We start from the raw sequence: 57,348 nt of genomic DNA, 5'->3' as shown, positions 1-57,348 counted from the left end.
CCGCGGCGAGATCCTGGACGCCTCGGGCCGGATCCTGGCCGCCAACCAGACCCGGCTGGTGGTCTCGGTCAGCCGCACCTCGCTGCTGCAGCAGAAGGACCACGGCAAGGCCGTCCTCGCCCGGCTCGCCGGGGTGCTGGGCGTGCCGGCCAAGGACGTCCAGGACAAGGTCCGCCTCTGCGACCCCAAGACCCCGCAGCCCTGCTGGAACGGCTCCCCGTACCAGCCGATCCCGGTGACCCAGCAGGCCACCACCCAGCAGGCGATGCAGATAATGGAGCGCCGCGAGGACTTCCCCGGCGTCACCGCCCAGCCCACCGCCGTGCGCAACTACCCCGGCACCGAGGGCGCCAACGCCGCCCAGGTCCTCGGCTACCTCTCCCCGGTGACGGACGAGGAGGTGGCCAAGTCCGCCGACAAGACCGGCCGGGACCGCCGGCTGCCTTCCGACCAGGTCGGCCGGGCGGGGCTGGAATACGTGTACGACAACGACCTGCGCGGCACCACCGGGGTCGACCGGCTCGAGGTGGACAACCTCGGCCGCGTCATCGGCAGCGCGGGCAGCACCCCCGCCCAGCCCGGCAACAACCTGGTGACCAGCATCGACGCCAAGGTGCAGACGGTGGTCGAGCAGCAGCTCGCCCAGGCCATGACCGACGCCCGCCAGGTCTTCGACAAGGAGACCAACAAGAACTACGAGGCCGACTCCGGTGCCGCCGTCGTGATGGACGTGCACACCGGCCGGATCATCGCGATGGCCTCAGCCCCGACCTTCGACCCCAACCTCTGGGTCGGCGGCATCTCGGCCAAGGACTACCAGACGCTGAACTCGAAAGAGGCCAACACCCCGCTGATCAACCGGGCCATACAGGGTCAGTCCGCCCCCGGCTCGACCTTCAAGGTGATCTCCACCACCGCCGCCGTGCAGGCCGGCTACTCGCTGGACGGGCACTACCCCTGCCCGAAGAGCATGGTCATCGGCGGCCGTGAGTTCAAGAACTTCGAGAGCGAGAGCTTCGGTGACATCTCGCTGGAGAAGGCCCTCGAGGTCTCCTGCGACACCGTCTTCTACGGCCTCTCCTACGACCAGTGGATGAAGGACGGCGGCATCAAGCCGAAGAACCCGCAGGACTGGTTCTTCAAGACCGCCCACCAGTTCGGCCTCGGCGCCAAGACCGGCATCGACCTGCCCGGTGAGGTGACCGGCCGGGTGCCGGACCGGCAGTGGAAGCAGTCCTTCTTCGACGCGAACAAGAACTCCTGGTGCGAGCAGGCGGCCAAGGGCGGTCACGAGTACACCGACGAGATTGCCCGCGAGAACTGCGTCGACGGCGCCGTGATGCGCGCCGGTGACTCGGTCAACTTCGCGATCGGCCAGGGCGACACCCTGGTCACCCCGCTGCAGATGGCCCGGATCTACTCGGCCCTCTCCAACGGCGGCACCCTCTACCGCCCGACCATCGCCAAGGCCGTGGTCAGCCCGGGTGGCCAGCTGGTCCGCGACATCGCCCCGCACGCGGACGCGAAGATCCCGGCCTCCGGCGAGCTGCTCAGCTACATCAACCAGGCCACCGCGGGCGTCATCACCAGCGGCACCGCGGCCTGGAAGTTCGTCGGCGCGGGCTGGCCGCAGGGCAAGATCGAGCTGCACGCCAAGACCGGCACCGCCGAGGTCATGGGCAAGCAGACCACCTCGTGGCTGACCACCTACAGCTCCGACTACGCGGTCGTGATGACGATAAGCCAAGGTGGCACCGGCTCCGGCGGTTCCGGTGACTCCGTGCGCCGGATCTACCAGGCGCTGTACGGCGTGGACGACAAGGGCAACATCGACAACACCAAGGCCCTGCTGCCCAAGCCGCAGGCCCAGCTGCCCAAGTTCAACCCGGACGGCACCGCGATCCTCACGGCCGCCCTGTCGGGCAGCAAGGCCTTCGCCGACCCGGCCCTCCCGCTCACCCCCGCCGTCGACCTGTCGCTCCCCGCGGCCGTCGAACCCACCCGCGTGTACGGAAGGAGCCGGGCATGAGCGCGTACGGCTCGTACCGCCCCGTCCGGCTCTCCCCTCAGCGAGGGGTGATCGGGCGGGCGCTGGCCAAGGACTCCCCGCTGCGGCGGCTCGACTGGATCATGATCCTGGCCGCCCTGGCACTCTCGCTGGGCAGCTCGCTGCTGGTCTGGTCGGCCACCCGCGGCCGTGACTCGCTGACCCACGGCGACCCGCAGTACTTCCTCTACCGGCACCTGACCAACCTCATGATCGGGCTGGTGCTCTGCGGCACGGTGATCGTGATAGGAGTGCGCCGGGTGCGCACCGCCGTCCCGTTCATCTACCTCGCGGTGATCGGGATACTGCTCGCCGCGCTCAGCCCGCTGGGCTCACGGGTCAACGGCGCGCACTCCTGGATCCAGTTCGGCGGCGGCTTCTCGCTGCAGCCGGCCGAGTTCGCCAAGCTCGCCATCGTGTTCGGGATGGCCGTGGTGCTCTCCGCCCGGGTCGACGCGGGGGAGCGGGCCATACCGTCCGACAAGAGCGTGCTGCAGGCGCTCGCCCTGGCCGCCGTGCCGATGGCCGTCGTCATGCTGATGCCCGACCTCGGCTCGGTCATGGTGATGGCCGTGACGATCATGGGCATCCTGCTGGTCTCCGGCGCGCCCAACCGCTGGGTCTTCGGCCTGCTCACCGCAGGTGGCCTCGGTGCGGTGGCGATCTGGAAGCTGGGCGTGCTCAGCAAGTACCAGATCGACCGCTTCGCCGCCTTCGCCAACCCCGCCCTCGACCCGGCCGGTGTGGGCTACAACACCGCCCAGGCCCGGATCGCCATCGGCTCCGGCGGCCTGACCGGCATGGGCCTGTTCCACGGCACCCAGACCACCGGCCAGTTCGTCCCCGAGCAGCAGACCGACTTCGTCTTCACCGTGGCCGGCGAGGAGCTCGGCTTCGTGGGCGGGCTCACCCTGATCCTGCTGCTCGGCATCGTCCTCTGGCGCGCCTGCCGGATCGCCCGGCAGGCCACCGACCTCTACAGCACGATCCTGGCGGGCGGCGTGATCGCCTGGTTCGCCTTCCAGGGCTTCGAGAACATCGGCATGACGCTCGGCATCATGCCGGTCGCCGGCATCCCGCTGCCGTTCGTCTCCTACGGCGGCTCCTCGATGTTCGCGGTCTGGATGGCGGTCGGGATACTGCAGTCGGTCCGCTCCCAGCGCCCGATAGGGACCTGAGCAGTTCGGCGCCTCGGCTACCCTTGAAAGTCACCTTCTTCAAGCCACATCGAGGTAGCCAGTTCTATGACAGTCGAATCGGTCTTCCCGCGCCTGGAGGCCCTCCTCCCGCACGTCCAGAAGCCGATCCAGTACGTCGGCGGCGAGCTCAACTCGACCGTCAAGGACTGGGACGCCTGTGACGTCCGCTGGGCGCTCATGTACCCCGACGCCTACGAGGTCGGCCTGCCCAACCAGGGCGTCATGATCCTCTACGAGGTGCTCAACGAGCGCGAGGGCGTGCTCGCCGAGCGCACCTACAGCGTCTGGCCGGACCTCGAGGCGCTCATGCGCGAGCACGACGTCCCGCAGTTCACCGTGGACGCGCACCGGCCGGTGAAGGCCTTCGACGTCTTCGGCCTGTCCTTCTCCACCGAGCTCGGCTACACCAACATGCTGGCCGCGCTCGACCTTGCGGGCATCCCGCTGGAGGCCAAGGACCGTACCGTGGACGACCCGATCGTGCTCGCGGGCGGCCACGCCGCCTTCAACCCCGAGCCGATCGCGGACTTCATCGACTGCGCGGTGATCGGCGACGGCGAGCAGGCCGTGCTCGACATCACCGACATCATCCGCACCTGGAAGGCCGAGGGGCAGCCCGGCGGCCGCGACGAGCTGCTGCTGCGCCTGGCCAAGACCGGTGGCGTCTACGTCCCGCGCTTCTACGACGTGGAGTACCTGGCGGACGGCCGGATCGCCCGTGTGGTGCCGAACGCGCCGGGCGTGCCGTGGCGCGTCTCCAAGCACACCGTGATGGACCTCGACGAGTGGCCCTACCCCAAGCAGCCGCTCGTCCCGCTCGCCGAGACCGTCCACGAGCGGATGTCCGTCGAGATCTTCCGCGGCTGCACCCGCGGCTGCCGCTTCTGCCAGGCCGGCATGATCACCCGCCCGGTCCGCGAGCGGAGCATCACCGGCATCGGCGAGATGGTCGAGCGCGGCCTCAAGGCCACCGGCTTCGAGGAGGTCGGCCTGCTCTCGCTCTCCTCCGCCGACCACACCGAGATCGGTGACATCGCCAAGGGCCTGGCCGACCGCTACACCGAGGACAAGATCGGCCTCTCCCTCCCCTCCACCCGGGTCGACGCCTTCAACATCGACCTGGCCAACGAGCTGACCCGCAACGGCCGCCGCTCCGGCCTCACCTTCGCCCCCGAGGGCGGCTCGGAGCGCATCCGCAAGGTCATCAACAAGATGGTCTCGGAGGAGGACCTGATCCGCACCGTCGCCGCCGCGTACGGCAACGGCTGGCGCCAGGTGAAGCTCTACTTCATGTGCGGCCTCCCCACCGAGACCGACGAGGACGTCCTGCAGATCGCCGAGATGGCGAAGAACGTCATCGCCAAGGGCCGCGAGGTCACCGGCCAGAACGACATCCGCTGCACCGTCTCCATCGGCGGGTTCGTCCCCAAGCCGCACACCCCCTTCCAGTGGGCCCCGCAGCTCTCCGCCGAGGGCACCGACGAGCGCCTGGCCAAGCTGCGCGACGCCATCCGCGGCGACCGCAAGTTCGGCAAGAACATCGGCTTCCGCTACCACGACGGCAAGCCCGGCATCGTCGAGGGCCTGCTCTCCCGCGGTGACCGCCGCACCGGCGGCATCATCCGCGCGGTCTACGAGGACGGCGGCCGCTTCGACGGCTGGCGCGAGCACTTCTCCTACGACCGCTGGATGGCCGCCGCCGAGAAGGGCCTGGCCGGTACCGGCGTCGACGTCGCCTGGTACACCACCCGCGAGCGCAGCTACGAGGAGGTCCTCCCCTGGGACCACCTGGACAGCGGTCTCGACAAGGACTGGCTCTGGGAGGACTGGCAGGACGCCCTGGAGGAGGTCGAGGTCGACGACTGCCGCTGGACCCCGTGCTTCGACTGCGGCGTGTGCCCCCAGATGCAGACCGAGATCCAGATCGGCCCGACGGGTGTGAAGCTGCTGCCGCTCGCCGTCGTCAACGGCGGGCCCGGCGCGGGCGCCGGTCACACGCACGGCTGACCTGGCGACAGGACACATGAGCGGCGCCCTTCCCGACTCCGGTCGGGGAGGGCGCCGCTGCGTGGTGTCAGACCACCTCTTCGTCGAGCTTGCGGCGGTTCGGGCGTGGCGCCGGCGGCGGGGTGGTGACGACGGACGGGCGGCCGGCTTCCACGTCCACCGGGTCGTCGTCCGGCCCGTGGCCGGCCAGGCCGTTCAGGTGCTGGTGCCACTGGTCGATCTGCTCCGCCGCGCCAGGGGACACCCACGGGTCCGCGATCAGGATGGCGTGGATGTGGTACGGGAAGGCCGGCGGTGTCCGGCGCCAGGCGGCGAAGCCGGCCTGACGGAGCGAGCGGACCTTCGTGACCTGCACGTCCCACGGGTCGTCGCCGGAGTGGATCCCCACGTCGATCGCGCCGCCGCCGTCGTGTGTCCCGGCCGACGCCGAGACGGCGCCCTGGGTGAAGGAGCCCTGCATGATCGGGAACTGGCCCAGGCCGGCGAGCTGTTCGGCCAGCAGGAGGGCGTCGATCGTCATCTGGTCGAGGAGGACGCCGCGGAAGGTCTGGATGTTCTGTGCCGTCATGGCAGAAGTCTTCGGTCGGCCGGAGCGGCCCCGCGAGTGCCGACGGTCGCCGCATGGACTGTCCGGGCTCCGGATGTCACCCGATCCCGTGAGGCCACCACTGCTGTGCACGAACGATCGGCCGGGGCGCCGTAGCGTCGGGGAGCGGGCAGGGCACGTCGCCCTGTCCGGGCATCGACCAAGAGGTGGTTCGCGTGGCGTACGCAACGGGTCAGCTCCCGACGGGTTTCGGGACGGACGTGTTCGGCAATTTCCTCGACGGCAGCCCCAACGTCGTCCTCGTACCCATCCCGGCGTATCCCGGTCCGCCCGCGATCCCGTGGGCCTTCACCTGGGTCTCGCTCGCCGCGGAGAACGGCACCGCGAAGATCCGGTACGCGCTGTACAACGACGTGATCCGGGACTGGCAGGTCGGGTTCGTGGTGGTGGACCACAAGAAGGGGCTGGTCGGGCTGCCCATCCGGGAGCACGACAGCATCGTCTCGCTGGCCAGGGTGCCCCAGGACTCCGGCAACACGCTGGACACCGCCCCGGTGAGCTGGATCGTGCAGGCGGTGCTCCAGGGATGAGCTGGTCGGCCGACGAGGAAGTCCTGCGGCCGCCAGCGCTCCGGACCCCCGGCAGCATCTCCGTCGCAGAGGTCGACTACTCCGGCGCCGGTACCTTCGGCATCGGTCGGGCGGCGTGCACGGGTTACATCACCGAGGCGTGCCGGCTGCGCGGGGCGCCGCTCACCCACTGGCTGCCCGGCATGCTGACCATCGCGCTGCGGGAGTCCTCCTACAACGCGAACCTGATCAACCTGGACGACAGCAACGCCGTCGGACCGCCCGTCCCGCACGACTCCGCGCACCCCGGCGCGCCGGCCGGCTGCTCCCGGGGCGGCTGGCAGTGCATCCCCGCAACCTTCGCGGACAACCACGTCGCCGGGACTTCGCTCAGCATCTACGACCCGGTGGCGAACTGCGCCGCGGCGATCGGGCACATCATCGGGACGTACGGGATCGCCGCCGACGGCCACGACCTGCTGACCCGGCGGGTGAGCGGTGCCAGCGAGGACGGGTTCGGCATCCAGCAGGCCGATCCGGACCGGTCTCCGTACCCCTACTAGGGCAGACCGACGGCCCTTTCCGCGCGTTCCGCGCCGGAAGGGCCGTCATAGCCGCACCGGACGGGCCAGTACCCTTGGGGTGACAGAGTCCGGGCACCAGCTGCCGGACCGGGATTACTGACTAAGGACTGAGCAGCCCTGGCACGCCGCACGCCCGACGGTCCGCCGCCCGCGCCGACGGTGCAGCGCATCCGTCTCCGCTACACCAAGCGCGGCCGTCTGCGCTTCACCAGCCACCGTGACTTCCAGCGCGCGTTCGAGCGGGCCCTGCGCCGCTCCGCCGTCCCGATGGCCTACTCGGCGGGTTTCACGCCGCACCCCAAGGTCTCGTACGCCAACGCCGCCCCGACCGGGGTGGCCAGCGAGGCCGAGTACCTGGAGATCGGCCTGGCCGACTTCCGTGACCCGGCGGCGCTGCGCGCGCTGCTGGACGAGTCGCTGCCCATCGGGCTGGACATCATCGACGCCGTCGAGGTGCACACCCCGAACTTCGTGGAGCGGCTGGAGGCCTCCGAGTGGCAGATCCGCCTCGACGGCGTGGAGCCGGCCGAGGCGGCCCGCGCGGCCGAGAAGTTCCTGGCGGCCGAAGAGGTCGAGGTCAGCCGCCAGACCAAGAACGGGCTGCGGGTCTTCGACGCGCGCGGCGCAGTCGCGGCGCTGGAGCTCGCCGAGGCGCAGGTCGGCGATGGTAACGACACCGGTACGGAAAGTGCTGCCGATGTCCGCCAGGGCGGTCCCTGTGCGATACTGCGGCTGGTAGTACGACACGCCACACCCGCCGTACGACCCGACGACGTTTTGTCCGGTCTCCGTGTGACGGCCGACCTCGCGCCGCCGGTCCCCGCTGAGGTGACCAGGCTGGCGCAGGGGCCGCTCGACGAGGAGACCGGCACGGTGACCGACCCGCTGGCGCTCGACCGCGCCGCGGCACCGACTGGCCGGTAGCGGCTGTTGGGCCGCGCGCACACTGCGTCCGCCTAGCGGGGGGCGGGCCCGGGCCGGGGGTTGACCTCCGGTCCGAGCGCCCGCCTGGCCCCCGCGGCTCCCCAGGGGAGCGAGCGCCGTCGCGCAGGCCAGCCCCTTGCGGCTCGCCGACCCGGATGGTCGGTGCGCCCGAGGTACCCGTCCGGCAGCCATCCGGCCCGGGGACGGCTCGGCCTTGAAAACCCAGAAGACTGGTCAAGCACCAGAAGACTTTCGGCCCTCGCACCGTGCGGGGAGCCGAGCGAGACTACGAGCTCCTGTGCGGCCTCGCGTCCGCACGACTGCACCGCTCCGGCGGGCCCGCGCTACCCGCGGCCGCCGGCGCCCTTGGTGCCCGGTCGTGCCCGGATGCGGAGCCCGGGGGCCTGACGGGAGATCCACCCGCATGCTCGACAACACCGAACCGCAGCAGTCTGCGGCAGGCACCGATACCGACAGCTCCGCCGCGCCGCCGCGCCGCCGTCGCCGCGCGGTCAGCCGCCCGGCCGGCACCCCGCAGGGCGCCGAGACCGCGGCCGTCGAGGTCGTCGTCCCGGCCGAGCCCGTGGCCGCCGAGCCGGCCGCCGCGGAGGCCGAGGCGCCCGCCGCCGAGAAGCCGGTCCGCGCCCGCCGTACCCGTAAGCGTGCCGAGGCGCCCGCCGGCGCCCCGGCCGAGGCCGAGCCGGCCGCCGCGGAGGAGGCGCCCGTCGAGGCGCCCGCCGCCGAGCCCGTGGCGGAGAAGCCGGTCCGCGCCCGCCGTACCCGTAAGCGTGCCGAGGCGCCCGCCGGTGCCCCGGCCGAGGCCGAGCCGGCCGCCGCGGAGGAGGCGCCCGTCGAGGCGCCCGCCGCCGAGCCCGTGGCCGAGGAGGCCCCGGCCGCTCCCGCGCGCCGCACCCGCCGTTCGCGCCGGGTGGCCGAGCCCGCGCCGGTCGTGGCCGAGGAGCCGGAGGCCGTCGAGGAGGAGGCTCCCGAGGAGGAGCCCGAGGCCGTCGAGGAGACCCCCGCCGCCGAGCCGGTGGCCGAGGAGGCCCCGACCCACCGCGTGCGCCGCCGGGCCGTCCGCCCGTCCACCGCCATCTTCCAGGCCCCGGTCTTCCAGGAGCCGGCCCCGTTCGAGGCGCCCGCCGCCCCGGCCGCCGCCGAGCAGCCCGCTGCTGCGGCCGTCGCCCCGGCCGCCTCGGAGGAGGACGAGTTCGAGTACAGCGGCGTCGGCCGCCGCCGCCGGACTCGTCAGCCCGTCCGGGTGCAGCCGCGCGCCGAGGCGCCCGCCCCGGTGAAGCCGAAGGCCGAGCCGAAGCCGGCCGAGCCGGTCGCCGCCGCCGAGGAGCCCGCCGCCGCCGTGACCACCGGTCCGGAGACCGAGGGCGAGTGGGAGGACGACCGTCCGTCCCGCCGTCGCCGCCGGGGCGGCCGTCGCCGTCGCCGCGGTGAGGCCGAGGACTTCGAGGCCGAGACCACCGAGACGGTGGCCGAGCCGGTCGCCGAGGAGGAGCCCGAGGCCGAGGAGGACGAGGACGACCTGGCCGGCGGCCTGGCCTCCTCGCGTCGCCGTCGCCGTCGTCGTCGCCGTGGTGGCGAGGGTGGCGTCGAGGTCGGTGCCGAGACCACCGAGGACGGCGTCCGTACCGTCGTGAAGGTGCGCGAGCCGCGCCGCCGCTCCACCGAGCCCTCCTTCGACCCTGACGAGGTGCAGTCCATCAAGGGCTCCACCCGCCTGGAGGCGAAGAAGCAGCGCCGCCGCGAGGGCCGCGAGCTGGGCCGCCGCCGGGTGCCGATCATCACCGAGGCCGAGTTCCTGGCCCGCCGTGAGTCGGTCGAGCGCGTGATGGTCGTCCGCCAGAACGGCGAGCGCACCCAGATCGGCGTCCTCGAGGACGGCGTGCTCGTCGAGCACTACGTCAACAAGGAGCAGGCCACCAGCTACGTCGGCAACGTCTACCTGGGCAAGGTCCAGAACGTGCTGCCCTCGATGGAGGCCGCCTTCGTCGACATCGGCAAGGGCCGCAACGCGGTGCTGTACGCCGGTGAGGTCAACTTCGGCGCGCTCGGCGGCCACGGCGGCCCGCGCCGGATCGAGTCGGTGCTCAAGTCCGGCCAGTCCGTCCTGGTGCAGGTCTCCAAGGACCCGATCGGTCACAAGGGCGCCCGCCTGACCAGCCAGATCTCGCTGCCCGGCCGCTACCTGGTCTACGTGCCCGAGGGCTCGATGACCGGCATCTCGCGCAAGCTGCCCGAGAACGAGCGCGCCCGTCTGAAGCAGATCCTCAAGAAGATCGTCCCCGAGGACGCGGGCGTCATCGTGCGCACCGCCGCCGAGGGCGCGAGCGAGGAGGAGCTGACCCGCGACGTGCAGCGCCTGCAGGCGCAGTGGGAGGAGATCCAGAAGAAGGCCGCCACCGGCAACGCCCCGGCGCTGCTCTACGGCGAGCCGGACATGACCGTCCGGGTCGTCCGCGACATCTTCAACGAGGACTTCACCAAGGTCATCGTCTCCGGTGACGTCGCCTGGAAGACCATCCACGAGTACGTCGGCGGGGTCGCCCCCGACCTGGCGGAGCGCCTGCAGCGCTGGACCTCGGACGTGGACGTGTTCGCCACGTACCGGATCGACGAGCAGCTGATGAAGGCGCTGGACCGCAAGGTCTGGCTGCCCAGCGGCGGCTCGCTGGTGATCGACCGGACCGAGGCGATGGTCGTGGTCGACGTCAACACCGGCAAGTTCGTCGGCCAGGGCGGCAACCTCGAGGAGACCGTCACCCGGAACAACATCGAGGCGGCCGAGGAGATCGTGCGCCAGCTGCGGCTGCGCGACCTCGGCGGCATCATCGTGATCGACTTCATCGACATGGTGCTCGAGTCCAACCGGGACTTGGTGCTGCGTCGTCTGCTGGAGTGCCTGGGCCGGGACCGGACCAAGCACCAGGTGGCCGAGGTCACCTCGCTGGGCCTGGTCCAGATGACCCGCAAGCGGGTCGGCCAGGGCCTGCTCGAGTCCTTCTCCGAGGCCTGCGTGCACTGCAACGGCCGGGGCGTCATCGTCCACATGGAGCAGCCGGCCTCGCACGGTGGCGGCGGTGGCTCTGTGGGCACCTCGGGCGAGGCTCTGTCCGGTGGCAGCAAGCGCCGTCGCCGGGGCAAGGGCGGCGCCGCCCAGCCCGCGGCGGAGCTGACCGAGCACGAGATCGAGGAGACCGAGGAGCCGCACGAGCACGAGGAGTTCGAGCTCGTGCCGTCGGGCGGGCAGCTCGCGGTCGAGACGGTCGAGGAGGCTCCGGTGGTCGAGGAGACCCCCGAGGCCGCCGCGGAGCAGCCGAGCCTGGTCGAGATCCCGGCCGTGACCTCCGCCGCCCCGCGGGCCCGCCGCCGTGCGGTCCGCAAGGCGACGGCGCCGGCCGGCGCTCCGGCCGAGGCCGAGATCGTCGTCCTGCAGGCCCGTGCCGAGGCCGCTGTGGCCGCCGCGCTCGAGGCTGCGGCCGAGGCCGCCGCCGAGGAGCCGGTGGTCGAGGAGGTCGCGGTGGAGGAGGTCGCGGAGGAGGCTCCGGCCCCGAAGAAGCGTGCCGCCCGCAAGACGGCCGCCAAGAAGACGACCACGGCCAAGAAGACCACGGCCGCCGCGAAGAAGACCACGGCCAAGAAGACCGCCACCAAGCGGACGACCAAGAAGGCCGCGGCTGCCGAGCCCGACGCTCCGGCTGCCGAGTAAGAGGTAGCTGCACCACGGCAGGGGCGCGGGCGACCGCGCCCCTGCCGTGTTCACCGCCTCGGTTTGGCCGCAGCAGGCGGCATCTGTATTCTTGACCCTCGGCGTGTCTACGCCACGCTCCCGAGCACATCACCTCCTGGGCCGGTACGGCCGGGGGAGGCCGCTGTGTCAGTGCCCAGCGGCTGGCATCGAGAGTTCCGACCGAGCAAGGAAAGCAGGTAACCGCATGTACGCGATCGTTCGCGCCGGCGGCCGCCAGCACAAGGTCGCCGTCGGCGACGTGCTGGAGATCGACAAGGTTGACGTCAAGCCGGGTGACTCGGTCGAGCTCTCGACCGTCCTCGTTGTCGACGGCGACGCTGTCACCTCCGACCCGTGGGTCCTCGCCGGTGTGAAGGTTCACGCCGAGGTCGTCGACCACACCAAGGGTGAGAAGATCGTCATCCTTCGCTACAAGAACAAGACCGGCTACCGTCGGCGCCAGGGTCACCGCCAGCGCCACACCGCCGTCCGCATCACGAGCATCGACTCCGCGAAGTAAGTAAGGGAGCAGCGAGATGGCACACAAGAAGGGCGCAAGCTCTACCCGTAACGGTCGTGACTCGAACGCTCAGCGCCTCGGCGTGAAGCGCTTCGGCGGCCAGGTCGTCAGCGCCGGCGAGATCCTCGTCCGCCAGCGTGGCACCCACTTCCACCCGGGTGCGGGCGTCGGTCGCGGTGGCGACGACACCCTGTTCGCGCTGACCGCCGGTGCGGTGCAGTTCGGCACCCGCCGCGGCCGCAAGGTCGTCAACATCGTGGCCGTCGAGGCCTGAGCTCTGACCTAGCGTCAAGGCTTTTCGGAGGGTGGACCGGAATTTCCGGTCCACCCTTCGTGCTTTGGGAGTCGTTGCCCCGGAAGCGGGGCCAACGCCGCTCGGCCAGGCATGCTTGTAGGGGCGGCCCCTCCCGGGTGCCCCGGAATTCCTCAGTCGTATCAAGTGGAGGCACAACCAATGACCACCTTCGTGGACCGCGTCGAGCTGCACGTCGCCGCGGGTAACGGGGGCCATGGCTGCGCCTCCGTGCACCGGGAGAAGTTCAAGCCGCTCGGCGGTCCGGACGGCGGGAACGGCGGTGAGGGCGGCAGCGTCATCCTCATGGTCGACTCCCAGGTGACGACGCTGCTCGAGTACCACCACTCGCCCAAGCGCAAGGCCACCAACGGCAAGCCCGGCGCGGGCGGCCACCGCACCGGCTCGACCGGCGGGGACCTGATCCTCCCGGTGCCGGACGGCACCGTCGTCATGGACCGCCAGGGCAACGTGCTGGCCGACCTGGTCGGCCACGGCACCAGCTTCATCGCGGCCCAGGGCGGCCGCGGGGGCCTGGGCAACGCCGCGCTGGCCTCCTCCCGCCGCAAGGCGCCCGGCTTCGCGCTGCTCGGCGAGCCGGGTGAGGCCCGCGACATCCAGATGGAGCTCAAGTCCGTCGCCGACGTCGCCCTGGTGGGTTACCCGAGCGCGGGCAAGTCATCGCTCATCTCGGTGCTCTCGGCGGCCAAGCCGAAGATCGCCGATTACCCGTTCACCACCCTGATCCCCAACCTCGGCGTGGTCACCGCCGGCGAGACGATCTACACCGTCGCCGACGTCCCCGGCCTGATCCCGGGCGCCAGCCAGGGCCGCGGCCTGGGCCTGGAGTTCCTGCGCCACGTGGAGCGCTGCAGCGTGCTGGTGCACGTGCTGGACTGCGCGACCATGGAGCCGGGCCGTGACCCGCTCTCGGACCTGGAGACCATCGAGGCCGAGCTCGCCGAGTACGGCGGCCTGGACGACCGCCCGCGCCTGGTCGCGCTGAACAAGGTGGACGTGCCGGACGGGCAGGACCTGGCCGACATCACCCGTGAGTCCCTGGAGCAGGCGGGCTACCGCGTGTTCGAGGTCTCCGCCGCCTCCCGCAAGGGCCTGCGCGAGCTGAGCTTCGCGATGGCGCAGATCGTCGCCGAGGCCCGGGCCGCCAAGCCGGTCGAGGAGGCCACCCGGATCGTGCTGCGCCCGGCCGCTGTGGACGACGCCGGCTTCACCGTGGTCGAGGAGGACGGCGCCTACCGCGTGCGCGGCGTCAAGCCGGAGCGCTGGGTGCGCCAGACCGACTTCACCAACGACGAGGCCGTGGGCTACCTGGCCGACCGCCTGGCCCGCCTCGGTGTCGAGGACCAGCTGTGGAAGGTCGGCGCCAAGGAGGGTGACACCGTCATCATCGGCCCGGACGAGAACGCCGTGGTCTTCGACTGGGAGCCGACCATGGCCGCCGGCGCCGAGATGCTCGGCCGCCGTGGCGAGGACCACCGGATGGAGACCCAGCGCCCGGCCGTCGACCGCCGCCGCGAGAAGCAGAAGGGCCGCGACGCCGCCGAGGCCGAGTACCTGGCCTTCGAGGCGCTCTCCAGCGGCCGCCAGGCCGTCGAGGGCGACGAGGACTACTGAGCCGGTCCAACGGCTGAGCTGTGAGCGGGCCCGCCGCCCGGATCGCGTACATTACGCACCGGGCGGCGGGCCCACGGTTTTGGATCAGAGCCGTGTACAGCGAGTGGAGGCACGTGGTGACCGAGCAGACCCTGCGTCAGGAAGTCCTGACGGCACGTCGGATCGTGGTCAAGGTCGGCTCCTCCTCGCTGACCACCGCGGCCGGCGGCCTGGACGCGGACCGGGTGGACGCCCTGGTGGACGCGCTGGCCAAGGTGCGCGGGCGGGCCGACGCGCCCGAGGTCGTGCTGGTCTCCTCCGGTGCCATCGCGGCCGGCCTCGCCCCGCTCGGCCTGGAGCGCCGCCCGAGTGACCTGGCCCGGCAGCAGGCCGCCGCCAGCGTCGGCCAGGGCCTCCTGGTGGCCCGGTACACGGCCTCCTTCGCCCGGTACGGCATCCGCGTCGGCCAGGTGCTGCTGACGGCCGAGGACGCCAGCCGCCGGGCCCACTACCGCAACGCCTACCGCACCCTGGACCAGCTGCTCGCGATGGGCGCGATGCCGGTCGTCAACGAGAACGACACCGTCGCCACCGCCGAGATCAAGTTCGGCGACAACGACCGGCTGGCCGCGCTGGTGGCCCACCTGGTCCGGGCCGATCTGCTGGTCCTGCTCTCCGACGTGGACGGCCTCTACGACGGCGACCCGAGCCGTCCGGGCACCAGCCGGATCGCCGAGGTGCGCGGTCCGCAGGACCTCGCGGGCATCGAGATCGGCAGCGCGGGCAAGGCGGGGGTCGGCACCGGCGGCATGGTCACCAAGGTCGAGGCCGCCCGGATCGCCACCGGCGCGGGCATCCCGGTGGTGCTCACCGCCGCCAGCCACGCGGCCGACGCCCTGGCCGGCCGCCCGACCGGAACGCTCTTTCTGCGGACCGGCAGCCGTTCGGCCGACCGCCTGCTCTGGCTGGAGCACGCCAGCACCCCGCGGGGGGCCCTGCAGCTCGACGCCGGGGCCGTGGAGGCCGTGGTCTCGGGCGGCAAGTCGCTGCTCCCGGCCGGGGTCACCCGGGTGGACGGGGAGTTCGCCGCGGGTGATCCGGTGGACCTTCTTGGCGAAAACGGCCACATCGTCGCCCGTGGGCTGGTCAACTTTGATGCGAGGGAGTTGCCCCGTCTGCTCGGCCGGTCCACCCGTGACCTGGCCCAGGAGTTCGGTCCCGCGTACGAGCGCGAGGTCATCCACCGCGACGACCTGGTCGTGCTGCGCGGCTGAGGGGCGAGCCCTCCCTGAGGGGCGGGCCGAGCGGGCGTCGGCCCGGGGGACGCGTTGTCGACAAGGAGGCCGCCGGTGGGACGCAGGGGCCAGGAAGCACTGCCCGGGCGCCCGCAGCGGCGGCTGGTCAGTGTCCCGGACGGGGAGGCCGTGTCGGCCGGGCCGGAGGCCGAGGCGGAGCAGGACCACGCCCGGCTGTGGCACGTGGTGCTCAGTGTGGCCGGCCGAGCCACCCCGCTGGACGAGCTGCGGGCCGGTCTCGAGCGCCTCGCGCACGACCACTCGTTCTTCCTGACGGCCCGCTACGCCACCGACCGGGCCGAGATCCGGTACTGGGAGCAGGCCCGCGACCTGCACGACGCCGCCGCGATCGCGCTGCGGCTGTGGGGCGAGCACAAGGCCACCGCCAACCTCCCGCCCTGGGAGATCGTCGGCCTCGAGGTCGTCGACCGCCCCACCTACCACCACCGCATCGCCGAGGGCTTCGGGGATCCGCCCCCGCACCTGGGCGGCGTGCACCCCTACTAGCCCCGTCAGGGGCGCGGGGAACGGCGCGAGGTCGGAAGAAGCGGTCCTGATGGCTGCCGCAGAGATTCACTTGCACTATCGAGGGGCGCGAGGAACTGCGCGCAGCGGTAGGCCGCAGGCCGCGCGTGGCTGGTCGCGCCGTTCCCCGCGCCCCTGGACAGTGCAACCTGGTGTTGTGCGAGAGGGCCTGTCTCAGCGGGTGAAAGCCGTTCGGAGCCCGCCGGGGCAGTCGCTAACCTTGGCGCCATGACGACCAGCCTCTCCGACAGCCCCGTCCTCGCCGCCGCGCGCCGTGCCCGGGAGGCGGCCGCCGAGCTCGCCCCAGTGCCGCGCAAGGTGAAGGACGCCGCGCTGCTGGCGATCGCCGAGGCGCTGGTCGCGCGGAGCGCGGAGATCACCGCGGCCAACGCGGAGGACGTGGCCAAGGCACGGGCCGCCGGGACGGCCGAGTCGGTGATCGACCGGCTGACGCTGACCGAGGAGCGGGTGGCCGCCATCGCCGCTGATGTGCGGAGCGTGGTCGGCCTGCCCGACCCGGTCGGTGAGGTGGTCCGGGGGTACACGCTGCCGAACGGGCTGGACATCCGGCAGGTGCGGGTGCCGCTCGGCGTGGTCGGCATCATCTACGAGGCCCGCCCGAACGTCACGGTGGACGCCGCCGCGCTCTGCCTCAAGTCCGGCAACGCCGTGCTGCTGCGCGGCTCCGCCTCCGCCTACCGATCCAACACCGCCCTGGTCGCCGTGGTGCGCGACGCCGTCGCCGCCGCCGGGCTGCCCGCCGACGCCGTGCAGCTGGTGCCGGGGGAGAGCCGCGAGTCCGTCACCGAGCTGATGCGCGCCCGCGGCCTGGTGGACGTGCTGATCCCGCGCGGCGGCGCCTCGCTGATCCGTACGGTGGTCGAGGGCTCGACCGTCCCGGTGATCGAGACCGGCACCGGCAACTGCCACGTGTACGTGGACGGGCAGGCCGACCTCGCGATGGCCGTCTCGGTGCTGCTCAACTCCAAGGCGCAGCGGGTGAGCGTGTGCAACTCGGCCGAGACGCTGCTGGTGCACCAGGACATCGCCGAGGAGTTCCTGCCGCTGGCGCTCGCCGCGCTGGCCGAGGCGGGGGTGACGGTGCACGGGGACGAGGCCGTGCTGGGGGCCGCCGAGGGTTCGGCCGCCACCGTGGTGCCCGCCACCGAGGAGGACTGGGAGACGGAGTACCTCTCCTACGACCTCGCCGCCGCCGTGGTGCCCTCGCTGGACGCCGCCGTGGCGCACATCCGCCGCTGGTCCTCCGGCCACACCGAGGCGATCGTCACCAGCTCGCAGGCCGCCGCCCGCCGTTTCACCCAGCTGGTCGACGCGGCCACCGTGGCCGTCAACGCCTCGACCCGGTTCACCGACGGGGGTGAGTTCGGCTTCGGCGCCGAGATCGGCATCTCCACCCAGAAGCTGCACGCCCGCGGCCCGATGGGTCTGCCGGAGCTCACCTCGACCAAGTACGTGGTCACCGGCGACGGCCACGTCCGGTAGCCGCCGTAGGCCGTCTGCCGGGAGCCACAGACAAATCGCCCGCCCGGTAATACGCTGAGCCCCATGGCTGAGGATGTGGGGGGCTCGCCGTACTCCGGCGGCGCCGACCACGGTGATGCGGACGACGAGTTCGCCACCGTGGTCTTCGACGAGGCTTTCGTCCGGTCCGCCGCCGTGCACGAGCCGAGTGCCCGGGAGCGGCAGCTGGCCGCCGCCGAGGCGCGGTTCGAGCCCGACAGTGCCGCGCCGGGCCGCGGCTTCGAGGCGGACGGGATCCCGCTGGAGCTGCGCCCGCACCCGGGCGGCCTGGACGACGACCGCCACTACCCCGATCCGTTCACCGCCTCCGCCCGGGCGGCCCGCGCCGAGCGCCGGGCGTACCTGCGGCGGTCCACCTGGGGCCGGGCCGCCCGGTACGAAGCGGCCCGCCGGGCGGGCGGGCGGCACGTGGCCCAGCAGCGCTGGCACCGGCCGATCGCCTGGGTGCTGGCGGTGGTGATGGGCGTCAGCGTGGTGGCCGTGGCCGTGGCCGCGATCTACCGGGGCACCGGCGGCGCCGGCCCCGAATCCCCGCGCCGTCCGGAGAGCGGGGCCAGCAGCAGCACCGGTTCGGGCCAGGCCCCGACCCCCTCGGCGGCCGTCCTGCTGCCGGGCTGAGCACCACCGCGGGGCCGGCGGCAACTCATGGTGTTCAGACTCTCGTAGCGGCCGATTCCCCGCCTTACTCTGGTGGTATGGGTGACCCGCGCGAGCCTCCGGAGGGTACGCCCGACGGTGGGTCCGGCAATGAGGACGAGTACCGATCCGTCGTCTTCGACGAGTCGTTCGTCCGGGCTGCGCGGATCCAGGAACTGTCGGCGATCGAGCGGCTCGGGGGCCACCACCCCCGGGCGGTGCGCGCCCGGATCGGGTTCGGGCCGCTCGGCTCGCTGCCCCGCCAAGCGGTGGCGTTGCTGCTCCTGGTCGCGATGGCCTTCGCGGCCGCCGTGTACTTCGGCGTGAGCTCCCCGAGGCGGCTGGCCGCCGCGCCGACCGGCAACCAACTGACCGTCAGCATGCTCGCGTTGAGCCCCTCTTCCGCCGTCACGCCGGTGGCCGACTTCCGCAACCCGTTCGCCGCCCTGCCCGCCGGCTACGCCGACGGCCCGGCCGGCTTCGGCGTGCCCGCGGCCGCTGCGACCGCGCACTTCACCAAGATCGAGGTCACCCGTGCGCTCGAGGTCGCCGAGCACTACCTGACCGTCGCCGACCTGAGCCCGGCGGTGCTCACCCAGGGTGAGACGGCCGAGGTGCGGGCGCTGCTCACGCCGGGGGAGCAGGCCCAGTACGACGAGAGCATGAACAACCCCCAGGACGACCAGCACCACGCCGCCACCGGCTGGGTGGTGCGGTTCGACCCCGGGCAGGTGGCGCTGGCCACCGACGTGGTCAAGGTGACCGGCGTGATGGCCTTCGCGGAGGCGGACAGCGGCACCCTGCAGGTCACCACCGACCACACCTTCGTCTACGCGCTGCGGGCGGCCGGGACGGAGAACCCGCTCGTGGTGAGCCTGTTCTCCGTCCGGCGCGACCTGCGGATGGAGTTCGACCGCACCGACCTGGGGGCCGGCCGCCTGCGGCTGGTCGACGCCGCCGAGCAGTCCGGCCCCACCTCCTGCAGTGCCCAGCTGGCCGACCACCTCCAGCCCGTGCTGGCCGCCAAGGCCCCGGGCCCGGCCCCGGCCGCGCCGTCCCCGGTCGACCCGGCCGATCACACCCACCCGGCCTGGCAGCTCTGCGGCACGCTCCGCTGAGCGGCCACGGCCACGGCCAGGGCTACGGCTGCGGCTTCGTGAAGGTGTCGCGGAGCTTGCCGCCCACGGTGCCGACGCCGTCCGCGACGTCCCGCAGGAGCCCCATCAGCGGGTCCTTGCTCTCCTTGACCGACTTGGCGTAGGAGTCGGCGGCCGCCTTCCACTGCTCGCCCACCGAGGTGGCCGGGTCGTCCTCGCGGCGCGGGTAGTCGCCGGCCATGATCGCGCGGTACTCCGGGCTCTCGGCCCACTTCTTCAGTTCGGCGACCCGGACCACCGCGAAGGGGTGGGTCTGCGGGAGCACCTGGAGGAGCTTGAGCACGCCGTCCCGCAGGTCACCCGCCCGCTCGTACTCCTCGGCCTGCTCCAGGAAGGCGTCCACGTTGAGCTCGGCCAGGTTGTGCCCGCCGGCCAGCTTCATCAGGCCGCGCATCGAGGCCTGCAGGTCCTGCCCGGCCAGCAGCCCGGCCCGGTCGCAGGAGAGCTCGGCCTTGCGGAACCACTCCTTGAGCGCCGTGATGACCGCGCTGATCGCCAGGTTGCCCAGCGGCAGCCAGGCGATCCGGGTGGCGATGTTGGTGAGCACCAGCAGCATCGTCCGGTAGACGGCGTGGCCGGACATCGCGTGCCCGACCTCGTGGCCGACCACGGCCCGCAGCTCCTCCTCGTCCAGCAGCTCCACCAGCCCGGTGGTCAGCACGATGACCGGGGTGTCCATCCCCACGCACATCGCGTTGACCGTCGGGTCCTGCGTCACGTACAGCTCGGGCACCTTCTCGAGGTCCAGCAGGTACGCGGCGTCGCGCACCATCGCGTGCAGTTCGGGGAACTGCCGCTCGGAGGTGCGGACGGCGGTGGCCAGGTACATCAGCCGCACGCTGCGCTCGGAGATCAGGCCGGCGAGCTTCTTGAGGATCTCGTCGAAGCCGGAGAGCTTGCGCAGGGCGACCAGGGCCGAGCGGTCGGCGGGGTGCTCCCAGGCCCGCGTGGAGATCCCGGGGAAGCGCTGGCGGCGACGGCTCGGGGAGTTGGGCTTGGTCGGGTCGGTCATGGTCGGGTGCCTCCTGGTCCAGGTCGGTTGTCCACTCAACGACTTGCCGTGCGTACTCGTCCCCACCGCCACGCTACGCCCGGGGGGCCGGGCGGGGAGCGGGTGTGAGCCGGTCTACCCTGGCGGTACGACCCGAAGCCGCGGGCCGTGCCGTACCGCCCCGAGGAGCCCGTCCATGAACCCCGCCACCCTCACCTCGCTGGCCGCCCCGATCTCCAGCGAGAACGGGCCGGGCCTGTTCCTGCGTCTGGTCGTGATCGCCTCGATCGTCGGTGTCGGCCTGCTGGCATGGATCCTGGTGCGGGCCGGCCGCAACAACTGACGCCGTCACGAGGGACAGCTCACCGGGAGTCAGACGCGGTGGGCCGCCGCGCGGTTGCGCGGGCCGCCCCCGTACGATGAGCGCGCGAGCCGCACGGCCCGCGCACCTGCCCCGCCCGTCGAGCCGAGAAGAGCCCGCCGACCATGAGCGCTAACACCCTGCCCGTCCTGACCTCGCTGGCCGAGGGCGGCAACCACGAGAGCCTGAACCCGTACCTCACCGGCGGTGCGGCGCTCTTCATCCTGCTGCTGCTGCTCTACGTGACCACCCGCTTCAACCGCGACCGCTGAGCCTGCGGCGCCCCTTCGCGCAGCGTGGCGGTGGCTCGGCTTTCCCCGCCGTCACGCGCGTCGCGTAAGGTGTGGCGGCATGGGACAGCAGGCCGAGCACGCACCGCTGAGGAAGCGCCTGGGCGTGATGGGCGGGACTTTCGATCCGATCCACCACGGGCACCTCGTCGCGGCGAGTGAGGTGGCCAGTGCGTTCCACCTCGATGAAGTGATCTTCGTACCGACGGGACAGCCCTGGCAGAAGAGCGACCGCCAGGTCACCTCCGCCGAGGACCGCTACCTGATGACGGTCATCGCGACGGCGGAGAACCCGCAGTTCTCGGTCAGCCGGATCGACATCGACCGCCAGGGCCCCACCTACACCGTGGACACGCTGCGCGACCTGCGCGCCCTCCACCCGGACGCCGACCTCTTCTTCATCACCGGCGCCGACGCCCTCGCCCAGATCCTCTCCTGGCGTGACTCCGAGGAGCTCTTCTCCCTCGCGCACTTCATCGGCTGCACCCGCCCCGGGCACACCCTCTCCGACGCGGGTCTTCCCGTCGGCGGGGTCTCCCTGATAGAGGTTCCGGCACTGGCCATCTCCTCCACGGACTGCCGGATCCGGGTCGCCAAGGGCGCACCGGTCTGGTACCTCGTCCCGGACGGCGTGGTCCGCTACATCGACAAGCGCGCGCTCTACGCGCCGGGAGGTGCGACGTGACCGGACGGCCGGAGGACTACCCCTACCAGGAGTACCCGCAGCAGGGTCAGGGTTACTACGAGCAGCAGCAGCCGCAGCCCGGGTACGAGCAGCAGCCCGCCTACGAGCAGCAGTACTACCAGCAGGAGTACGTACAGCCCGAGTACCAGCAGCAGCCGTACCAGGAGTACCCGCCGCAGCAGTACTACCAGCAGCCGCAGCAGTACCCGCAGCAGGGCTACTACGAGCAGGGGGGCTACGAGCAGCCGCAGCAGTACTACCAGCAGCCGGTCGCGCCCCAGCCCGTCCAGCCGGTCGCCCAGCCCGTCCGGCCCGTGGCCCCGGCTCCCGCTCCGGCGCCGGTCCAGCCGCCCGTCGCCCCGGCGCGGCCGCCCGTGCAGCCGGCGCCGCCGCGCCCCCGGGTGCCGCAGAGCGACGCGGACAACGACTACGCCACGGGTGAGTTCACCTTCGTCGACGAGGAGGCGGAGGAGACCGAGGACGTCATCGACTGGCTGAAGTTCGCCGAGTCGCGCTCCGAGGTGCGCGCCGAGCGGCGGCGCAAGCTGCGCAACCGCGCCGTCGCCGGTGTGGTGGCGCTGGTCGTGCTGGCCGCCGGCGGTGCCGGGTACCTGTGGTGGACCGGCAAGCTCGGCGGGACGGCCACCGTGGCCAAGGCCGTGGGCAAGCGGCAGGTCAACGTGATGTACCTGAAGGACCTCAACGGCAAGGTCTCCACCGCGCTGCTGGTGGACGACGAAGCGGGCGGCAAGGGCGCGGCCCTGCTGCTCCCGGACGGCCTCAAGGTGCCCGGTGGCGGCGACGGCTCGCCCGTGCCGGTCTCGCAGGGGGCCGGCGCGCTCGGCGACTCCGGGCTGCGGGAGGGCCTGAGCACCGTGCTCGGTGCCCCGGTGGCCGGAACCTGGCGGGTGGACACCCCGTACCTGCCGCTGCTGGTGGACGGGCTCGGCGGGATCCGGATCGACGCCAACGTGGAGATCTCCGACAACGGCAAGGTGCTGGCGCAGGTCGGCAAGGACGTGCTGCTGAACGGCCGGGCCGCGCTGCTGTACGCCACCTACCAGGCCCCGAACGAGAGCCGGGACGCCCAGCTGGCCCGGTTCGGCCAGGTCCTCGGCGGGGTGGTGAAGGCGATGCCGACCGAGCTCTCGGACGCGCAGGACACCGTGCACCGGCTCAACCAGGTGCTCGACCCCTCGCTGCCCGAGCAGGCGCTGGCGGGAGTGCTGGCCCAGCTGGCCCAGCAGGCCAAGGCCGGGCACTTCGCGGTGAGCACGCTCAAGGTCCAGCCGGACGGCACGCTGGACGAGAAGGTGGCCGGCCAGCAGGTCAAGGACGTCCTCGGCGGCACCGTGCACAGCGCCCAGTCGACCTCCGGGACCGCTCGGGTCAGCATCATCAACGCCACCGGTGACGACAAGGCGCGCGACAGCGCGATCGTGCAGATCACCAACGCCGGGCTCAGCGCGGTGCCGAGCAGTGACAAGGCCCCCGCGACCCAGCCCACGAGTGAGGTCCGCTACACCGACGACTCCCGGCAGGGTGTCGCGAAGTCGCTGGCGAGCAGCCTCGGACTGCCGGACTCGGCGGTGAAGAAGAGCACCGACGTGCAGAACGCCGACATCGTGCTGGTGCTCGGCAAGGACTACCAGGTGCCGAAGCAGCCGCAGTAGGCACGGGTGTGAGCGGGGCCCCGGTCGTGATCGACCGGGGCCCCGCGCCGTTCGTGAGATCCTGGAAGGCGAATCAACGCCATCGAGCCGGAAGAACACTGTGACTGCCACGGACCACAGCCAGGAACTCGTCAAGGTCGCCGCGCAGGCGGCCGCCGACAAGCTGGCCCACGACATCATCGCCTTCGACGTCAGCGACGTGCTGTCGATCACCGACGCCTTCCTGATCGTCTCGGCCCCCAACGACCGCCAGGTGAAGGCGATCGCGGAGGAGATCGAGGACCAGCTGCGCGAGCAGCTGGACATCAAGCCGGTGCGTCGCGAGGGCGAGCGCGAGGGTCGCTGGATCCTGCTCGACTTCCTCGACATCGTCGTGCACGTCCAGCACTCCGAGGAGCGCTCCTTCTACTCGCTCGACCGCCTGTGGAAGGACTGCCCCGAGCTGCCGATCCCGGCCGACGCGCTGGCCACCCGCAACCGCCCGGAGAACGCCGTCACCGACGCCGCCGGCAACGCGGTGTCCGCCGCCGAGGACGCGAGCTGAGCCGCGCCGCGCGGGGGCCGCGCATCGTCTTCTGGCGGCACGGCCAGACCTCCTGGAACCTCGAGAACCGGTTCCAGGGGAGCACCGACATCGAGCTGACCGACCAGGGCGTCTTCCAGGCCCGGCGGTCGGCGGCGCTGCTCTCCGGTCTCCACCCGGACCTGCTGATCTCCTCCGACCTCAAGCGGGCGGCCCGCACGGCCGCCGAGCTGGCGAAGATCACCGGGCTCGACGTGCAGCACCACGAGGGGCTGCGGGAGACGTACGCGGGCGAGTGGCAGGGCCTGACCAACTCCGAGATCCAGGAGCGGTTCCCGGAGCAGTACCAGGCCTGGGCCAAGGGCGAGCCCGTCCGGCGCGGCGGCGGCGAGCTGAGCACCGAGGTGGCGGACCGGTCCGTGCCCGTGGTGCTCGAGGCCGTCGACAAGCTGCCCGAGGACGGCACGGTCGTCGTGGTCAGCCACGGCGGCACCATCCGGACCATGATCGGCCGACTGCTCGACCTGGAGCCCGCGCAGTGGGAGCGCTTCGGCGGCCTCTCCAACTGCTGCTGGTCCGTCCTCGGTCTGGGCGCGCGCGGCTGGCGGCTGCTCGAGCACAACGCCGGGACGCTGCCGCAGCCGGTCATCGGCGACGAGACCTGAGCGTCGGTACCGGGTGCCGACGGAGCTTCACGGACGGGATTTCGCAGTTCCGGGCCTGACCAGCTAGAGTCTTCCTCGTTCGCAGGAAAGAACGCCGCCCGAGAGGGAGGCGGGAAATCCTGAGAGTGCGGGGCTGTAGCTCAGTTGGTAGAGCGCTTGCATGGCATGCAAGAGGTCCGGGGTTCAATTCCCCGTAGCTCCACTCCGCACCACCGGCCCGCGAGGGTCGGTCGCGACGCGGGGCTGTAGCTCAGTTGGTAGAGCGCTTGCATGGCATGCAAGAGGTCCGGGGTTCAATTCCCCGTAGCTCCACAGCGACGAAGGGCCGCCTCCCACCCGGGAGGCGGCCCTTTCGCTTGTCCGGCGGCCGGGGCCTCAGGCGCAGACGTGCCCGGCGGGCACCGGCGAGCTCGGGTTCGCGGTCACGTACTCCATCCGCTCGCGGTCCTGGTCACTCTCCGGGGTGTAGACCACCAGGTAGGTCTCCGGGGCCGCCGGGAGGGTCAGGTACGAGGCCTGGAAGTGCAGCACGCCCACCGCCGCGTGCCGGAAGACCTTCCGTGACGTCCGGGGCGGTCCGACCTCCTGACGGGCCCACAGCTCGGTGAAGAGCGGGCTGGCCGCCGAGAGGTCGCGGATGTACTCCTCCCAGGCCGGCTCGCCCACGTGCCGCCCGTAGGCGCCGCGCAGCACCGCGACCATCCGGGGCAGCTCCTCGTCGCGGTTGAGGAACGGGCTGCAGCACTCCGGCGCGGTGAAGGCGCACCACATGCTGTTGCGCCGCCCGCTGGGCAGGCGCGGGCGGGTGGCGGCGGGGAAGAGCGCGTCGTAGCCCGCGTTGTGGCGCAGCAGGTCGTAGCGGTGGTTGAAGACCCCGGCGGGCAGCGGCGCGAGCTGGTCCAGGATGACCTGGATCGCCGGGTCCAGGACGGGGCACGGCTCGGCGGCCGCCGCCGGGGTGAGCCCGGCCAGCCGGAAGAGGTGGTCCCGCTCGGTGTGGTCCAGGCGCAGCGTCCGGGCCACGGCGTCGAGCACCTGCTCGCTCGCGTTGATCGGCCGGCCCTGCTCCAGCCAGGTGTACCAGGTGACCCCGACCCCCGAGAGCTGGGCGACCTCCTCCCGGCGCAGGCCCGGGGTGCGGCGGCGGATCCCGGGCGGCAGGCCGACGGCCTCGGGCGTCACCCGGGAGCGGCAGGCCTTGAGGAACTGCGCGAGCTCGGTGCGCCGCTGGTCCCGGCCGGGCGTGGGGGCGGTCCTGTTGCGTTCGTCCAGCACGGTCATGCGTCCATGGTGGCCGAACTCCGGTACCCGTAACAGGGTGGTGCCAGTACCAGGATCAGCAGGCTCTAACCACCAGTACCGGGCGGCCGCCACGATGGTCGCATGACGGACCTTCAGATCAGACCGCAGGGGGCTCCGGCCGGGCCGACGAACCGTCAGGTCAGGCCGGGCCTGCTGCTCGCCCTCGTACTCTCGGGCCAGTTCATGGCCGTGCTGGACATCTCGGTCGTCAACGTGGCCGTCCCGACCATCCGCACCGACCTGCACGCCACCGGCGCGGGCCTGCAACTGGTCATCGCGGGGTACACCATCGCGTACGCGGTGCTGCTCATCACCGGCGCCCGGCTCGGCGCCCGGTACGGGTACAGCAGGCTGTTCCGGTACGGGCTCGCCGTGTTCACCGGGGCCTCGCTGGCCTGCGGGCTGGCGCCGAGCACCGGCACGCTGATCGCCTTTCGGATCGCCCAGGGGGTCGGCGCCGCGGTGATGGTGCCGCAGGTGATGAGCCTGGTGCAGCGGACCTTCACCGGTGCCGCCCGCACCCGGGCGCTCGGGTTCTACTCCGCCGTGCTCGCGGGGGGCATGGCGGTCGGGCAGGTGGTCGGCGGGCTGCTGGTCAGCGCCGACCTGTTCGGGACGGGCTGGCGGCCGGTCTTCCTGGTGAACGTGCCGCTCGGGCTGGTGCTGCTCGCGGCCAGCGCGAGGCTGCTGCCGTCCCTGCCCGGGGACAGTTCGCGCGGCTTCGACATCCCCGGCCTGGTGGTGCTGGCGGCGGCGCTGGGCACCCTGGTGGTGCCGCTGGTGCTCGGGCACGAGCTGGGCTGGCCGGCCTGGGGCTGGGCGATGCTGGCGGCGAGCGCGCTGCTGTTCGGCGTCTTCGGGCTGGTCGAGCGCCGGATCTCGGCCCGCGGCGGGCAGCCGCTGGTGCCCGGCCGGGTGCTGCGCGCGCCCGGGCTGCTGCCGGCGGCCGGGGCGATCTTCCTGATCATGGCGGGCTTCTCCGGCTTCATGTTCGCCTTCGCCCTCCACCAGCAGGCCGGGCTCGGCCACAGCGCGCTGCGCGCCGGGCTGCTCTCCGGGCCGGTCGCGGTCGGCTTCGGCCTCTCCAGCCTGCACTGGCAGCGGCTGCCGAAGCTGCTGCACCGCCCGCTGCCGGTGCTCGCGCTGGCCCTGATGGCGCCCGCCTACGCCGGGCTCGGGCTGCTGCTCGGCGACGGCGGCGAGATCGGCCTGCTCGCCGAGGTGCTGCTCACGCTGGCCGGCTTCGCCGCCGGGTGCGCGTACAGCCCGCTGTTCGGCCGGGCGCTCGGCAAGGTCGACCCCGCGGACGCGGCGGACGGCAGCGGCGTGATGGTGACGATCGTGCAGCTCGGCCAGGTGGTCGGGGTCTCGCTGCTCGGCACCGTCTTCCTCGGCCAGGTCAGCTACCCGGCCGGCGCGGCGGCCTCGGGCGGCGCCTTCCTGGTGACCTGCGCGGCGATCGCCGGCGGTTTCGCCGCGGCGGCGCTGTTCGCGGGGCGGACACGGCGTGCGGTCTGAGATACAGAGGGAGGGGGAGGCCTGCGGGAACGGATTAGGGGCCGGGCCGATGACCGTGTAAAGTAATCGGTGTCGCCGGGGGAAACGCCGGGGGCACCGAAGGTCACGGGGCTGTAGCTCAGTTGGTAGAGCGCTTGCATGGCATGCAAGAGGTCCGGGGTTCAATTCCCCGTAGCTCCACAGGCGAGAAGGCCGCCTCCTGTTTGCGGGAGGCGGCCTTCTGCTCTTCCCGTCGGCTTCCGCTCGGCCGGGCCGGGCCGTTACGGTCGTCGCATGGCCGATCTGGCGCGCAAACGCAACGAAGAGCTCGCCCGGATACTGCACCAGCTCGGCTGGAGCCCCGAGCGGCTGGCCCGCGAGGTGAACGCGGCCCTGCCCGTCGCGCTGGCGATCAGCTCCACCGCCCCGTACAAGTGGCGTGACCGCGGCATGGTGCCGCGCGCCCCGCACGACCAGGCCGTCTGCGAGGTGCTGGGCCGCACGCTGGGCATCGCCGTCACGTACGACCAGCTCTGGGGCCAGATGGGCAGCAGCCGGGGCGCCAAGATCCTCTCGCCCAAGCTGCTCACCGACCCGTGGACGGCCGACACCGCGCAGACCGCCCTGCGCGAGGCCGGGGCGGACGCCGCGCCGGTGCGCCTCACCGACCTCTTCCGCGGCGACGAGCTCGAACAGGCCGCCCGGCACTGGTCCTCGCCGCCGCCCGAGGTGACCGGCGGCGAGGGCGCGCTGCGGATCGCCGCCGAGCAGCTGACCGACCTGCGGCTCAGCTACGAGAGCAAGCAGCGCCTCGAGCGCACCTACGGCGGCGGGCTGATCCTCGACCTGGCCAAGGCCGAGCTGGCGATGACCGGCAAGCTGCTCGAACTCGGCGCCTACGACGAGAAGCTCGGCCGGGAGCTGTACGGCGCGGCCAGCCGGCTGGCCCGCCTGGTCGGCTGGGCCAACTACGACCTGGGCAACGACGCCGCCGCCCAGCGCGCCTTCGTCGCCGCCCTGCGCGCCGCCCACGTCTCGGGGGATCCGCGCCTGGGCGTCAGCGTGGTCGGCTGCCTGGCCGCGCAGGCCACCCACAACTCCGGCGGGCGCGGCCTGGACGCGGTCGCGATGCTCTCCACCGCGCTCCGGGCGGCCGATGGCGTGCTGACCCCGCGTGAGCGGGCCCTGCAACTGGGCCGGATAGCCCGGGCGCACGGCAAGAAGGGCGAGCAGATCAGCTGCGAGGCGGTGGCCGACCGGGCCTTCCTGGCGCTGGACGGGGAGGCCGGGCACAGCCAGGAGCTGGCCGACCTCGAGGGCATGGTCGGCGAGGGGTACCTCTTCCTGGGCGACCACGAGCGGGCCCAGCGGCTGCTGCGCAGCGCGGTGGCGGCGCTCGCGCCCGAACGGGCCCGGGTCAAGGCGCTGCTGATGGTCCGGCTCGCGGACTCCTGCCGCCGGACGGGTGCGGAGGCCGAGGCGGCCCGGACGGCGGACGAGGCGCGGGCGCTGGCCGCGGGCATGCAGTCCGTCCGGGTGGCCCGGGCCCTGCGGGACTTCGACGCGGCGGTGCGCGAGGTGGCCTGAGGGGTTTTCGCGGGAGGGCTTCGGGGCGTGCGGTACCCTGAGCCCATGCGAACCGTGCGCCTGCTCCTTAGCCGGCCGCGCTGACCAGTACCGGCCCGGGTGCCGGAGTCGGCGTGGCGTCCCCTCCTGCGAGGGGCTTTTTTGTTTCCCGCCCCTTCTCCCGGTGAGCACCCTCCCCCTGGCCGCCGGTTCGCGAACTGACATCGATGGAGCCCGAAGGATCATGAGCGAGACGACCCCTGCGGCCGAGGCCGCGACCGAGCCCTTCCGCTACGGCGCGGCGCTGGCCGCCGAGATCGAGTCCCGCTGGCAGGACGTCTGGGAGAAGGAGGGCACCTTCCAGGCCCCCAACCCGGCCGGTGCCCTGGCCGACGCGGCCGCCGGTGACGTCGCCGCGAAGCCGCACAGCTTCATCATGGACATGTTCCCGTACCCCTCGGGCGCCGGTCTGCACGTCGGCCACCCGCTGGGCTACATCGCCACCGACGTCTACGCCCGCTTCCAGCGGATGACCGGCCACAACGTGCTGCACACGCTGGGCTACGACGCCTTCGGCCTGCCCGCCGAGCAGCACGCCGTGGCCACCGGCCAGCACCCGCGGATCACCACCGAGGCGGCCATCACCAACATGCGGCAGCAGCTGCGCCGCCTGGGCCTGGGCCACGACCCGCGCCGGTCGATCTCCACCATCGACCCGGAGTACTACCGCTGGACGCAGTGGATCTTCCTGCAGATCTTCAACTCCTGGTACGACGAGGCCGCTCGGAAGGCCCGTCCGATCAGTGACCTGATCGCGCAGTTCGAGTCGGGTGAGCGCTCGACCGGTGACGGGCGCGAGTGGTCCTCGCTGTCCGGCGTCGAGCGGGACGAGCTGCTGGGCGAGTACCGGCTGGCGTACAGCAAGGAGGTGCCGGTCAACTGGTGCCCCGGCCTGGGCACCGTGCTGGCCAACGAGGAGGTCACCGCCGACGGCCGCTCCGAGCGCGGCAACTTCCCGGTCTTCAAGTCGAACCTGCGCCAGTGGATGATGCGGATCACCGCGTACTCCGACCGCCTGATCGCCGACCTGGACCTGCTGGACTGGCCCGAGGCCATCAAGCTGCAGCAGCGCAACTGGATCGGCCGCTCCGAGGGCGCCCGGGTCGACTTCGCGGTGGGCTCCGACGCGATCACCGTCTTCACCACCCGCCCGGACACCCTGTTCGGCGCCACCTACATGGTGCTGGCCCCCGAGCACGCGCTGGTCGACTCGATCGTCCCCGCCGCCTGGCCGGACGGGACCCACGGCGACTGGACCGGTGGCCACGCCACCCCCGCCGAGGCTGTGGCCGCCTACCGCGCGGAGGCCGCCGCCAAGTCGGACGTCGAGCGCCAGGTCGACGCCAAGGTCAAGACCGGTGTCTTCACCGGCGCGTACGCGACCAACCCGGTCAGCGGCGAGCAGGTGCCGGTCTTCATCGCCGACTACGTGCTGATGGGCTACGGCACCGGCGCGATCATGGCGGTGCCGGCGCACGACCACCGCGACTTCGCCTTCGCCCGCGCCTTCGACCTGCCGATGCGCTGCGTGGTCAAGCCGACCGACGGCCGCTCCGACGACCCGTCGACCTGGGACGACGCCTTCGACACCTATGACTCCGTCATCGTGGCCTCGTCGCGTGACGGCCTGTCGCTGGACGGCCTGAGCGTCGTGGACGCCAAGGCGACCGCCACTCAGTGGCTGGCCTCGCAGGGCCTGGGCGAGGGCACCGTCAACTACCGCCTGCGCGACTGGCTGTTCAGCCGCCAGCGGTACTGGGGCGAGCCCTTCCCGATCGTCTACGACGAGGACGGCGTGATGCACGCGCTGCCCGAGTCGATGCTGCCGGTCGAGGTGCCCGAGGTCGAGGACTACTCGCCGCACACCTACGACCCGTTCGACGCCACCTCCTCGCCGAAGACCCCGCTGTCCCGGAACGAGGAGTGGGTCAACGTCCAGCTGGACCTGGGCGACGGCGTGCGCAGCTACCGCCGCGAGACCAACACCATGCCCAACTGGGCCGGCTCCTGCTGGTACGAGCTGCGCTACATCGACCCCGCCAACTCCACCGCCGTGGTCGACCCGGCCAACGAGGGCTACTGGCTGGGCCCGACCGAGCAGAAGCCGGGCGGCGGCGCGGACCTGTACGTCGGCGGTGCCGAGCACGCGGTGCTGCACCTGCTGTACGCCCGCTTCTGGCACAAGGTGCTGCACGACCTGGGTCACGTCTCCTCGGTCGAGCCGTTCCACAAGCTGTTCAACCAGGGCATGATCACCGCCGACGTCTACCGCGACGAGCGCGGCTTCCCGGTGCCCGCCGCCGAGATCGAGGAGCGCGACGGCAAGTTCTTCTGGCAGGGCGAGCAGGTCAAGCGCGAGGCCGGCAAGATGGGCAAGTCCCTGAAGAACGCGGTCGCGCCCGACTCCATCTGCGACGAGTACGGCGCCGACACGCTGCGCCTGTACGAGATGTCGATGGGCCCGCTGGACGTCTCCCGCCCGTGGGACACCCGCGCCGTGGTCGGCTCGTACCGCTTCCTGCAGCGCCTGTGGCGCAACATCGTCTCGGAGACCACCGGCGAGCTGGTCGTCACCGACGAGACGCCGGACGAGGCGACGCTGCGCGCCCTGCACAAGGCGATCGACGGCATCCGGGGCGACATGGCCGGCCTGCGGTTCAACACCGCCGTGGCCAAGGCGATCGAACTGAACAACTTCCTGGTCAAGCGCGGCTCGACCCCGCGCGAGGTGGCCGAGCAGCTGGTCCTGATGATCGCCCCGCTGGCCCCGCACGTCGCCGAGGAGCTGTGGCGCAAGCTGGGCCACGAAGGCTCGCTGGCGCACACCGACTACCCGGTCGCCGACCCGGCGTACACGGTGGACGAGGCCGTCGAGTGCGTCGTGCAGATCAAGGGCAAGATCAAGGCCCGGCTGCAGGTCTCCCCGGCGATCTCCGACGCCGAGCTGGAGGCACTGGCGCTGGCCGACCCGGCCGTGGTCGAGGCGATCGGTGACGCGCCGGTCCGCAAGGTGATCGCGCGGGCGCCGAAGCTGGTGAACATCGTCACCGGCTGACGCTCCGCACCGTTCTCAGGGCTCCCCTTGCACGCGTCAGGGGGAGCCCTGAGTCGTCCCTGAAGTCTGCCGGGATTTCCCTCGTAGGCGTACGTCGTGCGGGTGCGGCGGGCTACGGTGGAGGCCCAGGCGAGCGGTGGAGGGTGACGGGCGATGGATGCGCTGGGCGTGGTGTTCGGGCTGATTCTGCTGTTCGGCGTGGGCGTGCTGACCCTGCTGTTGGTGGCCGGGGTCAAGGCCGCCAAGGCAGTGGCCGCCAAGGTCGACCAGGCCGAGGCCAACGCCCGCCGCACGGTCGAGAACGTCGCCCTGAAGGCCAAGAGCTTCGCCAAGCCCGGCGCCCAGGGGCAGCTCGCCGCCGTCCGGCTCGCCCTGCGCGACACCCTGGACAGCACCCGCAAGGTGCTGCAGGCCGGGCTCCCGCAGGACTCGCAGCTGGCCGACTCGCTCCAGCTGCTCGCCCGCCTGGACGCCCACGCCGCCGAGCTCGACCGCGAGCTGCGGATGCTCGAGCACGAATCCGACACCGCCCGGGTCGGGGCCAAGCTCCCCGAGCTGCGCGAGCGTGCCGACCGCATCACCCACGCCGCCGAGTCCATGCGCTGGGCCGCCCAGGACCGGCTCCACCGCCTCGCCGAGGACGAGCTCTCGCGGCTCGCAGAGGAGTGCGAGCAGGAGGCCGGGGCGCTGCGGCACTGGGACACCCCCGCCCCCGCCCCTGCTCCCGCCTCTGCCGCCGCCGACGCCCCCGCCGACGCCGCCGTTGCGGCGCCCAAGGGCCTGTCCTTCGGCCGGCAGCCGAGCGCGGAGGAGCTGCTCGGCCTCGGCAAGCAGCGGCTGCGCAAGGAGGCGTGAGGCCCTCGGCCTCCCGGTTGGTAGGGTCGGGTCGCCCCGTCCCGAGTGCCGACCCCGAACGGATCCCGCTGATGGCCCGTCGACTGCTGCGCGCACTCCTCGCCTACCCGAGCCGTTCGCCGTTCACCTTCGGGTTCGTCTGCCTGCTGCTGCTCACCCGGCTCTGGATCCTGTACGGGCTCCCGGCCGAGCAGTCCGCCGCTGTGCTGGCGCACGTCAGCACCAACCTGGACAACCTGGCCGACCACCCGGTGAGCGCACTGCTGGGCAGCGCCTGCTTCCTGGCCGGCAGCCTGACCGAGGTCACCTCGCTCGGCTTCGCCTCCACCGTGCTCACCTTCGGCCTCGGGGTCTGCTGGCTGCTGGCCCGGGCCGAGCGCCGCTGGGGCGGGCTGCGGGCCCTCGCGGTCTTCCTCGGCGGGCACGTCGGGGCGACGCTGCTCACCGCCGGGGTGATCGTGGTCGGGGTGCGGCAGGGCTGGTACGGGGAGGAGGTGCGCAGCACCCTGGACTACGGCATCAGCTACGGCTCGCAGACCGTGCTGGCCGCCTCGACCGCCGCACTGCCGCGCCGGGCGCGGCCGTGGTGGGCGCTGCTGGTGCTGGCCTGGCCGCTGGGCGGCGCGGAGTGGGGGAGCGGCCCGCTGCCGGACTTCACGACGGTGGGTCACCTGTGCGCGGCGCTGCTGGGGTTCGCGCTGCTGCTCGTCCGGCCGGAGGTCCGGTTCCGCTCGGCGGCGGCGATCGCCGAGGGCTGAGAGCCCTTCGGGGGAGTGGGGGCTTCCTCGGGCTGCGTGGGGTTTGGCCGGGCTTCCGCCGGCTTCGTCGGACTTCCTCGGGCTAGGTCGGGCTTGTTCGGGCTTGGTCGGGCTTCGTCGAGATTCATCGGGTGAGGGGGCTGCTGTCTTCTCGGCCGGGCGGGGAGTAACCTCCGCCTCATGCCCGACCACCTCGCAGTTGTCACCGATTCCACGGCGTACCTCCCGCAGGACGCCATCGACCGGCATCGGATCTCGGTGGTCCCGCTCAGCGTGGTGGTCGGTGACGAGGTGCTGACCGAGGGCGTCGAGATCTCCCCGAAGGACGTCGCCGAGGCGTTGCGAGCCAAGCGCCGCGTCACCACCTCGCGGCCCAACCCCGAGACCTTCGCCGCCGCCTACCGCGCCGCCGCCGAGGCCGGGGCGACCGCTGCGGTCTCCATCCACATCTCCGCCGAGCTCTCCGGTACGTACGAGGCCGCCCAGCTCGCCGCCGCCGAGGCGCCGATCCCGGTCGAGGTGGTGGACAGCCGACTGGTCGGCATGGCGCTGGGCCACTGCGTGCTGACCGCCGCCGAGGCGGCCGCCGCCGGGCTCGACGCCGCCGGAGTCGCTGCGGCGGCCCGGGAGCGTGCCGCGCTGACCAGCGGTTTCTTCTACGTCGACACCCTCGAGCACCTCCGTCGCGGCGGCCGGATCGGCGCGGCCCGGGCCCTCCTCGGCTCCGCCCTCGCGGTCAAGCCGCTGCTCCACCTCTCCGCCGGGCGGATCGAGCCGCTGGAGAAGGTCCGCACCGCCTCCCGGGCGATCGCCCGCCTGGAGGAGATCGCCGTCTCCCAGGCCGGGGACGCCCCGGTCGACATCGCCGTGCACCACCTCGCCGCCGAGGACCGGGCCGAACCGCTCGCGGAGCGGCTGCGGGAGCGGGTGCCGGGGCTGCGCGAGCTGCAGGTGAGCGAGGTCGGCGCGGTGATCGGCGCGCACGTCGGGCCGGGGCTGCTCGCGGTGGTCGTCGCGCCGCGCTGACGGGTCGCCGTCGGCTCGCGGGGAGCTCGCTGACGGCTCGCCGGCGGCTCGTCGGCGGTTCGAAACTAGGCCGTCCGAGTGAATCCTGGGGTGGGAATTATCCACAGGGCCGGGTTATCCACAGGTTTCTGACTGGTCGTCGGTTCTTGGCGGTGCTGCGCCTACCGTCCTCGGCATGAAGACGATGACCGTGGGCGGCGCCGGGCGCCGCGAGACCACCGAGACCGTGCGGGGGCGGATGGCCCAGCTGTTCGATCCCGAGGAGGACGGGCTCGATCCTCCGGCACCGTCGCCCGAGGCTCCGGAGCCAGGCCTTCGGCACGGGCTGCTGTTCGACCGAAGAGCCGTCCTCGGGCTGGCCGTCCTGCTGGTGCTCGCGGTCGGGTACGCCGTGCAGCACTTCTGGCTGGGCCGCCCGCAGCAGGTGGCCGTCCCTGCCGTGGTCCCGGCCGTGGTCCCGGGCTCGGCCGCAGCCTCGGCCTCGGTCCAGCGGGCGAGCCCGGCGGCCCGGGCCCCGGCCGAGGTGGTGATCGACATCGCCGGCAAGGTCCAACACCCGGGTCTGCGCGCGCTCCCCGTCGGTGCCCGCGTCGCCGACGCCCTCCGCGCGGCCGGCGGACTCCTGCCCGACGCCGACACCACCGGCCTCAACCTCGCCCGAGTCCTCACCGACGGCGAACAGCTCACCGTCGGCATCCCCGCCCCACCCGTGGCCCCAGCCACCCCCACCACCCCGCTCAACCTCAACCACGCCACCACCGAACAACTCGACGCCCTCCCCGGTGTAGGCCCCGCCCTGGCCCAACGCATCACTCTCTTCCGCCGCGACCACGGCGGTTTCCAGTCCCTCGACCAACTCCGCCAGATCACCGGCATCGGCGACCGCAAATTCCTCGACCTCTGCCCCCTGCTCACCCTCTGACCTCTGTTCGGCGAGTACCCCTTCCCCCAGGGGGCGCGGGCCCCGCCCGATCAACTGCCTGCGCGCCCAGCCGGAGAAGCAGCCGCACCCTCCCGCCGTCCTCGCCCCAACCTCAAGGAGGCCGCCCATGCAGACCGACCTCCGCCTGGTGCCCCCGGCCCTCGCCGCCTGGGCCGTCACCGCCGCCACTCTCGCCGTCCCCCCGGCCTACCGCCCGGCCCTCCCGCTCGCCGCCCTCGCCGCAGCCGCCACCGCCGTCCTCCTCCTCTCCCTCACCGGCCCCCGCCGCCGCACCGCGGCAACCGCCGCCGCCACCCTCCTCACCGCCGCCGCCGCGACCTTCACCACCCTCCTCCACACCGCCGACCTCCACCGCGGCCCCATCCCCGCCCTGACCAGCCCCACCGCCCCCAATGCCACCGCCACCACCGCCACTCAGCCCGACCTCTCCCTCGACCTCACCGTCGGCAGCGACCCCAAGCCGCACCCCGCCCGAGCCCAACCCCTCCTCACCCTCCGCGCCACTGTCGAGCGCGTCGACAGCCCCGACCTCCCGGCCCCCGTCCGCACCAGAACCCCCGTCACCCTGATGGTCCGAGCCCAGGACGTCCCCGCCTGGCAGCCCCTGCTCCCGTCCACCCGTCTCCGCTCGGCCGCCCGCATCCTCCCGCCCGACCCCGACCCCGACCGCCCCGACCGCACCCGAACCACCGCCGCCGTCCTCCTGGTCCGAGGCCCGCCGCAGATCCTGGCCCGCCCGAGCCTCCCGCAGCGCCTGGCCGGCCGGTTCCGCGCCGACCTCCGCCGCGCCTGCGACCACCTCCCCGCCGAAGCCAGGGGCCTGCTCCCGGGCCTGGTCGTCGGCGACACCTCCCGGCTCCCGGACGACCTGGCACAGGCGTTCCGGGCGACCGACCTCGGCCACCTCACGGCTGTCAGCGGCGCCAACCTCGCCATCGTCCTGACCGTCCTGGTCGGCTCCGCCACCCGCCTCGAGGAGCCGACCGAACTCGACCCCCTGCCCACCCGTCCCGGGCTGGCCGGAGCCCTCGGACTCTCGCTCCGGACCACCGCGATCCTCGGCACGGCCGTCACCCTCGCCTTCGTGACGATCTGCCGGCCGGACCCGAGCGTCCTCCGAGCCGCCGCCACCGGCCTGATCGGCCTGCTCGCCCTGGCCACTGGGCGGCCCCGCCAGGCCCTCACCGCGCTCGCCGGTGCCGTCCTCGCCCTCGTCCTGCTAGACCCCTACCTCGCCCGCTCCTACGGCTTCGTGCTCTCCGGCCTCGCCACCACCGGGCTGCTCACCCTGGGCCCGCGCTGGCAGGCGGCTCTGCTGGCCCGCCGGTGGCCGCGCCACCTCGCGGCGGCGGTGGTCGCCACGGCCGCCGCCCAGGCGCTCTGCGCGCCGGTCACCGTGCTGCTCGCACCGCGGGTGAGCCTGGTCGCCGTCCCCTGCAACGTGCTGGCCGAGGCGGCCGTGGCCCCGGCCACCCTGCTCGGGTTCGGGGCCCTCGCGCTAGGCCCGCTCTGGCCGTCGGCGGCCCGCTTCCTGGCCGACCTGGCCGCCGTCCCCACGGCCTGGCTGGCCGCCGTGGCCCGCCATGGCGCCGCCCTGCCCGGCGCCCAACTCGACCTGCCCGCAGGCCTGTTCGGTGCCGCCGTACTGGCCCTCGCCACCCTGGCCCTCAGCTGGGCCGCCCACCCCTTCGCCGCCAGGCGCCGCCCGCGCCGCCCGCACCCACCCCGCCGGGCCCTGCGGACAACCCTCCTCGGCACGGCCCTGACGGCCGCCCTCCTCGCGGTACTGCTCCGGCCGCCGCTGCTCACCCGGATCGCCACCGGCTGGCCGCCGAGCGGCTGGCGGCTGGTCATGTGCGACGTCGGGCAGGGCGACATGACGGTGCTTCCGGTCGGTGCGGCGGACGGCACCGCCGTGGTGGTCGACACCGGCCCCGACCCGGCCGCCGCGGACTCCTGCTTGCGCTCGCTCGGGGTGACCAGCGTCCCGCTGGTGATCCTCTCCCACTTCTTCTCTTGATAGTTTGAGACTGTCTCATGCCAGGCCATCTGACGAGATGACAGGTCAAGGAAACTCTGTTACTTCTTGCCCCTTGAAATGTCTCAGGGGGACTTGTGAAGCTCTTCTACGTGAAGCCCGACCTGCTTGACAGGCGGCCATACGCCGACGGACCTGATGCCGCGCAGGTACGGGACATGCTCGTTCATCGGGCCGTCCGAGATCGGACCCCGGTCTTCCTTGACTCGCAGATGAGGCCCATCCCGCACATCTCGGGCTGGTTCTACTCGCTCTCGCTCCGCAAGCGCGACCCGGAGACGATGAGGACCTACGCCTACATCGTTTTCAGGCTGGCCAACTTCTTGAATGAACGCGGGACTGACCTTCTGTCAGCAACCGAAGCTGATCTTGTGGCCTACCGGTACGCTCGCACCGAGCTGCAAGACACGCCATGTGACGAAGGAACCTGGGACCGCGAAGCCGGCGTCATCGACCAGCTCTACACCTGGCTGCGGGATCAGGACCTCATCAGACGTAAGCCCGTACGCCTGGTCAATGGTCGAACTCCGCTGACTAGCGGGCTTCGCCGGGAGATGGACATCCGTCACCTGACGTGCCAGCAGTACCTCTACTTCCGCGATGTCGGGTTCGGTGGGATGCTCCCCGACGGAACCGTGGACTATGACTTCCGCGGCACGAACACAACCCACCGAGGTCGGGCTGGCATCGAGACAGCCCTCCTCACTGGCATGCGCAAGACCGAATGGTCGACACTCCTCATCCCCGAGCTGGGCACCGGCTGGGGCAACCCACAGCACAGTGTCGAGTTCGACATCCAGGCATGCGCCAAGTACGGGCTTCATCGAACGGTCTACTTCCCCTTGGCCGCCCTGTACATGGTGGACCACTACCGACGGATCGAACGGTTGGAGGTCGCCCAGACCGCCGCCAAGATCTTGGCCAGAAAGGCCAGGACGCTCTTCGTCGTCACCTCGATCAACGCAGACCAAGGGAAGCTCACCGGGACCTACCAGGGGCGTCGCCGCACCTTCAAAATCTCGGCGATGCCACCCGCGATGCGGCGAATCACCGTCCACGAGACCGATATCGGCCTGGAATCAATGGCAGTATTCATCGGTCAGGGCGGCCTGATGCTTAGCAGCTCCGCCTGGGACAACTGCCGGCATGTGGCCTGGTCTCGGATGCAGAAGCATGCCGGCGACGGCACCCCGCAGCTCCCCCGGAAGCCCTGGCGCTACCACGATGCCCGCCATACATACGCCCTCCAGCTCCTCAAGCAGCTCTACCGCATGAAGTGGGAACGCGAAGGCCGCCTCCCTCCGACTCGGGAAGCTTCGCCAGATGATCACGTACTCTTCGGCCCGATCCTTCGTGTCCAGCGCCGACTAGGACACAAGCGGCTGGCCAGCACGCTTGGATACCTCCGATACATGGACGACCCGATGAACTACGTGGATGACGCCTTCCACGGGTGGACCGACCATGACGGAGCCACCTACGCCGAGATCGCGATCCAGACCTGGAACCTGGACCTGGAGGCAGCCCGTGCCTAGGCTCGGCGATCACAAGCCGGCACCGATGGTCTCGCCTGGCAGTACTCCCACGCTGCCACGCACGATCGGCCTGCGATCTGTGCACACACTGGGCCGTCGCGGCGAGAAGGTCGAGGTCGTTCTTGACCCGTCCCTCTACTCCTGCAAGAACCTTGTGGCCCAGCTCGCCGACGAGTGGGTAGCGCTGATCGCGGTATCGCAGCTCAGCGAAGCCACCACACGCGATTACAGAGCAGCCATCATCACGTTCGCCGAGTACGTGGATCAACACGCACCATCACCTGAACTGTGCTCGCTCGACGGCCCTAGGGATGACCTGGCCCCGATCGTCTACGAGTATGGCCGTCAGCTTCCTAGAAGCTACCCGCCTGGGTCTCCGCGACCGCACTCGCTTTCATCGAAACTCAGGGCGCTGATCAACTTCCGCCTCCAGCGCGAAGATGTCGACCTCCAAGGCGGCCTACGCGAGCTTCTAGCTTCCCGAAATCGAGTCCCGTCCGGTCGTACTACCGAGGTGGATGAGTTCTCCAGGAAGGAGAAGGCGGCTCTCGTACGCGAGGCGTGGGCAGTCGTCCGGGCGGCCGAGCAGCGCATCCGCGAAGGTGACCAGCTTGTAGCGGCAGCAAAAGGCCACCCAGATCAACACGGTTGGTGTGATCTCGGCAACCTCCTGTGGGCTGTCGGTCAGAGTGAGCTGATCCGTGAGGGTATCTCTACGAAGCTGCCCCCGCTTGCAGCGTGGACCGAGGACATGCATGCTCAGGTAGGTTCCCGATCCGAGATTCAGGCAAGGTACGCCAGGCGATTCCTCCTGCGTTCTCTTGTCCAGACGCTGTACCCGACAGCCGACGACATGCACGCCTTCCGCATTCTGCTCATCGCTGCTACTGGGCACTCGCCGGAGGAGATCGCTGGCCTCTGCATGAGTGACGTCGACTTCATCCAGTCAGGCGTTCGGCTTACCCTCACGAAGCGCAGGGCCAGGAGACGCGGAGCCCGACGCTTCGATGAGCCTGAGTCAGCTCTCCACACGGAGACCGGACGGATCAACGTTGTAGACCTCCTCCGCAGATTGATCGCCATCACAGAGCGAGCACGCGCCCTGACGGGGGCAGCGGAGTCGGCAAAGCTGTTGCTAGTGACCACCGTCCAACCCGACTTGTCGGTCAAGACGGTGCCGCTTCAGTCCGCAATGTCCCCCAAGGACCGCTTCCACGCATGGATCGAACAGCACAACCTGGCGATCTCCGAACCCCATGACATCCGTAGGCTACGGAAGTCGATCAAGGTGGAGAAGGCCATCGCCCGCAAGGGCTCCGTGGATCACGTTGCTGACGATCACACCCCTCAGACCTTCCTCCGAAACTACGCCCGCGGCACCACGCTGAGGGTAGTGTCCGGAAAGTTGATCACACAGGCTCAGCACGATTGGTTCGACAGGGCCGTCAGCGGGCCATCCGTCCTCGACGCGGAAGCCGAGGACAACTTGAAGTCTCCTGAGTCGCTCGATGCACTCCAACTGACTCGGGAGCAGGCGACCATGATCGTTGAAGGTGCCCTCAACATGGGCGTATGCGAGTGCAAGGACCCGTACAACTCACCCTTCGCGAAGAACGCCGGCGACCTGTGCCCCACAGCACCACTTAGTTGCTTGGAGTGCAGGAACGCCATCATCTTGCCATCGAACCTGCCTCAACTCCTCCTCTACGCTGACTTCCTGGACGGCCTCAGGAACCGGCTCTCGCCACCCATGTTCGAAGCAGTATGGGGCCAGCGCAGAGTCAATCTGCTAGCGGCCCTGTCTGAACGAACCCCAGAAGACCTCGACGCCGCACGTCAGCAAATCACAGTCACCGGCGACCGTCTGCAACTGCCCCTCGCTGCCTACGTGGAGTTCAACCGATGAGCCTTGTGCACCATCTCCTCAACCCGCACTCCAGTAGCTTCTTCGCGGACGACGAGCCGGTCCTCCAGTCCCACTCACTGACTCCAGGCGTGGATGTTCCACTCTTTGGGCAACGAAGCACGTGGTCCCTGCTCGCCACTCAAAGGCCGGCGAACACCCCTCCATCGGCCTGGGCGATCCCCCTTCGACTTCTTGATGGGCCATGGAACCTTCGGATGCGCGAGATTGCCATGGCCATGCTCAATCCGACTCACTCGTCTATTCTCACCCAGAGGATCAATCTCGGCGATGAGCCCGCTGGTGTAACTACTCTATTCGGACATACCTATCGAATGAAAGGACTCGCCATCTGGGCGAGTCGGAATAATTTGCCCGACGATCTGTCGCAGTGGCACTTGGCTGATGCTCGAAGGTTTATCGAGGAGAAAAGGGAGGCTGTTGATCCGACGTCTCTCGGTGCAAACATCTCGGTTGTGCGATTGCTATACCGGCTCTCCCGAGTCCTCACGGGCGGTGGACTGGTAGGAGATCCATGGCCGGGCATGACCTCCCGGGAGATTGCGGGAACCGTGGGCGGTGTTGCCGCGAGGACGAAGAACATTTCCCCAGAGGTTTGGTTTGCCCTAGTTAAATCAGCTTGGACTTATATTCATGAGTTTTCCCCTGATATTTTCGCTGCACGAGATAGCCTTCGCCGGCTTACAGATGGCGGAATTCGTGGATATACCGGATCAAGGAGGCGCCTGCGGTTGTATCTCGATGATCCCGACAGCTTGATCCCGCTACACACGGATGACCGAAATGCACCCGGCGGAACTCTCAATCAGAGCATGCTCCTTCTTCTCAGTGGCACGGTGGTCGATTCCAGCTACGAGAAGGCTCTCGGCGGCTCCATGGACAAGATCTACAGCATGATCAACGAAGGTCGAACGATGAGCGGCGGCCTGCTGAGGGAGCCCCGGCAGGTAGTTCGCCAGGACGGATCAGTCGGCCCGTGGCACCCGGGCTTCTCCAAGCGATCACTGTCCATGGAGCTTACGCAACTGCGGGCGGCGTGCTATATCTTCGTCAGTGCACTCTCGATGATGCGGGATAGTGAAGTTCGGGAGATTACGAGGGGATCGGTAGTCGAATACTATGGATCTCCTGCTGTGGTATCCAAGAAGCGAAAGCTCGACCCGGCGATCCCCACGGAACACTGGTGGATCATCGAGCCCGTGGCTGAAGCAATCAGCGTCGCAGAAAAACTCTCACTTCATGATGATCTGATCTTCTCGGCCAGGCCATTCCATCGGACCTCAGCGCTGGAGGAAGGGGTGGGGGAGTACTTCAATAGCGGCCTTGCTATCGGTCGCTTTATCGAGCAAGTGAACAGGCTGACTGCCTGGCATGGCCTGCATATCCCCTCGGGAAAGGCGGCTCCTCATCAATTCCGAAAGACTATGAGCATGCTTGTCGGAACGCATGATGGAGCAGAGATTGCCCTTGGTATTCAGCTCAAGCATGTGGCGACCCGAGCGCTATCAAACCGAGTTACCCAAGGCTATATGTCTACTGATGCCGAGTGGTCGCGGATGCTAGATTCCGCGATCGAGGATGCCCACTTCGATCGCCTCAAGGACTTCTACGATGACTACAAGGCCGGTAGGCCCATCGGCTTCGGTCCAGGTGCAGAGAAGATCATGGCTGAGTTCGCCATGCTTGAGAAGCATGCCGAGACCCTTCGGTCGACCGGAAGGGCCCGGAACGGAGATGCCCGGGTGGAGTACGACCTGCTGAGGAAGGCTCGGGTGCCTCTACGGTTTGGCAAGCTCAACCACTGCACCTTCGATGAGCGTGACCCAACGGGCGCCGTCTGCATCGAGAACGCGAGCATCGGGACCATCACCGAGCCGAGGCCGGACATGTGCCGCCCCGACCGATGCGCGAACAGCATCATCAGCCCAGCGCACATCCCAATCTGGTCAGCTGAACAAGCCAGTCTCACCAGGCAGATCGCGTCACCTAAGGTCGCCACCCCGCGGCGGCAGGTTCTTCTGCGTGAGCTCGAAGCCGTCAACAACGTGATCAAGAAGGCAGAGCAGTGAGCGAAGCGTCTGACGCCGCAGTACGGGCTCTCCGCGAGGCCATGCAGCGACTCATCGACGGCCGCCCGAAGGCGACCGACGGCAAGATGACCAAGGAGAACTTGTACCGCGAGGCCGGCGTCAGTCGCGCGACGATGAACCGCGCGACTCAGATCATGGCTGAGTGGAACGCCTATGTCGCCGAGAACGGCCGCCGGACCGTCGGCGAGTCCCAGCGTGACGCGGTGATCACCGAGCTGGAGAAGAAGCTCCGCGACAAGATCCGCGAGAACACTGGACTCCGCAAGGACCTGGAAGCAGCAGCAACAGTCATCGCCGCCCTCCACCACGACAACGAGGCCCTTCGAGCGCACATCGTCTCGCGAGACAACAACGTCGTAGCAATTGATCGAAGCCGATGACCGTGTGGGTGCCGGCCACCCAGTCGGCTCGGCCTTCGCGTGAGGTAGTCGAACTGGGCGTAAAAGGGACGTAACCTAGCGAAGTGAGTGAAAACGTCAGGATGCATGCACCAGGTCTATGGGTGCCGGGTCACGGAGTGGCCGTCGTGGTGGTTGCCCATGACGGCCAGATCCTCCTGCATAAGCCGTTCGCAGCTCGCGGCCGGACACAGCGGTGGTCGATCCTGTGGGACGGCATGGAGATCGGAGAGAACCCTCTCAAGGCAGCAGCAAGGATGCTGCACCGCCATGACCTCGGCACGGTGGAGCTGTCTGACCTCACCGCCGCGGCGTACCTGGACGATGCTCCACTGGCGACCCCAACGGTGGCGGTCTTCTCCGTCCCCTGGACCGCGTCCCGTTCCAACGTCAAGATGGCCGGGACGGCCGCATCCCTCTTCGTGGACCCGGAGGACATCTACGAGCTGGACGTCTCCAATGAGAGCCTGCTGGCCCTGAAGGCATATCAGGCATCGCTCCAGATTCCGGAGGCGCCCAAGAGGCGGCTTACTGACCTTCTGGCTGTATCTCCGGTGTGGTTCAGCAACGACCGGAATCACGACGTTGGAGAGGAAGCCAGGCAGAAGGCAGAATGGTCACGAGAGCTTCGGGATCTTCTGAACCGTCAGGACTGGCTAGGGCAGATTCTGGCGGACAAGGCGAACGCCGCCAGCCGGCGGTTGCTAACCGCAGCATCTTCCTTGCCAGCCGAGACGACCGTCGGCGAGCCGACCTTCCGGGACCTCCTCGGCCGCAGACCCGGCCGCGCACGCCGGCCTGGCTGACTTTGATGATCGGTAGAAGGTAGTAGTCCTCCTAGGCACCCGGATGGTCGCCAGCGACGTGGTCAACCACGAAGATGTTGTCCACCAAGATGCTCGTGGGAAGCTTGTCGCGGCGGCTTCCGCCCCCCGGACAGACACACGACCTGTTTCGACTACTTGAGCTCTGAGGCTCGTTCGCCCAGTTCCTGGACTCCTGGGACGTCACGCAGTCGGAAGAGCCGCGCTCGCATGTCATGGAGCGCGTCCTGGATCTTGACGGACTTGATGCCGTCAGCGCAGTCCACGAAGTCGCCCCACGAGGCGACGGCCCCTTCGACATCGCCCTGGCGTAGTTGGACCGTGCCGAGATCCGCGAGGACGATCGCGCGGGTCCGCTGGCGATCGAGTCCGTGGATTTCGAGTGCGTGGTGAAGGTGGTCCTGCGCGCTGTCGAAGTCGCCGAGTTGGGCGAGGATCATGCCGGCCTCGTGGGCCCAGCGCCCGATGCTGTAGTGCGAGGCCCAGGACTCACCAGGCGCTCCGCTGGCCCGCTCGATCGAGGTCTGGGAGGCTGCGAGCGACGCCGTGGCCGTCCGGCGGTCTCCGTCGATGGCCGCGGCGTTGGCGAGAGTGGCCTGGTAGTAGGCCAGCGCGCGGTGATCGTCCAGGCTCTTGGCGTGGTTGACGCAGTCCTCGGCGATTCGGACAGCTGTGGCCCGGAAGCCGAGGTCGATGGCCTGTACGGCGAGACCGCGGAGCGCGGTTGCGGCGAGTTCGGCATCGCCGGCCTCGGAAGCAAGCCGGAAGGAGTGGGCGTAGTACTCCTGCGCGGCGTCGGGGTCTCCCTGGTCCTGCGACATCCACCCTACGAGGTGGACGAGTTGAGATGCCGCAGCGTACATCTCCCGCCCGATGGCCTCGGACCAGGTGCCGTCCAGCCAGGTCGAAACCTCATCGTCGAAGTACCGGACGGCCACCTTGCGCGCGTGGCCACCACCGACCTCGGCTGCGACGTCGCCGAGTGACTTGGTCATCTTGCGGACGGCCGCAACTTCCCCCCGTCCCACCCTGACCGTGCCGCCGGCCTTCACGCGAACGCGGCGAAGCAGGCTCTCCGGGTCGGGAAGTCCCAGGGCCGCAAGCGCATAGGCGCTGGACGCGGCCATGAACTCTCGGCGCTCCACGTCCCTCCGTCCCAGCTCGATGACTGAGTCCACGGTATCGCCCAAACCGCCTGATCCAGGATCAGTTGGCGCTCCTACCTCATCATCTGGTAAGTCAAGATCAAGAACCTGAATGAGGCACGGCAGCCAGTACTTCGGGACTCGGCCCCCCTTCTCCCAGCGCGATACCTGATCGCGCTTCGGGCCTTCCCCACCTCGCCCCTCGGCGACGCCGAGCTCATGCCCCAGTCGCGGCTGTGACCATCCCCTGCGGAGCCGGGCCTTCCTGATCAGCTCGCCGATGGTCGCGCCTTCGGACACAGCGGCTCCCCTCCATTGGCCGACACAGGCCGACACTTGGCCGACAACTGGCCTACAGCCTGGCACCTTCTGCTCATCCGTGCACGGGCGTTGACTGAGAGTCATATACCAACCCGGTGCAGCCGACGAGAACGCGCTCTCCGGGCCGGACCTCCACTCCCACACCCGCCGGAGGGCACCGTCATGCCCCGATCCGTCACCGCCGACCGCGACCGAGTCGGCACCACCCTGGCAGCTGCCTGGGGCGCGCTCCACATCGCCGCCGCCTGCGCTCTGGGCCTCACCGTCCACGACGCCTACAGCCACACCTCGTCTGCTCCCGCAGCCGGGTCGCCCGACACCCCGGCAGACCAGGCCGCCACCAACGACCCGTCCACCACGCCCACGGAAGGGGCCATCGCATGAAACGGCGTGCCGCCATCATCGGCCTCGGACACCAGGCGATCGAAGACCACCTGCCCGGCCTCGCCGGCTCCAGCAGGGCCGAGCTGGTCGCCATCTGCGACAGCGACGCCGACCTCCTCCTGAGCCGGAAAGCCACCCTCGACGTGCCCGCGTTCACCAGCGTCCCGGACCTCCTGGCCACGACGGAGCCCGACTTCGTCGTGGTCGCCGTCCCGCACCACGCCGGCCGCCAGATCATCCAGGAATGCGCCGCCCGCGGCGTGCACGTCCTCAAGGAGAAGCCGTTCGCCACCTCGCCGGAGGAGGCCCGCGAGCTGGCCCAGATCTGCCGAGACGGCCAGATCGAGTTGATGGTCACGCTCCAGCGACGCTTCAACCCGATCTACAGCAGCGTCGTCGGCTTCCTCGACCAGATCGGCACCCCCTTCCTGGTCGACGGCCAGTACACCTTCCACACTGACACCCCCGGCGCGGGCTGGCGGGGAAGCATCGAGCAGGCCGGCGGCGGTTGCATCATCGACATGGGCTACCACCTGGTCGACCTGCTGCTGTGGTACTTCGGCATGCCCAGCAAGATCATCGCCGACTACTCCACCTCCGCAGTCCCCGACGCCGGATATGACGCCGAGGACACAGCGCTCATCCAACTCGCTTACGACACCGGCCTCTACGGCTCCCTGCTTCTCTCGCGGTGGATGGCCCCCAAGAGCGAGCGGCTGCACGTCGTCGGCACCCGCGGCTCTGTCCTCCTGACCAAGGGCAGCGTCCAGCGCCTCGACTTGGACGGCTCCGTCCTGGAGGAGCTGACCCGGCCGCACGCACCCGCCACCGCCGCCACCGCCCTCATCGACCACTTCTGCCGGGTCCTGGACGGGGAGCGCACCAATCTCTCCGGCCCCGACCAGCACCTGTCCCACGCCGCTTTCATCGCGTCCTGCTACGAGTCCAAGGCCGCCGGACGCTACGTCACCCCGAAGGAGCTGCTGTGACTCACCTCGCGCTGCTGGGCGGCACCGCCGCCGTCACCGCCACCGGCCCCCACTTCGAGTGGCCGCCGATCGACGCCACGACCCGCTCCAAGGTCGCGGCCCAGCTCGACACCGCTGTCTCCATCGCCGGCCGGACCGGGATCGTCGCCGACCTGGAGGACGCCCTCCAGGACTACTTCGGCGTCCGGCACGCCATCACCACCAGCTCCGGCACCGCCGCCCTCCACGCCGCCTACTGGGCCGCTGGCATCCGGCCCGGCGACGAGGTGATCGTCCCCGCCTGGACCTTCCACGCCACCGCCTCCCCGCTCTTCCAGCTCCGCGCCGTGCCGGTGCTGTGCGAGACCACCCCGGACGGCAACCTCGACCCCCAGCGGATCGCGGAGCTGATCACCCCCCGGACCCGAGCGATCATGGTTACCCACCTCTGGGGCAAGCCCGCCGAGATGACCGGCATCACCGCCGTCGCCAACGAGCACGACCTGGTCCTCCTGGAAGACGGCTCGCACGCCCACGGAGCCAGCCACAGCGGCCAGAAGGCCGGCACGTTCGGGCTCGCCTCAGCGTTCTCCCTCAACGGCCCCAAGACCCTCAGCGGTGGCGAGGGAGGCTTCATCCTCACCGACGACGACGAGACGTACTACCGCTCCATCGCCTTCGCCCACTACAACAAGCGGGCCAAGGACGAGATCCCGGCCGAGCACCCGCTCGCCCAGTACGCGGTCACCGGCACCGGCCTCAAGCTCCGCATCCACCCCCTCGCCGCTACCCTCGCCCACGACCAACTCGGCCGCCTCGACAGCTACCTCGCCGGACGCGCCGAGATCGCCCGCTACCTCACCCAGGCCCTCGACGGCGTCCCCGGCCTGGAGATCGCGCCGATGCCCGACAGCATCACCCCATCGTGGTACGGCCTCACGGTCACCTACCGCTCGGACGAGCTGAGCGGCCTCCCGATCGAGCGGTTCCACGAGGCCCTGATCGCCGAAGGCGCCAGCGAGTTCGACCGCCCCGGCTCCACCAAGCCGCTCAACCAGCTCCCGCTGTACCAGGCCCCGGGACGGCTGTTCCCCGGCCACCCCCATGCCCACCGGCACTACAGGGACGGCGACTTCCCCGTTGCGGAGGCTGCCTACGCGACCACGATCAAGGTCCCCGTCTGGCATCGTGAGCAGGATCTCGCGCTGGCCGAGCAGTACGTCCGCGCGGCGATCAAGGTGTCCGACCACCACAAGGAGCTGCTGTGACCGTGACCTCCCCCGAGTTCCTGGACGACCTCGTCACCAAGGCCAACGCCGACGGGATCACCGGCTTCGTAGCAGCCGCCATGATCATCCATGACGGCCGTACCCTCCTCGTCCGGCGCCTGCCCGACGACTTCATGGGCGGCTTCTGGGAGGTCCCCTCCGGCAAGGTGGAGGCCGGGGAGACCATCCTCGACGGGCTCCGCCGCGAGACCGACGAGGAGACCGGCCTCACCATCAGCCAGATCACCAGCTACATCGGCCACTTCGACTACTCCGACAGCGACGGCATCGGCACCACCCGCCAGTTCAACTTCGCTGTCACCGTGGAGAAGGCGGAGCCGATCATCCTCACCGAGCACGACAGCTTCATGTGGTGGGCACACCCCGACGAGCTGCCCCAGGTGAGCGACGAGGTCCGCGGAGTCCTTATCCGTTAGTACGGAAGCGCCGCCCGCGTTGCAGAGACTCTGCCGCGCGGGCGGCAGCCGGCTCCAACGATCCACGGGGAGCAGGCCACCTGTCAGGGGCCGCGCGTATCCTCATCAAACTGTGGGGAGTGCCGTGCTCGGGAGGACCAGATGAAGCCGGATGACCTGTTCGTACAAGAGCCGGGCGGATGGGGCGGGGGCTTCGAGAAGCACCTGAACTACGACCTGCTGAACGATCTCAGGCGCGGCCCCGGTCTCTCCCACCGGGATGAGGACGTTGCCTACCACCTGCTCTGCCTCATCGAAGCCGAGATAGCTACCAACGAAGAGCACAGCTCGTTGGACGATCAAGAAGTGGCTGACGCCCTTCGTTGCCTCGACACCATCCTCGGCCGACTCGGCATACTCCATCGACTCCCGTTCCGAACCCGCCGCGGATACTGGGAGTACGACCGTGAACGCGGCGGACAGAGGGACATCGCGGATCTCTGTCAGCCGATCCTCGCCGAGCTAGCTGACCGCGAGAGGAGCCTCTCAACAGCTGGCTATCGAGGTCTCAACGGCGACCTGAAGAACGTCATCTTCGCAGCAACGTACAAGCCCGAGATCGTCATGGTCGATGTCGCCCAGGGGATCATCGCCATTACGAAGAACGCTGAGCACTGCCTCACGTACGACCGGGCGATCACGGCTGCCGGCCTCACCATGCAGGACCTGATCGAGTGGTGGGGGCGCCGCGACGAGAACTTCCTGCTCAGTACCGACAGTCAGATCGCTCGACTTCAGGCGCGACTGGAAGCCTCCTGCAACCCCAAGAGCGAGCCTGAGCGTGAACTGCTCCGCTTCTACTGGCAGTTGGCGGAGCGTAGAGGATTCGGCGCCATGCCGGCGATCCTGCCGCAGGTGTACCTCCATGACGACCCGCTGACTCAGAAGGCGCGAGACATGAAGGGCGGACGAGTGCTCGACAGCCAGGTCCGCGACTTCATGATGTTCCTCCCTGGCGGCCGGAGGGTCGTCCTGGAGATCGACGGCAAGGAGCACTACGCCACCCAGGACGGTCGGGTGGATGCATCCGCCTACGCAAAGACGGCGAGGGATAGCCGGCGGCTCACCCTTCACGGCTACGAGCTGTACCGGTTCGGGGGGTTCGAGTTCGCCGCCAGCGAGGAGCCGAGGAAGCTGCTGGGCAAGTTCTTCGCCGACCTCATCGTCTGAGGTGAGGGCGCCAGTGGCTGTTGGGGTTCGGAAGCGGCGGGTACTCCAAGCGCCCTTCCTCGGGGCGCTGGGGACTAGCGGTGCACGGGAAATGGTCAAATGTGACCTTCGTCACAGTCAATGGTGGGATGGGTGTCTCATTCTGTGCCCCCAACGCCGTGCGATCGACTGGGCGCCCAGAGCAGTAAGGCTAGGACTGGCCGATGGGCAGATGTCTCATGAGACATACCGAGTGTGGAGAACAGACCCACGCGGACCACGCCGAAGGCCTGCCGGGGGTGTTCCGGGGGCGCAGCGTGGGTGCACTCCAGGTCACCGCAGCGGGCCCGCCGAGCGGTGAGCAGGCGCGGGTGCTCGGCTGGGCCGCGGCCGCGCGCGTCCCGGTGGTGTACGCCCGGCAGGGCGAGCGCCGCACGGCCGGGCCCGAACTCTCCTGGGAGGTGCTCTGGCCGTCCGACCGGCCCACCGGCGATCCGGCCGGCACCAACAACTCCAGCGTCAGCCTGCTGGCCACCCTCGGCCCGCCGCAGGCCGCCCTGCACCTGGCCCTGCTCGGTGATCTGGAGGCTCCGGCCCAGTCCGCCCTCCGCACCGCCTGGCCGGCTCCCACGGTGGACGTCCTCAAGGTCGCCCACCACGGCTCCGCCAGCCAGGACCAGGCCCTGACCGCCGCCCTCAACCCCAGACTTGCCCTGATCTCCTGCGGCCCGGACAACCCCTACGGCCACCCCTCCGCCCGCACCCTCGCCGACCTCCACGCCCTCGGCACCACCGTCCTGCGCACCGACACCTCCGGCGACATCGCCGTCCTCGGCACCCCGGCCACCCTCCACGCCGCCACCCACCCCCACCGCCGCGCCACGGCGGCGGCCCGCGCTCCGCCCCTGGCTACACCCCTGGCTGCACCTCTGCCGCGAGGGCGGCGAGCAGCCAGTCGTGGGCGGCGCCCATGGTGGGGCCGGCCGTCGGGTCGAGGGCGGCCACGAGGTGCCAGTAGCGGCTCATCACGGGGTCGGCGGCCTGGGTGAGGACGGTGCTCAGGCGGTGGCGGAAGGCGGCGGTGTCCCGGGTGCCGTGGGAGGCGGCGTGGGCGGCGACGAAGCAGTCGAGCGCGTCTCCGGTGCCGGGGGAGCGGTCGGCGGTGAGGTCGGTGGCGGCCAGGGCGTACGCCTCGGCGAGGCCGTCGTAGAGAACGGCCGGGCGCGGGCCCTCCTCGGGGCGGGCGCTGCCGGGGCGGCAGAGGTCCGGCCGGGCGCCGGAGGTGAGGGCGTGCAGCCGGGCGAAGGCGAGCACCTGGTCCGGGGCCGGGTCGGCGGGCAGGGCCGGTACCGCCGCGTCGATGATCGAGGAGACCAGCCGGGCCGGCAGCCGCACCGGCAGCACCAGCCGCCAGAACCGGGCCACCGCGTCCGTACTGGGCGGGCTGGTCACGGCTCCGACCAGCCGCAGCCGCTCCGCCCGCTCCTCGGGCGGGCAGTCCTGCAGCAGCCGCAGCGCTGCCTCGCGCCAGCGCAGCGCGGTCAGTTGGGAGCCGAGCTCGCGCAGCTGCCCGGCGATGACGTCGGTGAGGGCGTGCTCCTGGTCGAGCACCCGCTCGACGTCGGGCACCGGCAGGTCGAGCGTGCGCAGTGAGCGGATCAGCCGCAGCCGCTCCAGCGCCTCGGGCCCGTACCGGCGGTGCCCGCCGCTGCTGCGGCCGGCCTCCGGCAGCAGCCCGCGGTCGGAGTAGTAACGGACGGTCTTCACGGTGGCGCCCGCCCGTTCGGCGAGTTCCCCGATGCTCCACAGGTCCTCGGACAGCAACACCGGCCCCTCCCTCGGCTACCTGGTTCACACAGCGGGGGCGTGCGGTGGCCCGCACACCCCCGGACGGCCCTGGCGAGGGCGACCCTAGTCCTCCTCCCGCCAGCCGTCGTGCTCGGCGGCGAAGGAGTCCAGGGCGCTGAGCAGTTGGGTCGTCCAGCCGTCCTCCTCGGGGGCCTCCAGGACGACCAGCCACTGGGCGTCCTCGGCGTCGTCCTCCCCGGCGAGGGAGTCGCGGACGATCTCCACCTCGCCCAGGTCCGGCCAGCGGGCGGAGAGCTCCTCCAGCGCGGTCTCGGCGGAGTCGCGGTCGGGCATGACAAGCAGTTGACGGGAGTAATTCGTGGTCACGGCCCTATTCTCCAGCCCGCCCGTACGGACCGGTGACCACCCCTCCCGGCCGCCCCTCGCGGCCGCCGCGGCCAGGAGCTGTCGGCTCCCCGTGCGATCCTGGTAGGCGATGGCCAGGAAGAGTGCACCCGACGACCTGCTCGCCCCGCTGACCCTCGCGGTCGGCCAGGAGGAGCTGCTGCTCGACCGCGCGGTCGCCCAGGTGGTGGCCGCCGCCAAGGAGGCGGACCCGGACACCGACGTGCGCGATCTCGCGCCCGGCGCGCTGCAGCCCGGCGGGCTGGCCGAGTTGACGACGCCTTCGCTGTTCGCCGAGCGCAAGGTGATCGTGGTCCGCGCCGCGCAGGACCTCTCGGCCGATTCGGTCAAGGAGGTCAAGGCGTACCTGGAGGCCCCGGCCGAGGAAGTCATCATGGTGCTGGTGCACGCCGGCGGCGCCAAGGGCAAGGGCCTGCTGGACGCGGGCCGCAAGCTCGGCGGCCGCGAGGTGGCCTGCGCCAAGCTGACCAAGGCGGGGGAGCGGCTGTCCTTCATCAAGGGCGAGTTCCGCACCCTGGGCCGCTCGGCCACCCAGGAGGCCTGCCAGACCCTGCTGGACGCGCTCGGTGGCGACCTCCGCGAGCTGGCGGCGGCCTGCAGCCAGCTCACCTCCGACGTCGAGGGCACCATCGACGAGTCCGTGGTCGCCCGCTACTACTCCGGCCGCGCCGAGGCGACCGGCTTCGAGGTGGCCGACCTGGCCGTGGCCGGCCGCGCCGCCGACGCGCTGGAGCGGCTCCGCTGGGCCCTCGCCGTCGGCCAGCCGCCCACCGGCATCACCTACGCCCTGGCCTCCGGCGTCCGCAGCATCGGCCGCCTGGCCACCGCCCCGCGCAACATGCGCCCCGGTGACCTCGCCCGTGAGCTCGGCATGCCGCCGTGGAAGGTCGACCGCGTCCGCCAGCAGATGCGCGGCTGGACGGGCGACGCCGTCGCCACCGCCCTCACCGCCATCGCCCAGGCCGACGCCGCCGTCAAGGGCGGCTCCGACGACCCGGCCTACGCCCTGGAGCGCGCCGTCGTCGCCGTGGCCCGCGCCGCCCGCTCCGGCGCCCGCCCGTACTGACGCCAGGTCAGTCCGCCGTCGCGGTCGGGCCGAGGGCGCGCAGGACGTCCCGGGTGTCCATCATCAGTGCCTGGCGGACGGTGTCCCGGTCCGGTGGCGCCGAGTGCCCCTCCTGGTAGGAGCCGGACCAGCTCAGGTAGTAGGTGAGCCCGCCGTCGCGCACGTAGAGCACCTGCGTGAGGTAGTGCCAGGTGCGGTCCGAGGAGCTCGGGTCGTCCAGGAAGCCGACGTACGCCTCCTCGCCGATCGCCGGCACCTCGGTGATCTGGTACTTGCGCTGCCGCAGGCTCTCCCGCTGGGCGGCGAACTCCGGTGCGGGGTCGACCTCCTTGTGGAGCTCGGCCTCCGCGTAGAGGGAGTAGTAGTCGGAGTCCCCGGAGCTCTTCTTGAGGTACTCGCTGCAGTACATGTCGTCCAGCGCCGGATGCCGCGTCGAGTAGTGGTACGGCTGGCCGGACTGCGAGGGGTAGAGCTGGCTGAACCGGTTGAACCGGGCCGTGGCACACAGGTCGGCGACCAGGTGGTACCCGTGCAGGCCGGGCGCCCCGGTGTCCGGCGCGACCATGGCCGGCACGGTGAGCACCGCCGTGGCCCACACCGCCGAGGCCACCACCGCTCCGCCGACGCCCCACCACAGCCCGCGTCGGCGCGAGGGACGCCGGGGCGCGGGTGGCAACACGGGCGCGGGCGGTACCACGGGCGGGGGCGGCGGCCCGAAGGAGGAGACCGGCCCGGGGTAGCCGTAGCCCGAGGCGGGCGGGGGCGGCGGCACCGGTACGGCGGAGCCGGTGTCCGTGGGTGTCGACATGCTGCGCCCCCAACTGGCTGCCTTGAGCTGACCAGCGAACCCTACCGGTGACCGGACGGGTACGGAACGTGAGTGGCCCGGCGCGTCACCCACCAGGTCTACCCCTGTGGGGGAGCCGGGACGCGGGGGTGCCGGGAAAAGCAAGAGGCCCCCAGTGGGTACTGGGGGCCTCTGAGGCTTACCGCTGCGGCCAGGGACTACCGTCGGAGACGATAGGCGTGGCGAACGCAGGCCGCGTGCGGCACGGAGAGTCCGTGTGCCTCAGGTCTCCGGGTAGAGGGCCGGGTTGACCTGAGGGGGTGTCGACGGAGGCGGGTAGAGGGCCGCCGGCGCGCCGACAGGTCCGGCGTGAGCCGGAGCCGAATCAGGCAGCAGCGTTCGCGATCTTGGTGATCGCGGACTTCTTGTTGGCGGCCTGGTTGGCGTGGATGATGCCCTTGCTGGCGGCCTTGTCGAGCGCCTTGGAGGCGGCACGGGCCAGCACGACGGCCTTCTCGGTCTCGCCGGCGGCAGCGGCCTCACGGGCCTTGCGGAGGGCGGTCTTCAGCGAGGACTTGACGGCCTTGTTGCGCAGGCGCGCCTTCTCGTTGGTCTTGTTGCGCTTGATCTGGGACTTGATGTTCGCCACGAATGAGCCTCAGTCTGTGAAACGGGTCTGGATTGAACGGGCTGCACCGACGGCCCGGTCTGCTGAGAGGGCATGCCGAAACCAGGTGCAGCGCCCCACGCTACCAGGGGACACCGAACGTCCCCAAACCGGCGGGCCGCGGCTAGGCCCGCAGCACCGGTGCGCCGAAGTGCTCGACCGTCGGGAACGGCGAGTAGAAGTGGTGCAGCAGGGCCCGCCACTGCTGGTACTCCGGGGAGCCGCGGAAGCCCTCGGTGTGGTCGGCGAGGGTCTCCCACCCCACCTGGAGCAGGAAGCGGGAGCCGCCGCCCTCGTCCAGGCAGCGGCGCAGTTCCAGTGAGCGGAAGCCGGGCTGCCCGGCGATCAGCGGCCGGGCCTCGGCGAAGGCGGCGAGGAACTCGTCCTCCCGGCCGGGGAGGACGTCGAGCAGGGCACTCTCCAGGATCATGCGACCTGATCCTCGCCGATCACGGCGGCGTACGGAAGTGCCGACCGGCGTGCGGAAGAGCTGACCGGCGAGCCGCTCGCCGCTCGTGGGAGAATGGGCGGAACCATGTCGATCGGACGAGACCGTCCGGTCTCCGGGCACCCGATCAAGTGACCACCCGGTCAACTGAACCGGCACCCGGCCCCCGGACCAACGGAGAATCGGACCAAGGTGCCCGCGACCCCCAGCAATGTGCCAGAGCCCAGCCGTACCGACCCGGCGCTGATCCGCAACTTCTGCATCATCGCCCACATCGACCACGGCAAGTCGACCCTCGCCGACCGGATGCTGCAGATCACCGGCGTCGTCGACCCCCGGCAGATGCGTGCCCAGTACCTCGACCGGATGGACATCGAGCGCGAGCGCGGCATCACCATCAAGTCGCAGGCGGTCCGCCTCCCGTGGGCGCCGAAGACCGGTGAGCAGGCGGGCACCACCCACATCCTGAACATGATCGACACCCCCGGTCACGTGGACTTCACGTACGAGGTGTCCCGCTCCCTCGCCGCGTGCGAGGGCACCATCCTGGTGGTCGACGCGGCCCAGGGCATCGAGGCGCAGACCCTCGCCAACCTGTACCTGGCGCTGGAGAACGACCTCACGATCGTCCCGGTCCTGAACAAGATCGACCTCCCGGCCGCCCAGCCGGAGAAGTACGCCGCCGAGATCGCGCACATCATCGGCTGCGACCCGGACGACGTGCTCAAGGTCAGCGCCAAGACCGGTCTGGGTGTCGAGGACCTGCTCGACCACCTGGTGGAGAAGATCCCGGCCCCGGTCGGCGTCAAGGACGCCCCCGCCCGCGCGATGATCTTCGACTCGGTCTACGACTCCTACCGCGGCGTGGTCACCTACGTCCGAGTGGTCGACGGCCAGCTCACCAAGCGCGAGCGCATCGCGATGATGTCCACCGGCGCCACCCACGAGCTGCTGGAGATCGGCGTCATCTCGCCCGAGCCCAAGGTCGCGGACGGCCTCGGCGTCGGCGAGGTGGGCTACATCATCACCGGTGTGAAGGACGTCCGGCAGTCCAAGGTCGGTGACACGATCACCTCGATGCACAAGGGCGCCACCGAGCCGCTGGGCGGCTACAAGGACCCGCGTCCGATGGTGTTCTCCGGCCTCTACCCGCTGGACGGCTCAGACTACCCGCTGCTGCGCGACGCCCTCGACAAGCTGCGCCTCAACGACGCCGCGCTGGTCTACGAGCCCGAGACCTCGGTCGCGCTCGGCTTCGGCTACCGCTGTGGCTTCCTCGGCCTGCTGCACCTGGAGATCATCCGGGAGCGCCTGGAGCGCGAGTTCAACCTCGACCTCATCTCCACCGCCCCGAACGTGATCTACCGGGTGGTCATGGAGGACGGCACCGAGCACACCGTCACCAACCCGAGCGAGTTCCCGACCGGCAAGATCGCCGAGGTGTACGAGCCGATCGTGCGCGGTACCATCCTGGCGCCGAACGACTTCGTCGGCGCGATCATGGAGCTCTGCCAGGCCCGCCGCGGCATGCTCCAGGGCATGGACTACCTCTCCGAGGACCGCGTCGAGCTGCGCTACACCCTGCCGCTCGCGGAGATCGTCTTCGACTTCTTCGACCAGCTGAAGTCCAAGACCCGCGGCTACGGCTCCTTCGACTACGAGCCGATCGGCGAGCAGACCGCCAACCTGGTGAAGGTCGACATCCTGCTGCACGGCGACGCGGTGGACGCCTTCTCCGCGATCGTGCACAAGGACAAGGCCTACAACTACGGCGTCATGATGGCGGGCAAGCTGCAGAAGCTGATCCCGCGCCAGCAGTTCGAGGTGCCGATCCAGGCCGCCATCGGCTCCCGGGTGATCGCCCGTGAGACCGTCCGCGCGATCCGCAAGGACGTCCTCGCCAAGTGCTACGGCGGTGACATCTCGCGTAAGCGCAAGCTGCTCGAGAAGCAGAAGGAGGGCAAGAAGCGCATGAAGATGGTCGGCCGGGTGGAGGTCCCTCAGGAGGCCTTCATCGCCGCGCTGTCCACCGACGCGGACGCCCCGAAGGACGCGAAGAAGTAGTCCTGACGACGCAGGACGGCGCAGGGCCCGGAGCGATCCTTGGGTTCTAGTGGTCGTCGCAACACCCCAGCTCAAGGGGTGCGATGGACTTCGAGATCCGTGAGGACCGGACACCGCAGGGTCCTCGGAAGC

The 57,348-nt window shown here is 70.7% G+C and carries 50 protein-coding genes and 3 tRNA genes (1 of these 53 only partly in view); 44 read left to right on the top strand and 9 right to left on the bottom strand.

Features of this window, described 5'->3' with window-relative positions:
* The 3 genes from mrdA to ABT095_RS20110 form a co-directional block, all read left to right on the top strand.
* Nucleotides 1–2,029, top strand: the 3' portion of a protein-coding gene (mrdA, locus tag ABT095_RS20120) for a penicillin-binding protein 2 (protein WP_350530800.1). 188 nt of this gene lie to the left of the window's left edge; only the last 2,029 of its 2,217 coding nucleotides appear in the window; its start codon lies beyond the left edge, outside the window; its stop codon occupies nucleotides 2,027–2,029.
* Nucleotides 2,026–3,225, top strand: coding sequence for a rod shape-determining protein RodA (rodA, locus tag ABT095_RS20115; protein WP_350530799.1), 1,200 nt, complete (start codon nucleotides 2,026–2,028; stop codon nucleotides 3,223–3,225). The genes mrdA and rodA overlap by 4 nt, the downstream gene beginning before the upstream one ends.
* Nucleotides 3,226–3,291: 66 nt before the next feature.
* On the top strand, nucleotides 3,292–5,253 hold the full coding sequence (locus ABT095_RS20110) for a TIGR03960 family B12-binding radical SAM protein (protein ID WP_350530798.1): 1,962 nt from the start codon (nucleotides 3,292–3,294) through the stop codon (nucleotides 5,251–5,253).
* Nucleotides 5,254–5,320: 67 nt separating this feature from the next.
* Here ABT095_RS20110 and ABT095_RS20105 read toward each other — a convergent pair whose 3' ends face one another.
* Nucleotides 5,321–5,821: a hypothetical protein gene (locus ABT095_RS20105; RefSeq protein WP_350530797.1), complete on the bottom strand. Its 501-nt coding sequence runs from the start codon at nucleotides 5,819–5,821 to the stop codon at nucleotides 5,321–5,323.
* A 194-nt stretch (nucleotides 5,822–6,015) separates the two neighbouring features.
* On the opposite strand from ABT095_RS20105, the gene ABT095_RS20100 reads away from it, so the two are divergent.
* The 12 genes from ABT095_RS20100 to ABT095_RS20045 all read left to right on the top strand — a co-directional run bounded on the left by ABT095_RS20100 (nucleotide 6,016) and on the right by ABT095_RS20045 (nucleotide 19,161).
* Nucleotides 6,016–6,390, top strand: coding sequence for a hypothetical protein (locus ABT095_RS20100; RefSeq protein ID WP_350530796.1), 375 nt, complete (start codon nucleotides 6,016–6,018; stop codon nucleotides 6,388–6,390).
* Nucleotides 6,387–6,932, top strand: a complete 546-nt coding sequence (locus ABT095_RS20095) for a hypothetical protein (protein WP_350530795.1) — start codon at nucleotides 6,387–6,389, stop codon at nucleotides 6,930–6,932. The genes ABT095_RS20100 and ABT095_RS20095 overlap by 4 nt, the downstream gene beginning before the upstream one ends.
* Before the next feature lie 180 nt (nucleotides 6,933–7,112).
* Entirely contained in the window at nucleotides 7,113–7,877 is a 765-nt protein-coding gene (locus tag ABT095_RS20090) for a TIGR03936 family radical SAM-associated protein (protein WP_350530794.1), read from the top strand.
* Between the two features lie 136 nt (nucleotides 7,878–8,013).
* Nucleotides 8,014–11,598 (top strand): Rne/Rng family ribonuclease, encoded by a 3,585-nt coding sequence (locus ABT095_RS20085; protein WP_502884934.1) that lies wholly within the window; start codon nucleotides 8,014–8,016, stop codon nucleotides 11,596–11,598.
* A gap of 226 nt (nucleotides 11,599–11,824) precedes the next feature.
* Entirely contained in the window at nucleotides 11,825–12,139 is a 315-nt protein-coding gene (gene rplU, locus ABT095_RS20080; RefSeq protein ID WP_104816088.1) for a 50S ribosomal protein L21, read from the top strand.
* 16 nt (nucleotides 12,140–12,155) lie between these two features.
* Entirely contained in the window at nucleotides 12,156–12,413 is a 258-nt protein-coding gene (gene rpmA, locus ABT095_RS20075; protein WP_030309712.1) for a 50S ribosomal protein L27, read from the top strand.
* 180 nt (nucleotides 12,414–12,593) lie between these two features.
* Complete coding sequence (obgE, locus tag ABT095_RS20070; protein ID WP_350530792.1) at nucleotides 12,594–14,066, top strand: GTPase ObgE; 1,473 nt, start codon at nucleotides 12,594–12,596, stop codon at nucleotides 14,064–14,066.
* 116 nt (nucleotides 14,067–14,182) lie between these two features.
* Nucleotides 14,183–15,319, top strand: a complete 1,137-nt coding sequence (gene proB / locus ABT095_RS20065; protein ID WP_350530791.1) for a glutamate 5-kinase — start codon at nucleotides 14,183–14,185, stop codon at nucleotides 15,317–15,319.
* 75 nt (nucleotides 15,320–15,394) lie between these two features.
* Nucleotides 15,395–15,847 carry a DUF8830 family protein gene (locus ABT095_RS20060; RefSeq protein WP_502884933.1) on the top strand — a complete coding sequence of 151 codons (453 nt, stop codon included), beginning with the start codon at nucleotides 15,395–15,397 and terminating at the stop codon, nucleotides 15,845–15,847.
* 246 nt (nucleotides 15,848–16,093) lie between these two features.
* Entirely contained in the window at nucleotides 16,094–17,368 is a 1,275-nt protein-coding gene (locus ABT095_RS20055; RefSeq protein ID WP_350530790.1) for a glutamate-5-semialdehyde dehydrogenase, read from the top strand.
* Between the two features lie 63 nt (nucleotides 17,369–17,431).
* Entirely contained in the window at nucleotides 17,432–18,025 is a 594-nt protein-coding gene (locus ABT095_RS20050; RefSeq protein ID WP_350530789.1) for an SCO2584 family spore wall biosynthesis protein, read from the top strand.
* A 77-nt stretch (nucleotides 18,026–18,102) separates the two neighbouring features.
* The gene (locus ABT095_RS20045; RefSeq protein WP_350530788.1) at nucleotides 18,103–19,161 is read left to right on the top strand and encodes an SCO2583 family membrane protein; all 1,059 of its coding nucleotides are present in this window, start codon (nucleotides 18,103–18,105) and stop codon (nucleotides 19,159–19,161) included.
* Nucleotides 19,162–19,183: 22 nt separating this feature from the next.
* Here the strand turns inward: ABT095_RS20045 and ABT095_RS20040 are convergent, their stop codons facing one another.
* Nucleotides 19,184–20,212, bottom strand: coding sequence for a M48 family metallopeptidase (locus ABT095_RS20040; RefSeq protein WP_350530787.1), 1,029 nt, complete (start codon nucleotides 20,210–20,212; stop codon nucleotides 19,184–19,186).
* A 175-nt stretch (nucleotides 20,213–20,387) separates the two neighbouring features.
* Here ABT095_RS20040 and ABT095_RS20035 point away from each other — a divergent pair, with 175 nt between their 5' ends.
* The 8 genes from ABT095_RS20035 to ABT095_RS20000 all read left to right on the top strand — a co-directional run bounded on the left by ABT095_RS20035 (nucleotide 20,388) and on the right by ABT095_RS20000 (nucleotide 24,700).
* Nucleotides 20,388–20,534 (top strand): hypothetical protein, encoded by a 147-nt coding sequence (locus tag ABT095_RS20035; protein ID WP_350530786.1) that lies wholly within the window; start codon nucleotides 20,388–20,390, stop codon nucleotides 20,532–20,534.
* Between the two features lie 143 nt (nucleotides 20,535–20,677).
* Entirely contained in the window at nucleotides 20,678–20,824 is a 147-nt protein-coding gene (locus ABT095_RS20030) for a hypothetical protein (protein WP_350530785.1), read from the top strand.
* Between the two features lie 79 nt (nucleotides 20,825–20,903).
* The gene (gene nadD / locus ABT095_RS20025; protein ID WP_350530784.1) at nucleotides 20,904–21,527 is read left to right on the top strand and encodes a nicotinate-nucleotide adenylyltransferase; all 624 of its coding nucleotides are present in this window, start codon (nucleotides 20,904–20,906) and stop codon (nucleotides 21,525–21,527) included.
* On the top strand, nucleotides 21,524–23,200 hold the full coding sequence (locus ABT095_RS20020) for an LCP family protein (protein ID WP_350530783.1): 1,677 nt from the start codon (nucleotides 21,524–21,526) through the stop codon (nucleotides 23,198–23,200). The genes nadD and ABT095_RS20020 overlap by 4 nt, the downstream gene beginning before the upstream one ends.
* 100 nt (nucleotides 23,201–23,300) lie before the next feature.
* Nucleotides 23,301–23,744: a ribosome silencing factor gene (gene rsfS, locus ABT095_RS20015; RefSeq protein ID WP_350530782.1), complete on the top strand. Its 444-nt coding sequence runs from the start codon at nucleotides 23,301–23,303 to the stop codon at nucleotides 23,742–23,744.
* The gene (locus ABT095_RS20010; RefSeq protein ID WP_350530850.1) at nucleotides 23,741–24,388 is read left to right on the top strand and encodes a histidine phosphatase family protein; all 648 of its coding nucleotides are present in this window, start codon (nucleotides 23,741–23,743) and stop codon (nucleotides 24,386–24,388) included. The genes rsfS and ABT095_RS20010 overlap by 4 nt, the downstream gene beginning before the upstream one ends.
* 129 nt (nucleotides 24,389–24,517) lie before the next feature.
* Nucleotides 24,518–24,590: transfer RNA gene (locus ABT095_RS20005), tRNA-Ala, on the top strand.
* Between the two features lie 37 nt (nucleotides 24,591–24,627).
* Nucleotides 24,628–24,700: transfer RNA gene (locus tag ABT095_RS20000), tRNA-Ala, on the top strand.
* A 63-nt stretch (nucleotides 24,701–24,763) separates the two neighbouring features.
* Here the strand turns inward: ABT095_RS20000 and ABT095_RS19995 are convergent.
* Nucleotides 24,764–25,669, bottom strand: coding sequence for a helix-turn-helix transcriptional regulator (locus ABT095_RS19995; protein WP_350530781.1), 906 nt, complete (start codon nucleotides 25,667–25,669; stop codon nucleotides 24,764–24,766).
* Between the two features lie 102 nt (nucleotides 25,670–25,771).
* On the opposite strand from ABT095_RS19995, the gene ABT095_RS19990 reads away from it, so the two are divergent.
* The 14 genes from ABT095_RS19990 to ABT095_RS19925 all read left to right on the top strand — a co-directional run bounded on the left by ABT095_RS19990 (nucleotide 25,772) and on the right by ABT095_RS19925 (nucleotide 44,241).
* Entirely contained in the window at nucleotides 25,772–27,208 is a 1,437-nt protein-coding gene (locus ABT095_RS19990; RefSeq protein WP_350530780.1) for an MFS transporter, read from the top strand.
* Between the two features lie 107 nt (nucleotides 27,209–27,315).
* Nucleotides 27,316–27,388, top strand: a tRNA-Ala gene (locus tag ABT095_RS19985).
* A gap of 93 nt (nucleotides 27,389–27,481) precedes the next feature.
* Nucleotides 27,482–28,774 (top strand): NsdA family TPR-like regulatory protein, encoded by a 1,293-nt coding sequence (locus tag ABT095_RS19980; RefSeq protein WP_350530779.1) that lies wholly within the window; start codon nucleotides 27,482–27,484, stop codon nucleotides 28,772–28,774.
* A 223-nt stretch (nucleotides 28,775–28,997) separates the two neighbouring features.
* Nucleotides 28,998–31,868: a leucine--tRNA ligase gene (gene leuS, locus ABT095_RS19975; RefSeq protein WP_350530778.1), complete on the top strand. Its 2,871-nt coding sequence runs from the start codon at nucleotides 28,998–29,000 to the stop codon at nucleotides 31,866–31,868.
* Nucleotides 31,869–32,021: 153 nt separating this feature from the next.
* Entirely contained in the window at nucleotides 32,022–32,723 is a 702-nt protein-coding gene (locus ABT095_RS19970; RefSeq protein WP_350530777.1) for a hypothetical protein, read from the top strand.
* Nucleotides 32,724–32,794: 71 nt separating this feature from the next.
* A complete protein-coding gene (locus ABT095_RS19965; RefSeq protein ID WP_350530776.1) occupies nucleotides 32,795–33,481 on the top strand; it encodes a rhomboid-like protein in 687 nt (228 codons plus the stop codon).
* A 180-nt stretch (nucleotides 33,482–33,661) separates the two neighbouring features.
* Nucleotides 33,662–34,507, top strand: coding sequence for a DegV family protein (locus tag ABT095_RS19960; protein WP_350530775.1), 846 nt, complete (start codon nucleotides 33,662–33,664; stop codon nucleotides 34,505–34,507).
* A 175-nt stretch (nucleotides 34,508–34,682) separates the two neighbouring features.
* On the top strand, nucleotides 34,683–35,429 hold the full coding sequence (locus ABT095_RS19955) for a ComEA family DNA-binding protein (RefSeq protein WP_350530774.1): 747 nt from the start codon (nucleotides 34,683–34,685) through the stop codon (nucleotides 35,427–35,429).
* A 127-nt stretch (nucleotides 35,430–35,556) separates the two neighbouring features.
* Nucleotides 35,557–37,470, top strand: a complete 1,914-nt coding sequence (locus ABT095_RS19950) for a ComEC/Rec2 family competence protein (RefSeq protein WP_350530773.1) — start codon at nucleotides 35,557–35,559, stop codon at nucleotides 37,468–37,470.
* Between the two features lie 95 nt (nucleotides 37,471–37,565).
* Nucleotides 37,566–39,023 (top strand): site-specific integrase, encoded by a 1,458-nt coding sequence (locus tag ABT095_RS19945; protein ID WP_350530772.1) that lies wholly within the window; start codon nucleotides 37,566–37,568, stop codon nucleotides 39,021–39,023.
* Between the two features lie 79 nt (nucleotides 39,024–39,102).
* Entirely contained in the window at nucleotides 39,103–40,929 is a 1,827-nt protein-coding gene (locus ABT095_RS19940; protein ID WP_350530771.1) for a hypothetical protein, read from the top strand.
* Between the two features lie 215 nt (nucleotides 40,930–41,144).
* Nucleotides 41,145–43,016, top strand: coding sequence for a hypothetical protein (locus ABT095_RS19935; protein WP_350530770.1), 1,872 nt, complete (start codon nucleotides 41,145–41,147; stop codon nucleotides 43,014–43,016).
* Complete coding sequence (locus ABT095_RS19930; RefSeq protein ID WP_350530769.1) at nucleotides 43,013–43,417, top strand: hypothetical protein; 405 nt, start codon at nucleotides 43,013–43,015, stop codon at nucleotides 43,415–43,417. Before ABT095_RS19935 ends, ABT095_RS19930 begins: the two co-directional genes overlap by 4 nt.
* A gap of 83 nt (nucleotides 43,418–43,500) precedes the next feature.
* On the top strand, nucleotides 43,501–44,241 hold the full coding sequence (locus ABT095_RS19925) for a hypothetical protein (RefSeq protein WP_350530768.1): 741 nt from the start codon (nucleotides 43,501–43,503) through the stop codon (nucleotides 44,239–44,241).
* A gap of 152 nt (nucleotides 44,242–44,393) precedes the next feature.
* Here ABT095_RS19925 and ABT095_RS19920 read toward each other — a convergent pair whose 3' ends face one another.
* Entirely contained in the window at nucleotides 44,394–45,809 is a 1,416-nt protein-coding gene (locus ABT095_RS19920) for a helix-turn-helix domain-containing protein (RefSeq protein ID WP_502884932.1), read from the bottom strand.
* A gap of 78 nt (nucleotides 45,810–45,887) precedes the next feature.
* Here ABT095_RS19920 and ABT095_RS19915 point away from each other — a divergent pair, with 78 nt between their 5' ends.
* The 5 genes from ABT095_RS19915 (at nucleotide 45,888) to ABT095_RS19895 (ending at nucleotide 49,991) form a co-directional block, all read left to right on the top strand.
* Nucleotides 45,888–46,109 carry a hypothetical protein gene (locus ABT095_RS19915; protein WP_350530766.1) on the top strand — a complete coding sequence of 74 codons (222 nt, stop codon included), beginning with the start codon at nucleotides 45,888–45,890 and terminating at the stop codon, nucleotides 46,107–46,109.
* A complete protein-coding gene (locus ABT095_RS19910; protein ID WP_350530765.1) occupies nucleotides 46,106–47,098 on the top strand; it encodes a Gfo/Idh/MocA family protein in 993 nt (330 codons plus the stop codon). The genes ABT095_RS19915 and ABT095_RS19910 overlap by 4 nt, the downstream gene beginning before the upstream one ends.
* A complete protein-coding gene (locus tag ABT095_RS19905; RefSeq protein WP_350530764.1) occupies nucleotides 47,095–48,345 on the top strand; it encodes a DegT/DnrJ/EryC1/StrS family aminotransferase in 1,251 nt (416 codons plus the stop codon). The genes ABT095_RS19910 and ABT095_RS19905 overlap by 4 nt, the downstream gene beginning before the upstream one ends.
* Complete coding sequence (locus tag ABT095_RS19900) at nucleotides 48,342–48,782, top strand: NUDIX domain-containing protein (RefSeq protein WP_350530763.1); 441 nt, start codon at nucleotides 48,342–48,344, stop codon at nucleotides 48,780–48,782. Before ABT095_RS19905 ends, ABT095_RS19900 begins: the two co-directional genes overlap by 4 nt.
* A gap of 141 nt (nucleotides 48,783–48,923) precedes the next feature.
* A complete protein-coding gene (locus ABT095_RS19895; RefSeq protein WP_350530762.1) occupies nucleotides 48,924–49,991 on the top strand; it encodes a hypothetical protein in 1,068 nt (355 codons plus the stop codon).
* 888 nt (nucleotides 49,992–50,879) lie between these two features.
* On the opposite strand, the gene ABT095_RS19890 is transcribed toward ABT095_RS19895, so the two are convergent.
* Both ABT095_RS19890 and ABT095_RS19885 read right to left on the bottom strand, forming a co-directional pair.
* Nucleotides 50,880–51,794: a helix-turn-helix domain-containing protein gene (locus ABT095_RS19890; protein WP_350530849.1), complete on the bottom strand. Its 915-nt coding sequence runs from the start codon at nucleotides 51,792–51,794 to the stop codon at nucleotides 50,880–50,882.
* An 87-nt stretch (nucleotides 51,795–51,881) separates the two neighbouring features.
* Nucleotides 51,882–52,112, bottom strand: a complete 231-nt coding sequence (locus ABT095_RS19885; RefSeq protein ID WP_350530848.1) for a hypothetical protein — start codon at nucleotides 52,110–52,112, stop codon at nucleotides 51,882–51,884.
* A 142-nt stretch (nucleotides 52,113–52,254) separates the two neighbouring features.
* Here ABT095_RS19885 and holA point away from each other — a divergent pair, with 142 nt between their 5' ends.
* Nucleotides 52,255–53,250, top strand: a complete 996-nt coding sequence (gene holA / locus ABT095_RS19880) for a DNA polymerase III subunit delta (RefSeq protein ID WP_350530761.1) — start codon at nucleotides 52,255–52,257, stop codon at nucleotides 53,248–53,250.
* A 7-nt stretch (nucleotides 53,251–53,257) separates the two neighbouring features.
* Here holA and ABT095_RS19875 read toward each other — a convergent pair whose 3' ends face one another.
* The 3 genes from ABT095_RS19875 to ABT095_RS19865 form a co-directional block, all read right to left on the bottom strand.
* Nucleotides 53,258–54,058, bottom strand: coding sequence for a hypothetical protein (locus tag ABT095_RS19875; protein WP_350530760.1), 801 nt, complete (start codon nucleotides 54,056–54,058; stop codon nucleotides 53,258–53,260).
* A gap of 364 nt (nucleotides 54,059–54,422) precedes the next feature.
* Nucleotides 54,423–54,686 carry a 30S ribosomal protein S20 gene (gene rpsT, locus ABT095_RS19870; protein ID WP_350530759.1) on the bottom strand — a complete coding sequence of 88 codons (264 nt, stop codon included), beginning with the start codon at nucleotides 54,684–54,686 and terminating at the stop codon, nucleotides 54,423–54,425.
* Between the two features lie 142 nt (nucleotides 54,687–54,828).
* The gene (locus ABT095_RS19865) at nucleotides 54,829–55,134 is read right to left on the bottom strand and encodes an antibiotic biosynthesis monooxygenase family protein (RefSeq protein ID WP_350530758.1); all 306 of its coding nucleotides are present in this window, start codon (nucleotides 55,132–55,134) and stop codon (nucleotides 54,829–54,831) included.
* 210 nt (nucleotides 55,135–55,344) lie between these two features.
* Here ABT095_RS19865 and lepA point away from each other — a divergent pair, with 210 nt between their 5' ends.
* Complete coding sequence (lepA, locus tag ABT095_RS19860) at nucleotides 55,345–57,216, top strand: translation elongation factor 4 (RefSeq protein ID WP_350530757.1); 1,872 nt, start codon at nucleotides 55,345–55,347, stop codon at nucleotides 57,214–57,216.
* Nucleotides 57,217–57,348 lie beyond the last annotated feature (132 nt).

The sequence above is a fragment of the Kitasatospora sp. NPDC002227 genome, assembly GCF_040296285.1.
In the GTDB taxonomy this organism is placed as follows: Bacteria; Actinomycetota; Actinomycetes; order Streptomycetales; family Streptomycetaceae; genus Kitasatospora.
The sequence above is the reverse complement of the archived record's forward strand: the minus strand, read 5'-3'. Positions and strand labels throughout refer to the sequence as shown.

Bases quoted from the DNA above. Each gene is read 5' to 3' on its own strand.
- rodA (WP_350530799.1), top strand. From the start codon at position 2,026: ATGAGCGCGTACGGCTCGTACCGCCCCGTCCGGCTCTCCCCTCAGCGA.
- ABT095_RS20110 (WP_350530798.1), top strand. From the start codon at position 3,292: ATGACAGTCGAATCGGTCTTCCCGCGCCTGGAGGCCCTCCTCCCGCAC.
- ABT095_RS20105 (WP_350530797.1), bottom strand. From the start codon at position 5,821: ATGACGGCACAGAACATCCAGACCTTCCGCGGCGTCCTCCTCGACCAG.
- ABT095_RS20095 (WP_350530795.1), top strand. From the start codon at position 6,387: ATGAGCTGGTCGGCCGACGAGGAAGTCCTGCGGCCGCCAGCGCTCCGG.
- rplU (WP_104816088.1), top strand. From the start codon at position 11,825: ATGTACGCGATCGTTCGCGCCGGCGGCCGCCAGCACAAGGTCGCCGTC.
- rpmA (WP_030309712.1), top strand. From the start codon at position 12,156: ATGGCACACAAGAAGGGCGCAAGCTCTACCCGTAACGGTCGTGACTCG.
- obgE (WP_350530792.1), top strand. From the start codon at position 12,594: ATGACCACCTTCGTGGACCGCGTCGAGCTGCACGTCGCCGCGGGTAAC.
- ABT095_RS20055 (WP_350530790.1), top strand. From the start codon at position 16,094: ATGACGACCAGCCTCTCCGACAGCCCCGTCCTCGCCGCCGCGCGCCGT.
- ABT095_RS20050 (WP_350530789.1), top strand. From the start codon at position 17,432: ATGGCTGAGGATGTGGGGGGCTCGCCGTACTCCGGCGGCGCCGACCAC.
- ABT095_RS20045 (WP_350530788.1), top strand. From the start codon at position 18,103: ATGGGTGACCCGCGCGAGCCTCCGGAGGGTACGCCCGACGGTGGGTCC.
- ABT095_RS20040 (WP_350530787.1), bottom strand. From the start codon at position 20,212: ATGACCGACCCGACCAAGCCCAACTCCCCGAGCCGTCGCCGCCAGCGC.
- ABT095_RS20035 (WP_350530786.1), top strand. From the start codon at position 20,388: ATGAACCCCGCCACCCTCACCTCGCTGGCCGCCCCGATCTCCAGCGAG.
- ABT095_RS20030 (WP_350530785.1), top strand. From the start codon at position 20,678: ATGAGCGCTAACACCCTGCCCGTCCTGACCTCGCTGGCCGAGGGCGGC.
- nadD (WP_350530784.1), top strand. From the start codon at position 20,904: ATGGGACAGCAGGCCGAGCACGCACCGCTGAGGAAGCGCCTGGGCGTG.
- ABT095_RS19995 (WP_350530781.1), bottom strand. From the start codon at position 25,669: ATGACCGTGCTGGACGAACGCAACAGGACCGCCCCCACGCCCGGCCGG.
- ABT095_RS19990 (WP_350530780.1), top strand. From the start codon at position 25,772: ATGACGGACCTTCAGATCAGACCGCAGGGGGCTCCGGCCGGGCCGACG.
- ABT095_RS19980 (WP_350530779.1), top strand. From the start codon at position 27,482: ATGGCCGATCTGGCGCGCAAACGCAACGAAGAGCTCGCCCGGATACTG.
- leuS (WP_350530778.1), top strand. From the start codon at position 28,998: ATGAGCGAGACGACCCCTGCGGCCGAGGCCGCGACCGAGCCCTTCCGC.
- ABT095_RS19970 (WP_350530777.1), top strand. From the start codon at position 32,022: ATGGATGCGCTGGGCGTGGTGTTCGGGCTGATTCTGCTGTTCGGCGTG.
- ABT095_RS19965 (WP_350530776.1), top strand. From the start codon at position 32,795: ATGGCCCGTCGACTGCTGCGCGCACTCCTCGCCTACCCGAGCCGTTCG.
- ABT095_RS19960 (WP_350530775.1), top strand. From the start codon at position 33,662: ATGCCCGACCACCTCGCAGTTGTCACCGATTCCACGGCGTACCTCCCG.
- ABT095_RS19955 (WP_350530774.1), top strand. From the start codon at position 34,683: ATGAAGACGATGACCGTGGGCGGCGCCGGGCGCCGCGAGACCACCGAG.
- ABT095_RS19950 (WP_350530773.1), top strand. From the start codon at position 35,557: ATGCAGACCGACCTCCGCCTGGTGCCCCCGGCCCTCGCCGCCTGGGCC.
- ABT095_RS19935 (WP_350530770.1), top strand. From the start codon at position 41,145: ATGCGCGAGATTGCCATGGCCATGCTCAATCCGACTCACTCGTCTATT.
- ABT095_RS19920 (WP_502884932.1), bottom strand. From the start codon at position 45,809: ATGACTCTCAGTCAACGCCCGTGCACGGATGAGCAGAAGGTGCCAGGC.
- ABT095_RS19915 (WP_350530766.1), top strand. From the start codon at position 45,888: ATGCCCCGATCCGTCACCGCCGACCGCGACCGAGTCGGCACCACCCTG.
- ABT095_RS19910 (WP_350530765.1), top strand. From the start codon at position 46,106: ATGAAACGGCGTGCCGCCATCATCGGCCTCGGACACCAGGCGATCGAA.
- ABT095_RS19895 (WP_350530762.1), top strand. From the start codon at position 48,924: ATGAAGCCGGATGACCTGTTCGTACAAGAGCCGGGCGGATGGGGCGGG.
- ABT095_RS19885 (WP_350530848.1), bottom strand. From the start codon at position 52,112: ATGCCCGACCGCGACTCCGCCGAGACCGCGCTGGAGGAGCTCTCCGCC.
- holA (WP_350530761.1), top strand. From the start codon at position 52,255: ATGGCCAGGAAGAGTGCACCCGACGACCTGCTCGCCCCGCTGACCCTC.
- ABT095_RS19875 (WP_350530760.1), bottom strand. From the start codon at position 54,058: ATGTCGACACCCACGGACACCGGCTCCGCCGTACCGGTGCCGCCGCCC.
- ABT095_RS19865 (WP_350530758.1), bottom strand. From the start codon at position 55,134: ATGATCCTGGAGAGTGCCCTGCTCGACGTCCTCCCCGGCCGGGAGGAC.